This window comes from Burkholderia sp. MSh2 (assembly GCF_000731655.1).
In the GTDB taxonomy this organism is placed as follows: Bacteria; Pseudomonadota; Gammaproteobacteria; order Burkholderiales; family Burkholderiaceae; genus Burkholderia; species Burkholderia paludis.
Genome location: NZ_JPGM01000003.1, coordinates 170,661 through 227,243 on the forward strand (window position 1 = coordinate 170,661; position 56,583 = coordinate 227,243).

Annotated in this window: 50 protein-coding genes (2 of these 50 running past the window's edge); 27 read left to right on the top strand and 23 right to left on the bottom strand. The window is 68.1% G+C overall.

Features of this window, described 5'->3' with window-relative positions; translation table 11 throughout:
• Positions 1-824 carry the 3' portion of a LysR family transcriptional regulator gene (locus GQ57_RS02165; RefSeq protein WP_034196951.1) on the top strand. The gene continues 64 nt to the left of window position 1, outside the view, so 824 of the gene's 888 nt are visible here — the last part of the coding sequence; its start codon lies off the left edge, out of view; it ends in the stop codon at positions 822-824.
• Between the two features lie 13 nt (positions 825-837).
• On the opposite strand, the gene GQ57_RS02170 is transcribed toward GQ57_RS02165, so the two are convergent.
• Complete coding sequence (locus GQ57_RS02170; protein ID WP_052001005.1) at positions 838-1,977, bottom strand: hypothetical protein; 1,140 nt, start codon at positions 1,975-1,977, stop codon at positions 838-840.
• 129 nt (positions 1,978-2,106) lie between these two features.
• On the opposite strand from GQ57_RS02170, the gene GQ57_RS02175 reads away from it, so the two are divergent.
• The 4 genes from GQ57_RS02175 (at position 2,107) to GQ57_RS02190 (ending at position 5,417) form a co-directional block, all read left to right on the top strand.
• The gene (locus tag GQ57_RS02175; protein WP_034196952.1) at positions 2,107-2,406 is read left to right on the top strand and encodes an ArsR/SmtB family transcription factor; all 300 of its coding nucleotides are present in this window, start codon (positions 2,107-2,109) and stop codon (positions 2,404-2,406) included.
• Between the two features lie 19 nt (positions 2,407-2,425).
• Positions 2,426-3,778, top strand: a complete 1,353-nt coding sequence (locus GQ57_RS02180; RefSeq protein WP_034196953.1) for a pyridoxal phosphate-dependent decarboxylase family protein — start codon at positions 2,426-2,428, stop codon at positions 3,776-3,778.
• A 164-nt stretch (positions 3,779-3,942) separates the two neighbouring features.
• Complete coding sequence (locus GQ57_RS02185) at positions 3,943-4,410, top strand: cupin domain-containing protein (protein WP_031397327.1); 468 nt, start codon at positions 3,943-3,945, stop codon at positions 4,408-4,410.
• Between the two features lie 185 nt (positions 4,411-4,595).
• On the top strand, positions 4,596-5,417 hold the full coding sequence (locus GQ57_RS02190) for an SDR family NAD(P)-dependent oxidoreductase (RefSeq protein ID WP_034196954.1): 822 nt from the start codon (positions 4,596-4,598) through the stop codon (positions 5,415-5,417).
• Between the two features lie 90 nt (positions 5,418-5,507).
• On the opposite strand, the gene surE is transcribed toward GQ57_RS02190, so the two are convergent.
• From surE to GQ57_RS02205, 3 genes are all read right to left on the bottom strand, one after another.
• Positions 5,508-6,287 carry a 5'/3'-nucleotidase SurE gene (gene surE, locus GQ57_RS02195; RefSeq protein ID WP_034196955.1) on the bottom strand — a complete coding sequence of 260 codons (780 nt, stop codon included), beginning with the start codon at positions 6,285-6,287 and terminating at the stop codon, positions 5,508-5,510.
• A gap of 181 nt (positions 6,288-6,468) precedes the next feature.
• Positions 6,469-6,777: an AzlD family protein gene (locus GQ57_RS02200; RefSeq protein ID WP_031397330.1), complete on the bottom strand. Its 309-nt coding sequence runs from the start codon at positions 6,775-6,777 to the stop codon at positions 6,469-6,471.
• Complete coding sequence (locus GQ57_RS02205; RefSeq protein WP_034196956.1) at positions 6,770-7,504, bottom strand: AzlC family ABC transporter permease; 735 nt, start codon at positions 7,502-7,504, stop codon at positions 6,770-6,772. Before GQ57_RS02205 ends, GQ57_RS02200 begins: the two co-directional genes overlap by 8 nt.
• Positions 7,505-7,629: 125 nt before the next feature.
• On the opposite strand from GQ57_RS02205, the gene GQ57_RS02210 reads away from it, so the two are divergent.
• The 3 genes from GQ57_RS02210 (at position 7,630) to GQ57_RS02220 (ending at position 9,725) form a co-directional block, all read left to right on the top strand.
• Positions 7,630-8,088, top strand: a complete 459-nt coding sequence (locus GQ57_RS02210; RefSeq protein WP_031397332.1) for an Lrp/AsnC family transcriptional regulator — start codon at positions 7,630-7,632, stop codon at positions 8,086-8,088.
• A gap of 220 nt (positions 8,089-8,308) precedes the next feature.
• The gene (locus GQ57_RS02215) at positions 8,309-8,878 is read left to right on the top strand and encodes a hypothetical protein (protein ID WP_031397333.1); all 570 of its coding nucleotides are present in this window, start codon (positions 8,309-8,311) and stop codon (positions 8,876-8,878) included.
• Positions 8,879-9,023: 145 nt separating this feature from the next.
• Positions 9,024-9,725 (top strand): YebB family permuted papain-like enzyme, encoded by a 702-nt coding sequence (locus tag GQ57_RS02220; protein ID WP_034196957.1) that lies wholly within the window; start codon positions 9,024-9,026, stop codon positions 9,723-9,725.
• Positions 9,726-9,741: 16 nt separating this feature from the next.
• Here GQ57_RS02220 and GQ57_RS02225 read toward each other — a convergent pair whose 3' ends face one another.
• The 4 genes from GQ57_RS02225 to GQ57_RS02240 form a co-directional block, all read right to left on the bottom strand.
• Complete coding sequence (locus GQ57_RS02225; RefSeq protein WP_031397335.1) at positions 9,742-10,374, bottom strand: LysE family translocator; 633 nt, start codon at positions 10,372-10,374, stop codon at positions 9,742-9,744.
• 208 nt (positions 10,375-10,582) lie between these two features.
• A complete protein-coding gene (locus GQ57_RS02230; protein ID WP_052001006.1) occupies positions 10,583-11,452 on the bottom strand; it encodes a hypothetical protein in 870 nt (289 codons plus the stop codon).
• A 70-nt stretch (positions 11,453-11,522) separates the two neighbouring features.
• A complete protein-coding gene (locus GQ57_RS02235; protein ID WP_031397337.1) occupies positions 11,523-11,855 on the bottom strand; it encodes a DUF2322 family protein in 333 nt (110 codons plus the stop codon).
• A 222-nt stretch (positions 11,856-12,077) separates the two neighbouring features.
• Positions 12,078-12,779, bottom strand: coding sequence for a flavin reductase family protein (locus GQ57_RS02240; RefSeq protein ID WP_034196998.1), 702 nt, complete (start codon positions 12,777-12,779; stop codon positions 12,078-12,080).
• Between the two features lie 225 nt (positions 12,780-13,004).
• Between GQ57_RS02240 and GQ57_RS02245 the strand changes: the two genes are divergently transcribed.
• Complete coding sequence (locus GQ57_RS02245) at positions 13,005-13,331, top strand: thioredoxin family protein (protein ID WP_031397339.1); 327 nt, start codon at positions 13,005-13,007, stop codon at positions 13,329-13,331.
• 11 nt (positions 13,332-13,342) lie between these two features.
• Complete coding sequence (locus GQ57_RS02250; RefSeq protein WP_031397340.1) at positions 13,343-13,762, top strand: secondary thiamine-phosphate synthase enzyme YjbQ; 420 nt, start codon at positions 13,343-13,345, stop codon at positions 13,760-13,762.
• 50 nt (positions 13,763-13,812) lie between these two features.
• Here GQ57_RS02250 and atsR read toward each other — a convergent pair whose 3' ends face one another.
• Genes atsR through GQ57_RS02265 form a run of 3 tightly spaced genes read right to left on the bottom strand, consistent with a single transcriptional unit; the run spans position 13,813 to position 17,064 of the window.
• Positions 13,813-15,633, bottom strand: coding sequence for a hybrid sensor histidine kinase/response regulator AtsR (atsR, locus tag GQ57_RS02255; protein ID WP_034196958.1), 1,821 nt, complete (start codon positions 15,631-15,633; stop codon positions 13,813-13,815).
• Between the two features lie 13 nt (positions 15,634-15,646).
• On the bottom strand, positions 15,647-16,150 hold the full coding sequence (locus tag GQ57_RS02260) for a molybdopterin-dependent oxidoreductase (RefSeq protein WP_031397342.1): 504 nt from the start codon (positions 16,148-16,150) through the stop codon (positions 15,647-15,649).
• Positions 16,151-16,191: 41 nt separating this feature from the next.
• Complete coding sequence (locus GQ57_RS02265) at positions 16,192-17,064, bottom strand: response regulator (protein ID WP_031397343.1); 873 nt, start codon at positions 17,062-17,064, stop codon at positions 16,192-16,194.
• 361 nt (positions 17,065-17,425) lie between these two features.
• On the opposite strand from GQ57_RS02265, the gene GQ57_RS02270 reads away from it, so the two are divergent.
• From GQ57_RS02270 to GQ57_RS38455, 11 genes are all read left to right on the top strand, one after another.
• Positions 17,426-18,016, top strand: coding sequence for a tetratricopeptide repeat protein (locus tag GQ57_RS02270; protein ID WP_031397344.1), 591 nt, complete (start codon positions 17,426-17,428; stop codon positions 18,014-18,016).
• Between the two features lie 116 nt (positions 18,017-18,132).
• Positions 18,133-18,960: a hypothetical protein gene (locus tag GQ57_RS02275; RefSeq protein ID WP_031397345.1), complete on the top strand. Its 828-nt coding sequence runs from the start codon at positions 18,133-18,135 to the stop codon at positions 18,958-18,960.
• 113 nt (positions 18,961-19,073) lie between these two features.
• Positions 19,074-20,105: a hypothetical protein gene (locus tag GQ57_RS02280; protein ID WP_031397346.1), complete on the top strand. Its 1,032-nt coding sequence runs from the start codon at positions 19,074-19,076 to the stop codon at positions 20,103-20,105.
• Between the two features lie 363 nt (positions 20,106-20,468).
• Positions 20,469-23,540, top strand: a complete 3,072-nt coding sequence (locus tag GQ57_RS02285) for a hybrid sensor histidine kinase/response regulator (protein ID WP_034196959.1) — start codon at positions 20,469-20,471, stop codon at positions 23,538-23,540.
• A gap of 25 nt (positions 23,541-23,565) precedes the next feature.
• Positions 23,566-23,838, top strand: coding sequence for a hypothetical protein (locus GQ57_RS02290; RefSeq protein ID WP_321029191.1), 273 nt, complete (start codon positions 23,566-23,568; stop codon positions 23,836-23,838).
• 412 nt (positions 23,839-24,250) lie between these two features.
• On the top strand, positions 24,251-24,925 hold the full coding sequence (locus GQ57_RS02295) for a response regulator (RefSeq protein ID WP_031397349.1): 675 nt from the start codon (positions 24,251-24,253) through the stop codon (positions 24,923-24,925).
• Positions 24,926-25,102: 177 nt separating this feature from the next.
• On the top strand, positions 25,103-28,168 hold the full coding sequence (locus tag GQ57_RS02300; RefSeq protein ID WP_034196960.1) for an ATP-binding protein: 3,066 nt from the start codon (positions 25,103-25,105) through the stop codon (positions 28,166-28,168).
• Positions 28,169-28,899: 731 nt separating this feature from the next.
• The gene (locus GQ57_RS02305; RefSeq protein ID WP_052001007.1) at positions 28,900-29,475 is read left to right on the top strand and encodes a fimbrial protein; all 576 of its coding nucleotides are present in this window, start codon (positions 28,900-28,902) and stop codon (positions 29,473-29,475) included.
• A gap of 132 nt (positions 29,476-29,607) precedes the next feature.
• Positions 29,608-30,354, top strand: a complete 747-nt coding sequence (locus GQ57_RS02310; RefSeq protein ID WP_235215003.1) for a fimbrial biogenesis chaperone — start codon at positions 29,608-29,610, stop codon at positions 30,352-30,354.
• A gap of 220 nt (positions 30,355-30,574) precedes the next feature.
• Entirely contained in the window at positions 30,575-33,109 is a 2,535-nt protein-coding gene (locus tag GQ57_RS02315) for a fimbria/pilus outer membrane usher protein (protein WP_235215004.1), read from the top strand.
• A gap of 100 nt (positions 33,110-33,209) precedes the next feature.
• Positions 33,210-34,145 carry a fimbrial protein gene (locus GQ57_RS38455; protein WP_200877965.1) on the top strand — a complete coding sequence of 312 codons (936 nt, stop codon included), beginning with the start codon at positions 33,210-33,212 and terminating at the stop codon, positions 34,143-34,145.
• Between the two features lie 380 nt (positions 34,146-34,525).
• Here GQ57_RS38455 and GQ57_RS02325 read toward each other — a convergent pair whose 3' ends face one another.
• From GQ57_RS02325 to GQ57_RS02370, 10 genes are all read right to left on the bottom strand, one after another.
• Complete coding sequence (locus tag GQ57_RS02325; protein ID WP_052001010.1) at positions 34,526-35,563, bottom strand: acyltransferase family protein; 1,038 nt, start codon at positions 35,561-35,563, stop codon at positions 34,526-34,528.
• The gene (locus GQ57_RS02330; RefSeq protein ID WP_034196962.1) at positions 35,556-36,695 is read right to left on the bottom strand and encodes a hypothetical protein; all 1,140 of its coding nucleotides are present in this window, start codon (positions 36,693-36,695) and stop codon (positions 35,556-35,558) included. Before GQ57_RS02330 ends, GQ57_RS02325 begins: the two co-directional genes overlap by 8 nt.
• A complete protein-coding gene (locus GQ57_RS02335; protein WP_034196963.1) occupies positions 36,685-37,968 on the bottom strand; it encodes a lipopolysaccharide biosynthesis protein in 1,284 nt (427 codons plus the stop codon). The genes GQ57_RS02330 and GQ57_RS02335 overlap by 11 nt, the downstream gene beginning before the upstream one ends.
• A gap of 16 nt (positions 37,969-37,984) precedes the next feature.
• Positions 37,985-39,139 carry a polysaccharide pyruvyl transferase family protein gene (locus tag GQ57_RS02340; RefSeq protein WP_034196964.1) on the bottom strand — a complete coding sequence of 385 codons (1,155 nt, stop codon included), beginning with the start codon at positions 39,137-39,139 and terminating at the stop codon, positions 37,985-37,987.
• Entirely contained in the window at positions 39,136-40,383 is a 1,248-nt protein-coding gene (locus GQ57_RS02345; RefSeq protein ID WP_034196965.1) for a glycosyltransferase, read from the bottom strand. The genes GQ57_RS02340 and GQ57_RS02345 overlap by 4 nt, the downstream gene beginning before the upstream one ends.
• Positions 40,380-42,680 (bottom strand): polysaccharide biosynthesis tyrosine autokinase, encoded by a 2,301-nt coding sequence (locus GQ57_RS02350; protein WP_034196966.1) that lies wholly within the window; start codon positions 42,678-42,680, stop codon positions 40,380-40,382. Before GQ57_RS02350 ends, GQ57_RS02345 begins: the two co-directional genes overlap by 4 nt.
• 4 nt (positions 42,681-42,684) lie before the next feature.
• A complete protein-coding gene (locus tag GQ57_RS02355) occupies positions 42,685-43,176 on the bottom strand; it encodes a low molecular weight protein-tyrosine-phosphatase (protein WP_034196967.1) in 492 nt (163 codons plus the stop codon).
• Entirely contained in the window at positions 43,173-44,327 is a 1,155-nt protein-coding gene (locus tag GQ57_RS02360; protein ID WP_031397362.1) for a polysaccharide biosynthesis/export family protein, read from the bottom strand. The genes GQ57_RS02355 and GQ57_RS02360 overlap by 4 nt, the downstream gene beginning before the upstream one ends.
• Positions 44,328-44,377: 50 nt before the next feature.
• On the bottom strand, positions 44,378-45,799 hold the full coding sequence (locus tag GQ57_RS02365) for an undecaprenyl-phosphate glucose phosphotransferase (protein ID WP_052001012.1): 1,422 nt from the start codon (positions 45,797-45,799) through the stop codon (positions 44,378-44,380).
• Positions 45,800-46,384: 585 nt separating this feature from the next.
• A complete protein-coding gene (locus tag GQ57_RS02370) occupies positions 46,385-47,401 on the bottom strand; it encodes a 1-aminocyclopropane-1-carboxylate deaminase (RefSeq protein ID WP_034196968.1) in 1,017 nt (338 codons plus the stop codon).
• 197 nt (positions 47,402-47,598) lie between these two features.
• Here GQ57_RS02370 and GQ57_RS02375 point away from each other — a divergent pair, with 197 nt between their 5' ends.
• The 3 genes from GQ57_RS02375 (at position 47,599) to GQ57_RS02385 (ending at position 49,205) form a co-directional block, all read left to right on the top strand.
• Entirely contained in the window at positions 47,599-48,099 is a 501-nt protein-coding gene (locus GQ57_RS02375; RefSeq protein ID WP_031397365.1) for an Lrp/AsnC family transcriptional regulator, read from the top strand.
• Positions 48,100-48,231: 132 nt separating this feature from the next.
• Positions 48,232-48,735 carry an antitoxin Xre/MbcA/ParS toxin-binding domain-containing protein gene (locus GQ57_RS02380; protein WP_034196969.1) on the top strand — a complete coding sequence of 168 codons (504 nt, stop codon included), beginning with the start codon at positions 48,232-48,234 and terminating at the stop codon, positions 48,733-48,735.
• Complete coding sequence (locus GQ57_RS02385) at positions 48,732-49,205, top strand: RES family NAD+ phosphorylase (protein WP_031397367.1); 474 nt, start codon at positions 48,732-48,734, stop codon at positions 49,203-49,205. Before GQ57_RS02380 ends, GQ57_RS02385 begins: the two co-directional genes overlap by 4 nt.
• A 60-nt stretch (positions 49,206-49,265) precedes the next feature.
• On the opposite strand, the gene mdeB is transcribed toward GQ57_RS02385, so the two are convergent.
• Positions 49,266-51,989, bottom strand: a complete 2,724-nt coding sequence (gene mdeB, locus GQ57_RS02390; RefSeq protein ID WP_034196970.1) for an alpha-ketoglutarate dehydrogenase — start codon at positions 51,987-51,989, stop codon at positions 49,266-49,268.
• Between the two features lie 149 nt (positions 51,990-52,138).
• Between mdeB and GQ57_RS02395 the strand changes: the two genes are divergently transcribed.
• Both GQ57_RS02395 and poxB read left to right on the top strand, forming a co-directional pair.
• Positions 52,139-52,666 (top strand): Lrp/AsnC family transcriptional regulator, encoded by a 528-nt coding sequence (locus tag GQ57_RS02395; RefSeq protein WP_031397369.1) that lies wholly within the window; start codon positions 52,139-52,141, stop codon positions 52,664-52,666.
• A gap of 233 nt (positions 52,667-52,899) precedes the next feature.
• The gene (gene poxB, locus GQ57_RS02400) at positions 52,900-54,621 is read left to right on the top strand and encodes a ubiquinone-dependent pyruvate dehydrogenase (protein ID WP_034196971.1); all 1,722 of its coding nucleotides are present in this window, start codon (positions 52,900-52,902) and stop codon (positions 54,619-54,621) included.
• A gap of 174 nt (positions 54,622-54,795) precedes the next feature.
• Here the strand turns inward: poxB and GQ57_RS02405 are convergent, their stop codons facing one another.
• On the bottom strand, positions 54,796-55,713 hold the full coding sequence (locus tag GQ57_RS02405) for a LysR family transcriptional regulator (RefSeq protein ID WP_034196972.1): 918 nt from the start codon (positions 55,711-55,713) through the stop codon (positions 54,796-54,798).
• Between the two features lie 118 nt (positions 55,714-55,831).
• On the opposite strand from GQ57_RS02405, the gene GQ57_RS02410 reads away from it, so the two are divergent.
• On the top strand, positions 55,832-56,583 hold the 5' portion of the coding sequence (locus GQ57_RS02410) for an aldo/keto reductase (protein WP_031397372.1). It continues 232 nt past the right edge of the window; the window shows 752 of its 984 coding nt (coding positions 1-752); it begins with the start codon at positions 55,832-55,834; its stop codon lies off the right edge, out of view.

Here is a 56,583-nt window from a genome sequence, read left to right on the forward strand (position 1 = left end):
GTCGCGAGGTCGGGCTGTCGCCGGCCACGGTGTCCGAGCGGCTGACGGCGCTCGAGCGCCACTACGGCGCGGCGCTGCTCACGCGCACGACGCGCGCGATCAGCCTGACCGACGAGGGCCGCACGCTCGTCGACGGCGCACGGCGCCTGCTGGCCGAAGCCGACGAACTCGAAAGCCGTGTGCGGCTGGGCGTGCAGACGCTGTCGGGGCCCGTGCGGCTGAGCGCACCGGCCGATCTCGGGCGCGAGCGCGTCGTGCCGGTCGTCGATGCGTTCCTGGCCGAGCACCCGGGTGTGACGGTCGACCTGCATCTCGGCGACGGTTATGTCGATCTCGTCGGGCAGGGGCTCGATTTCGCGATCCGCCGCGGCACGCTCGCGGACAGTTCGCTGCGCAGCCGCTCGCTCGGCCGCGGGCGACGCGCGGTGTGCGCGTCGCCCGCGTATCTCGCCGCGCACGGCACGCCAACGCATCCGGACGATCTCGCGTCTCACGACTGCATCGTGATGCGTTTCGGGGCGGACCTGTATGCCGAATGGCCGTTCAGCATCGATGGCGAGCCGAAGCGCGTGATCGTGCGCGGCCGCCGCGTGGCCAACGACGGCGCGCTCGTACGCGCGTGGTGCATCGCGGGGCATGGCATCGCGCTGAAGTCGCTGGTCGACGTCGAGCAGGATCTGGCGTCCGGCGCGCTCGTCGAGATCCTGCGCGCCTTCTCGCCGGGCGACGTCGATTTGCAGATCGTCTATCCGGGCAGTGCCGCGCGGCCGAGGCGCGTGCGTGCGCTGATCGACAGGCTGGCGCAGGCGCTGGCGGTGGAGTGAGGGTGGGCTGGCGTCAATCCCACCAGGCGGTGTAGTCGGGGCCGCAGTCGATCTCGGTTGCACGCGGTTCCAGCAAGACGCGCGGCACGAACGGCCTGACGGGTGGCTGTGCAGCGGCCCACTCGGGATAGATACTGCGCCACTTGTCGATCAGCTCGCCTCGCCGGGTTTCGCTGACACTCGCATAGTAGAGGTCGCCATCCGCGTACGGCATCTTCGTCGGTGCGACGTAGTCGGGCAGTGCGGGCGCCTGATCGACCCGGCTGCCGACGAGCGGAATCGCCGTCAGGTTCGGAAGCGTGCTCGATGCCTTCCGCATGCGCCGGTAGGTGCAGACTGACGCGTTGGTGCCGGGCGCATCGCCCGTCACGGGTTCGTAGGGCGGTAGCTGTGCGGCGGCCGGAAGCGTGACCGCGAACAAGTAGACGGGCATGCGTTTCATCGGCCCGATCTTGTCGTAGTTGCGCAGCATCTCGATACCTTCGGGCCATGTGTAGTACCGCCCGATCGACATATCGTGCTGGACGGGTTCACCCGTCGACAAGAGGGTCATGTCGCCCTGCTCGTTCACGTGTACGAGCGGCTTCGAGTCGCCGCCCGTCGCGATGTACAGGATTCCGCGCTCGACGACCATCGCCGGCACCGGGATCGGTGGTGTGCCGCCGTGCTTGCCGCTGTTGGTGTAGATGTGGTGAACGAGCGCCGGCATGTCGATCGTCCGGCGCAGGAAATGCTGTCCGCCGTCCGTCGAGAGCCAGATGAACAGGCGCGGGCACGCCTTGTCCGTGGCGAGGCCGGTTTTGCATCGGCTCGACGAATCCTGTCCCGCGTAAATGACGATCGTATCGGGATCGTCGCTGTGGAACGTCATGTATTCGATTCGTGCACCGTCCGGAAAGTCGGTCGATATATGTCGTGCGCTGTCGGCGAAGCGCCAGCGGGTCGAGCGGTAGTTACCGTCCGCGACCGGTTCGGTCAGCAATGCGCGATGCGCATCGAACTGCATGAACGGATAGAGCGGACCGACAACGGTGCGCGGCTTCGGATCCGAAGCGGTCGCGCATGCGCTCAGCAAAGCGGAGGCGGCCAGCGTAGCCGCGGCGCAACGGGCGGCGCGCATGACGCCGGCGGGCTGCAACTTTCGATCGATCATGAACGATCCCGATGGAATGAATGATTTTGTTGTTCGATGAATGGCAGGCACTCTAACGCATCGTTCGAATCGCTTGCCAACATTTCGTCATTTAGCTAATATTCAAAACGTTAAACGAAACCGCACCTCATGGACGACGTCACCCGTATCAGCGCCCTGGCCAACGAAAGCCGTCTGGCCGTGATGCGCTGGCTCAAGGAGCCGCGCCGGCATTTCCCGCCGCAGCCGCATGGCGACTTCGACGCGCTCGGCGTGTGCTGCACCTACATCACCGAGAAGCTCGGCATCGCGCCGGCCACGACCACGCGCCACATGCGCATCCTCGCGGACGCGGGGCTCGTGCAGGCGACCCGCGTCGGCAAGTTCACGTACTACAAGCGGATCGACAGCGCGCTGCAGCAGCTCGGCCGCGATCTCTCGCAACTCTGATTCTCCCGAGGCAACCGACATGGATGAACTGGCATTGCTGGCCGACGCCGACCGGCGCGCGCATGCGTATCTCGCCGCGACTCACGAGCGGCGCGCGTTTCCCGACGAGGCGGCGCTGGCCGGCCTCGCCGCGTTCGACGAACCGCTGCCCGACGCGGGCCGCCCGGCCGACGAGATGCTGCGCCTGCTCGACGAGCGCGGCACGCCCGCAACCGTTGCGTCGAACGGCCCGAACTACTTCGGCTTCGTGATCGGGGCCGCGTTGCCGGCCGCGGCGGCGGCGGAGCGGCTGATGCTCGCATGGGACCAGTGCGCGTCGTCGTACGCGAATTCGCCGGTTGCCGCGACGATCGAGCGTCAGGCCGCGCGCTGGGTCGTCGATGTGCTTGGCTTGCCCGAAGGCAGCGCGGTCGGCTTCGGCACGAGCGCGACGGCCTGCACGCTCGTCGCGCTGGTGGCCGCGCGCCGCGCGCTGCTCGCCCGCAAGGGCTGGGATGTCGACGAGGACGGCCTGAGCGGCGCGCCCGAAGTAAAAGTCGTGATCTCGGAACTGGTGCACATCACGGTGAAGAAGGCGCTGCGCGTGCTCGGCTTCGGGACGAAGCGCCTCGTCGTCGCGCCGGTCGACGCGCACGGCCGCATCGACCCGGCCCGGTTGCCGGCGCTCGACGACATGACGATCCTCTGCGTGCAGGCCGGCGAGGTCAACACCGGGGAGTTCGATCCGTTCGCGGTCCTGATTCCCCGCGCGAAGGCGGCTGGCGCGTGGGTGCACGTCGACGGCGCGTTCGGCCTGTGGGCGCGCGCATCGTCGAAGCGCGCGCTGACGGACGGCATCGACGGCGCGGACAGCTGGACGACCGACGGCCACAAGTGGCTGAACACGCCCTACGACGGCGCCATGGTGATCTGCCGCGACGCGGACGCGCTCGCGACCGCGATGAACAGCGACGCCGTCTACCTGAGCGGCGCGCGGGACGCCCAGAAGAACCTGAACCTCGAGTTCTCGCGGCGCGCGCGCGGCATTCCGGTGTGGGCGGCGCTGCGCTCGCTCGGCCGCGCCGGCGTGGCCACGATGGTCGAGCGGCATTGCGCGCAGGCGACGCGGGTCGCGGACGGCCTGCGTGCGGCCGGCTACGACGTCGTGAACCGTGTCGTGCTGAACCAGGTGCTCGTGCGCGCCGGCAGCGACGACGCCACCGTCGCGATCCGCGAGGCCGCGCAGGCGTCGGGCGACGTGTGGTTCGGCGCGACGGTGTGGCAGGGCCGCCCGGCGTTCCGGATCAGCGTGTCGTCGTGGCGCACGGAAGAGGCGCACATCGACCGGCTCGTCGCGTTGCTGACGGAACTGCACGGCGTGCACGCGCGCTGAGCGGCGGTGGGCGGGACGGCGTCGCCGCGCGGCGCCGTCTCTCGTCGCGAGCGGAATTGGCGGACAATGTTCGTGCGCAGCCCCGCGCTGCGTCGCGTGACGTCGGCAACCCGCTTGCGGGGCCGGGTTGCGTGTTCAATCGATACCAACCCGACGAGAGCCCCATGTCGCCTACTCCCCCCCGGGAACTGCTGAAAGCCGCCGATATCGCGAAGATGGAACCGACGCGCGCGGTGCATTCGCTGAATCCCAATGCCGTGCGCCTCAAAAGGCCGCTCGGCGATCTGACCGGCCTGACGCAATTCGGCGTCCATCTGCTCACGCTGATGCCCGGTCACGAATCGGCCGAGTATCACCGGCACCTGTACGAAGAAGAATGCGTGTACGTCCTGTCCGGCACCGGTGCGGTCACGATCGGCGAATGCACGTACGACGTCGGGCCCGGCGACTTCCTCGGCTTTCCGCGCGGCGGCGAAGCGCATACGTTGCAGAATACCGGCGACGCGCCGCTCGAACTGATCGTCATGGGTCAGCGTCTCGAACACGACGTGTGCGAATACCCGAGACTCGGCAAGCGGCTTTATGTCGCCGGCGAACTCGAGGATTACGTCGACATGCCGAAGCAGCCGTGACGTCTCGCGTCGTCGAGACGCGAGATGCCGGCACCGCGCCCGGCCGTCGCGGCGATCGTCGCACGCCGGGTTTTTCACTGCCGTCGCGCAGCGTGCGGCCGGCCGCCTCGATCGGGGCGATGCGATCCCGGCCGTGGCCGGCGTCGCGTTTATGATGCGGGAACACTACCGACAGGGTTTCCGACATGGACGCGCCGTTCCCGCCGAAGCATGCCCCGATTTCCGAAACCGGACCTGAAGCCGAAGCCGTCGCCGAGCCGCGCGCGGCGCGCCTGCACCGGCCTGTTGCGCTCGTCACCGGCTCGACGTCGGGGATCGGCGCGGCCGTCGCGCGACGCCTCGCGGCCGACGGCTATGCGGTGATCCTGCATTCCCGCAGCTCGGCGGAAGCCGGCCGCGCGATGGCGCGCGAACTCGGCGGGGCCTACGTGCAGGCCGATCTCGCCGACGATGCCGAACGCGTGCGGCTGATCCGCGACGCGCTCGCCCTGTACGGGCGGCTCGACGTGCTCGTCAACAATGCGGGGATCAGCCGCGTGATCCCGCACGATGATCTTGCCGCTGCGACGCCCGAGGTGTGGCGCGAGATGCACGAGGTCAACGTGATCGCGCCGTTCCGGCTCGTCGTCGAAGCGCAGCCCGCGCTGCTCGAGGCGGCGTCGCGCGGGCGGGCCGGGTGTGTCGTGAACGTCAGCTCGCACGCAGGCGTGCGGCCGAAGGGCGCGTCGATTCCGTACGCGGCGGCCAAGGCCGCGCTCAATCACACGACGCGGCTGCTGGCGCGCACGCTTGCGCCGGCGATTCGCGTCAATGCGGTCGCGCCGGGCCTGGTCGATACGCCGCTCACCGCCGACTGGACGGATGCGCAACGGCTCTGGCGCGAGCGCGCGCCGATGCGCCGCGCGGCGACGCCGGACGACATCGCGCAGACGGTCGCGATGCTCGTCGCGTCCGATTACGTGACGGGCGAGATCGTGATGCTCGACGGGGGATTGAACCTGACGTGATGCGGCGGTACGGCGCCGCGCCCGGGCGGCCGCGCGCCGGCGCTCCGCGCGCGACGACGGCCGTGCCCGTTCGCAGGCCGGGTGTCGCGCTCAGCCGAGGTTCGACCGCAGCCGCGCGAGCGCATGGTCGTGCGTGCGCTCGAACTTCAGCGGCGTGACCGTGACATACCCTTCGCCGAGCGCGACCGTTTCCGAATCGGGATCGTCCTCGCGCGGCGCGCGGGCGAGTTTCAGCCAGTGATAGTCGATCTCGCGCGGGTCGCGGCCCGACACGATTTCGATGCCCTGCAACGTGCCGGCGCCCTGGTTCGTCACTTTCAGCCCGCGCACGTCCTGCGCGGGGCGGGCGGGGAAGTTCACGTTGAGGCACGCGTCGTTGTCCCAGCCGGCGGCGGCGAGCCGGCGAACGACGTCCGGCGCGTGCGCGAGGGCCGTGCCCCACGGCACCGCGTGGCGATCGGTGAAGGCCTGGCTCAGCGCGATGGCCGGCACGCCGACCAGCATGCTCGTCATCGCGGCGCCGACCGTGCCGGAAAACACCGTCTCGGTGCCGAGGTTCGCGCCGCGATTCACGCCGGACAGCACGACGTCGGGCCGCGCGTCCTTCATCAGATGGCTGACCGCGATCGCGACGCAATCGCCGGGCGTGCCGCGCACCGCGAAGCGGCGCTCGCCCTTGCGGTGTACGCGCATCGGTGCGTGCAGGCTCAGCGAATGCGACGTGCCGCTCTGGTCTTCCGCCGGTGCGACGATCCACACTTCGCGCGCCAGTTGCGCGGCGACCTGTTCGAGCACATCGAGGCCGGGGGCGTCGAATCCGTCGTCGTTGGTGAGCAGGACACAGTCGAACAGCGGGCGGGTTTCTGGCATCGGGACGATCCTCGCGGAGATGGATGGGCAATGCGCGGGGCGTGCAGCCACGCGCAAGCCACAAGGCTAGCACTCCCGCGCATGAGTCGTCGTGTCGCGCGGGCGGCGCGGACGTGAAAACGGGCGCATCGCGCGCCCGTTCGCCGGTGGCCGCGCCGCGCATGCGGCGGGTCGGAGCCGTTCAGCCGAGCAGGTGCCGCAGCAGGCCGGCCGACGCGACGCCGACGATGACGGTCGGCAGGATCGACAGGCGCGTCGCCGCGATCAGCGTGACGGCCAGCGCGAGCAGGTCGGCCGGGCGCGTCGACACGAAGGCCGGCGCGATCACCGAGATCAGCACGCAGCCGGGCACGTTTTCCATCACCGAGGCCATCCGCGGGCTCAGCGTGCGGTTGCGCAGCAGCACGTAGCCGAGGATGCGCGACAGGTAGGTCGTCGACGCCATCAGCACGATCGTCGCGACGGTGCTGAAATCCGGAAGCTCAGGCATCGCGCGGTTCCCACAGCAGCGCGGCGATCAGCCCCGCGCAGGCCCCGGCCGCGACGTACCACGCGCCGGGCACGGCGAGGTGCGTGGCGGCCGCGACGACGAGGCTCACGAACCACGGGCGGCTCGCGCGCATCCCTTTCCACATCCCGCGCAGCAGTACCAGAAACACGGCCGTGAACGCCATGTCGAAGCCGTATTGCTCGACGTCGCCGATCGTCGGGCCGACCGCCGCGCCGAGCGTGGTCATCGAGATCCACGTCAGGTAGAGCCCCACGCAGATGCCCGCGTAGTAGGGCACGCTGATGTGCGTGGCCGAGCGCGCGCGCGCATCGGCGAGCGACATCGCCCAGCTCTCGTCGCACATGAAGAACAGCGCGAACAACGCGCGGCGGCGCGGCAGGCGCCGGATATACGGCTCGAAGGCGGCGCCCATCAGGATGTGGCGCGAATTGACGAGGAACGACATCGCGACGATCAGCGCGATATGCGGCGGCGACGTCCACAGATGGATCGCCGCGAATTCGGAACCGCCGCCGAAGTTCATGCCGGTCATCATCGGCACCTCGAACAGGCTCAGCCCCTTTTGCGCGGCCTGCGCGCCCAGCACGAGCGCGAACGGCACGAAACCCAGCATGACGGGCAGCGCCGCGCGCAATCCGCGACCCATCTCGGCGACATAGGCGGGCTTGTCGCGAAGCCCGGACGACGTTGAAACGCTACTGCTCATTACTCCTCCTTCGGGGGAGGAATTGTCTGCTTTTTTGACTCGAATCGGGTTGCGTTGTGTCCAGATTTTTCACAGAATTTGGCATTGAACGTGCAATACATGAATTTTTTGGAATTGGATGCCAAATGAAACTTGATGCCATCGATCGCCGGATCCTGAACGCGCTGCAGCGCGACGGCCGCATGCAGAACGTGGAGCTCGCGCAGGAGGTCGGGCTGTCGCCGTCGCCGTGCCTGCGGCGCGTGCGGCTTCTCGAGGAGGCCGGCGTGATCGAGAAATACGTGGCGGTGCTGAATCCCGCGAAGGTCGGCAAGGGGCTGACCATCTTCACGCGCGTGTGGCTGAAGGGGCAGGACGCGGAATCGGTGAACCGTTTCGCGGAGGCCGTCCAGCAGATGCCGGAAGTCGTCGAGTGCCACCTGATGGCCGGCGACTGCGATTTCCTGCTGCGCGTCGTCGCGGCCGACATCGACGACTACCGGCGCTTCCAGATGGAAACCCTCACGCGCATTCCCGGCGTGCTCAGCGTGAAGACCGACATCCCGATGCAGAAGGTCAAGCTCACGTCGGCGCTGCCGACTTGACGCGACGCGGGCGGGCGACGGTGCGTCGACGGACGGTCACGGCGCGGTGACAATCGCCGGATACACTGACGCATCACGCCACATCGAACGGGCGGCCCGCGTGGCCGTGCGACGTTCGATGCGCAAGCAACTAACGGTCAATGCCGGCACGGTCGGGCAGGCGGCGCGGGGCGCCGGGCCGTGCATGGTTGCGAACGCGTTCCTTCTTGTCGGGCCCTTCATGCAGCCAATCAACAACCCGTGGAATTCGCTGGAAATCGTCAAGCTCGTGCTGGGCGTACTGACGCCGTTGTCGGTCGCGTGTCTCGGCTGGCTCGTTGCACGCCGGCTGAAGCGGCTCGAACTCGTGCAATGGACCAACCAGCGGCTGATCGAGAAGCGGCTGGCGCTGTACGACGCGGTCGCGCCGCAGCTCAACGCGCTGCTGTGCTTCTACACGTGGATCGGCTACTGGAAGGACATTTCGCCCGACGACGCGATCCGGGCGAAGCGCGAGCTCGACCGCACGTTCCACATCTATCGTTACCTGTTCGACGACGACGTGTACGACGCGTATCACACGTACATCCACGCACTGTTCGACGTGCATACGGGCCCGGGCCGCGACGCGCGGATCCGCTCGCTGATCCAGGCGCCCGACGGCGATCGCAGCGTGCATGGTACGTATGAATGGAAGCCTGCGTGGTCCGATCGTTTCGCGACCGCGAATGTCGTGCCCAGGGACGATGTGCTGCGGTATTACACGCAACTGATGGAGCGGCTGCGCGTGGCGCTGGGCGCGACGCGCTGAGGGCCGCTGCATCGCACCGCGCGCGTTGCGCCGGTATCGCATTTCGCCACCCGCCGGCACGGATATCCGCCCTCGCGCAAGAAGCGGATGCGGCGCGCGGCGGCTGCTGACATCCTCGCGCCATATCCACTTGCGCGAGGTCCGTATGGTTGTCGATTCCGGTTGCCGGCCGCTCATGATCCGCTCGCCCGGCGCGGGCCGGCGGCGTCGCTTCTCCGTCGCCTCATCCGAACCGCACGACATGCCGTTGCCGGTCGAGCCGCAGATCGGCGACATCGTGTTCATCCGCGTGACCGTGCGGCCGTTTCTCGAAGTGGCGAGCGCGACGCGCTCGTGGACGAATCACGTCGGGATCGTCGTCGGCGAGCGCGGCGGCGAGGTGCTCGTCGCGGAGAGCACGTTTCCGCTGTCGCGCGTCACGACGATGTCGCGCTTTCTCGCGCGCTCCGATCGCGGCGCGTGCGTGATCGCGCGCCTGAAGCAGCCGCTCGACGCCGCGCAGCGGCGCGAACTCGTCGACGCGGCGATGCGCCGGATCGGCGTGGTCTACGACACGGGGTTCAATCTCGCGTCGAGCCGGCAGTTCTGCTCGCGGTTCGTGCGCGAAGTCGTGCGCGACGCCACGCGGATCGCGCTCGGCGACGTCGAGACCTTCGACACGCTGCTGCGCCGCAATCCCGGCCATCCGCTCGGCTTCTGGAAGATCTGGTATTTCGGCCGGATTCCGTGGCGCCGCCGCACGGTTACGCCGGCGAGCCTGCTCGACAGCGACGCGTTGCATGTGGTGGCGGATACGCGCCAGTGCGTTGCGAGCCTATCCGCAGGCGTCGATCGGGGCCCGGCCTGACCCGGGCAAGCCGGGACTACTGCCGCCCCGCCACCGCGAGCCGTGCCGCCAGCCCGACGAACACCGACCCGAGCAGATACTGCGGCAGCTTCGACGGGCGGCGGCGCGCGCCGATCCGCTGGCTCAGCCGGCTCGCGGACAGAATCACGGCGCCGTTCACGACCAGCCCGATCAGGTTGAGCACCGTCGCGAGCACGAGGATCTGCACGGCGATCGAACCGTGCTCGGGCCGCACGAACTGCGGGAACAGCGCGAGCACGAACAGCGCCATCTTCGGGTTCAGCAGGTTGGTCGTGAGCCCCTGACGGAAGATCGTCGCGGTCGAGTGACGGCGCGGCGACGCGACCGGCGACAGCGCGGTCGCGTTCGAACGGAAGGTCTTCCACGCGAGATACAGCAGATAGGCGGCGCCCGCGAAGCGCACGGCGTCGTACGCGAGCGGCACCGCGACGAACAGCTGCGACAGCCCGAGCGCGGCGGCAAGCGCGTGGCAGTAGGTGCCGGCCTGGATGCCCGCGAGCGTCGCGAAGCCGGCGCGCCGGCCCTGGCTCACGCTGCGGGATGCGATCAGCAGCATGTCGGGGCCCGGCGTGGCGGTCAGCGCGAGACACGCGCCGGAGAACAGCGCGAGCGTAGAGAGATCGATCATGGCAGCCCTTTCGTCGCGGGGACGTAAAGGGTGGTCAGTTTAGGCGGGCGGGTGAGGCCGGTCAATCGGACGCAGGGACGAGGGCCGCGCATGCCGGCGAAGCGGATCGCCCGCCGCCGCGTGCCGCTTTCGGCGACATGGCGCGTCCCGAAACGAAAGCGGCGTCACGTGCCGGAGGACGCGCACGGTTGCGCATGCGATAGCCGGCTCATGGCTTGCGACACGCGACCTGATAGTCGATCACGGTGTTCGCCGACGGCTTGTCCGGCTCGCCGCCCGCCGTCGTCACGCCGAGCACGCCGGCCGCGCTCCGGTAGCGCAGTGCGCAATAGCCCATGCCGGTGCCCGAGCACGCTTCGGCTTCGACGATGCCGTGCTTCGCGAGCGTCGCCGCGCCGTCGGTCGCGTTCGGCGGCTCGCGCGGGCGCAGCGGCTGCCAGCCGTGCGCGATCAGGATCCGGCGCGCCGCATCGAGCGGCTTGCCGTACACGTTGGGCACGACCGCACGGCCCTGGCAGTCGGTGCGAGTGTCGGCGACGCGGGTCAGGCGCAGGCCGTCACGCGTGGCGTGCAACTCGCCGGCGGGCGGCGCCGGCCCGTCGCCGCCCCAGATCAGCAGCGCACCGTTTTCCAGCCGGTCGGCCGAGCCGAGTTGCCAGCCCGCATGGCGCGCCGTATAGCCGAGCGCGACGAGCGTCGTGCCGTCGAACACGCCGAGGTTGCCGTTGCGCGCGAAACAGATCGCGCTCGTGCCGGCGCTGAAGCCGCTCGCAAACGTGACGACCGTGTAGCGGCCGAGCGGCGCCTCGGACGTCACGAGCCAGCCGCGTTTCTCGACTTCGCGGCTGGCGGCCGTGGTGGTCTTCGCGCGATATTGCGTGCAAAACGGGTCGAGCGCGCCGTGCTCCGGCGAGTGCGGCAGCACGCCGAGCGGCACCAGCGACGCACCGGCGATATCGGACGCGGTGTGCAGCGTCGCGGCGGATGCCGTCCCGCCGGACGCGGCGCCGACAACGGCCGCGATCGCGGCGACGGACGCGAGACGGCAGGCCGGCGAAAGCGCAATGTGGCGGGACACGCGGGCAGTCTCCGGGGCAACGCCTCCGGACGGGAGGATTGCGGGGTGCCGTGTGCGTGCCGGCAACGGCTCAGCCCTTCGGGACGACGTCGATTCGCAGCGCGTCGCCGCCGGCGACGATCGCCAGCAGGCGATCGACGTTCGGATGGGCGCCCGGGCGGTTGCGCGCGTCGGCCGTGTGTTCGGCGAACACCGCGAGGCCGTGTTCGGCGGCTTGCGCGTCGAGCGTGCCGAATGCCTGCTTCAGGTAGTGGTACACCGCGAGCGAGCCCTGTTTGCCCGGCTGGTTTTCGATGGTCGCGACCACGTCGCCGTTCGCGCCGACGAGATCGATGCGTGCGATGCCATCGATGGCCGGCAATTGCGCGAGGTTGTCCTTGAATACTGCGGTCGGTTGAATCACTGAAAACACTCCGTCGGTTCGGTCATGAGCCACCGTGCGTGGCCGACCGTATCTTATCCGATCGGCTTCGGCGCACCCGTACGCGCGCGGCGGCCGGCGGTGCGCCGTGCGAGCGCTGCGCCCACGCGCATGCGACGATGAGGTGGTTCCGGTGGTTCCGGTGGTTCCGGCGAATTCGGCACGGCACGGCCGGGGCCCCGCCGCGCCGGCCGCCGCATTCGACTAGTGTGCGGCGCCGACCGGCGCGCCGGCCTCGCGCGAACGCTCGATGTCGGGGCTGCGATATGCGCGCTCGGGAATCTCGGCGAGCCGCGACGCGTGCACCTGCCGCGGTTCGAGGCCGTAGAACTTCTGGAAGCTCATGATCAGCGGCGACCACTTGTCCGGATCGATACGATCCGGATCGCCGTCCATCAGCAGATCGGGGTGGACGTGTACGCGCTGGATGCGCAACTCGAACACGCGGACGTGGCCGCGCAGGTCGGCCGCTTCCTCGCCGATCCCGTGCGTGGCCGCGACCATCGCCTCCATGTGCACCGGGCATTCGAGCGCGCGCGGCGGCGCGACGGTGTGCGACGCGGCCGCGGTCAACCCGGCCGTGCCGAATTTGTCGGGTTCGAACACGTATCCTCGCGCGCGCTTGCCGTCGGGCACCGGCCAGGTGCCGGTGGTGCGCGCGATGCGGTCGACCGCGTGCGCCTGTGCCGACGACGGCAGGTTCAGCACGCATTCGCCGGTGCGCAGCAGGTTGCGGGTGGTCTGCGAACTGGCCGCGATGCCGATCACGCCGCGCCAGCCGAGCCAGAACGCGGACGAGATCGGCGCGAGGTTGGCGGTGCCGTTCTCGTTCAGCGTGCTGACCAGCACGACAGGCGTGCCGAAATAGAGGATGTTCGGTTCGGCGACGCAATGCGGTGCATTCACATTCATGATCGGGGCCCTCGTTGACGGATCAGGTCGCATGCTGACCGTGTCCCGGCGGCGCGGCGCTCCGAATCTTGTCATGTCATTCCGGACGGCGCGCGCAGGCAGGCGCCGGACCGGCCGGCGTCGCGCACGCTTTTCCGCTACAGTAGGAAACCGCAGGCCGCGCCCGCCGCACCATGCACACGGGGCGTGCCACGTTCCGCCACCGCACACGAGGGCCCGATGGACACCGAGCAACGCTACACCGCCAATGCGCCGACGCGCGCGGAAGTCGACGCACTGGGCGGTACAACCGTGATCGAATTCGGCACGAACTGGTGCGGGATCTGCGCGGCCGCGCAGCCCGCGATCGTCGCGTCGTTCGCCGCGCATCCCGCCGTGCGGCACCTGAAGATCGAGGACGGCCCGGGCCGCCCGCTCGGCCGCTCGTTTCGCGTGAAGCTATGGCCGACGCTGGTGTTCCTGCGCGACGGCGTCGAGGTCGCCCGCGTCGTGCGCCCCGCCGACGCGAAGCAGATCGAAGCCGACGGCTTCGCCGCGCTGGCCTGACGCCGCCGGTCATGCAACAGGCCATCACGCACATCGCGGTCGACACGCGCGGCAGCGGCCTCGTCGAATTCACGCCGCAAGTGCGCGCGTTCGTCGATCAGCAGGCGATCCGCACGGGCCTGCTCACGGTGTTCTGCCGGCATACGTCGGCATCGCTGCTGATCCAGGAAAACGCCGATCCGTCGGTGCGGCGCGATCTCGAACGCTACTTCGCGGCGCTCGCGCCCGAGGACGACACACGCTACGAGCACGACACCGAAGGCGCCGACGACATGCCCGCGCACCTGCGCACGGCGCTCACGCAGGTGCAGTTGTCGATCCCGGTCGAACGCGGGCGCATGGTGCTTGGCACCTGGCAGGGCATCTACCTGTTCGAGCATCGGCGCGCGGCGCACCGGCGCGACATCGTGCTGCACCTGATCGGCGAATAGGCGAGCAGGCAGGCGCGCCCAACCGCTCGCGCGGCATGCGGCGCACCGGTTCAGCCGAGCAGCTTCTCGACGAGCGCGCCGAGTTCTCGCAGGTGGACGGGTTTGGGCAGGAATGCGTCGAACACGTGCTTGTCCTCGCGCAGCGCGGCCGATTCATACGCGCTGACGCCGAGGATCGCCGGATGGCGGCCGTCGTCGTCGGGTTGCGCGACGGCGCGAATGCGCCGTGCGACTTCGAAGCCGCTCAGGTCCGGCAGTTCCAGGTCGAGCACCACGATGTCGTAGCGGCCCGTGCCGAAGCGCGCGACGCCGTCCTGGCCGGTGCCGCACAGGTCGGCTTCGATGCCGAGCGCCGCCAGCATCGCGCCGATCGTTTCGCGCGCGTTGTCGTTGTCGTCCACCACCAGCGCGCGCCGGCCGCGGAGCGCGGGCGCGTGCGGCAGCGCGGGCGCTTCGCCGGCCGCGTGGCCGGCCGTGTCGTTGCCGGGGACTTCGACGGGCAGCGTCACGATGAATTCGCTGCCCTCGCCGACCACGCTGCGCACGTCCACATGCCCGCGCAGCGTCGTCACGATCTCGCGCACGACCGCGAGCCCCATGCCGATTCCGTCCACGTGCAGCCCGACCGCGTCGTTCGCGCGGTAGAACGGCTCGAAGATCTTCGACAGGTGCTGTTTCGCGATGCCGGCGCCCGTGTCGCGCACGGCGATCCTGACCTGCTGGCCGGCCGGCGCGTCGGCGAGCATGATCGACGCGTGGATCGATCCGCCGAGCGTGTACTTGACCGAGTTCTCGATCAGGTTCGACAGCACCTGCCGCAACAGCTTGCGATCGGTGCGGATCGCGAGATCGGGCGGCTCGACGAACTGCGCGATCGCGATCCGCTTGGCCGCCATCTTCTCGCGCAGCGGCTCGATTGCTTCGGCGAGCAGCGGCGCCATGCCGACCGCTTCGAGTTCGGCGAGGCGTTTCGTCGAGCGCAGCTTGATGTAGTCGGTCAGGTCCTTGACGAGCGCCTCGAGCGACAGCGCGGAATTCTGCAGCCGCCGGATCGTCTTCAGGTTCGCGTCGGACTGCGGGCGCGCGAGCAGGATCTCGATCGATCCGCAGATCGCCTGCAGCGGCGTGCGCAGCTCGTGGCTGACCATCCCGAGGAAGGCGTTCTTCGCCTCGATCATCTCGAACGCCCGGTCGGACGCCTTGCGCTCCGCGTCGAGCGCCGCATCCTGACGTTCGAGCAGGTCGTCGCGGGTGCGCATCGTATAGAACAGCATCAGGAACAGCGAGCACAGCATGACGCCGAGCACGCCGCCGAGAATCAGGATCGCCCGCTGCTTGTTCCTCAACTGATGGAACGTGAAGTCGCGCTGCGCCATCTCGATCGCGCGGAAGTCGTTCGCGAGGCCGTTGACCTTCGGCCAGTACGCGCTGACGTCGTCGATCACGTTCTGCGCATTCTTCGGCGTCTCGCGCAGCAGCGGCACTTCCTGCTTCAGGCGCGCCATGAATTCGCCGAGCGCCTCGATCTCGTTGCGCGCGCGCGGGATGCGCAGCCAGTATTCCGACACTTCGGACGGCCGCTGCAGGAATCCGAACGATACCGACAGGCTGTCGAGCTGCATCTGCACGTGGTCGAAGTCGTCGTCCTCGCCCGTGGCGTAGAGGATCAGTTGCCGGTCGAACCGCGTATAGACGTTCCGGTACTGCGCGGCCGTCCAGAACACGCCTTCGCGCGGCCCTTCGAGCACGCCCTCGTTGACCGAAGTCGCAAGCAGGTCCCACAGCAGGACCGCCCACGCGGCGCATCCGGCGATCCACAGCGTCCCGAGGATCAGGAGGATCTTGCGGTTCTTCCAGCGCCGGCGTTTCATCTTGCGTGCAGGCTCACTTCACGGTCAGGCCGATGATCTGCCACGCGAACTTCGCTTCGCCGAGCGGCGTCTTCAGGTCGTCGGGATACTGGTCGCGCGGATACATGATCCACAGCGGGCCGTAGTTGTCGTTGCCGAGCACCTTGCCGTTCATCGTTCGCGCGAGGATCACGCCGTACCGGTCGGCGTCCGCCACGGGAATCGTGAACGTGTACTCGTCGATGCAGCGGAACTCGATCTGCGTGCCGTGCGCGCCGACGGTCTTCAGCACGTCGGACAGCCGCGGGCCGGTGAAGGTCGCCTTCGGCGTCCAGCTCGTCGACGTGACGATCGTGTACTGCGGCAGCGCCATCAGCGCCTGCTCGGAGAACACGTAGACCTTCCTGCCCGGCTGGTTGGTCCTGTCGATCCTGCCGTCGACGGTGAACGTAAAGGACGAGGCGGCCCATGACGCGGCCGCCATGCCGAGCAGGCAGGCCGTCAGCAGGCGCTTGATCCAGATGGTCGAAACTCGCATGTCATTCCCTCGGTCGTGTCTTGATTGGTTTTGTGGGGGGCTCAGTTTGCGGCGGCCGTGGCCGGCAGCGCGATCTTCAGTTCGCGCGCCACTTCGGCGAACAGGATCGGCAGGCGGACCGGCTTTTCTTCGCAGCGCGCGTTGTAGTGCGACACGATGTGCGCGATCTCGTCCTCGCTCGCTTCCCCGGTCGAAATCTTGCCGGTCAGCAGGAAGATCGGCGCACCGCTGTTCTCGCTCGAACGGATGCCGCGCACGAGTTCGGCGGCCGTCTGGTCGCCGAGCATCCAGTCGAGGATGTAGCCGTCGAAATCCTCGACCTCCAGCGCCTTGCGGAACGTCGCGCCGTCGAAATACGGAATCGCGTTCACGCCTTTCTCGATGAAATACTCACACACCGTTTCGGCGACGTCCTGCGAATCGTCGACCACGGCGATCCGGGCCGCGTACACGTTGGGCTGGCTCGAGCGCAACTCGATGACGTCGACCGCATACGTGCGCCCCTCGCGTGCGTGCTGACGCTCCGTCACGATCCATTCGCCCTGCCACTGCAGCGCGACGAAATCCGTGTCGATCTGGCTGCTGGCCTTGGTCGAGATCGCAGCCCGGCAGCGGAAGCGGCGCGATTCGATCACGAGCGTCGCGTCGATCATCTCGGCCGCGACCGGCTGCGCGCCCTTGTCGTCGAGCAGGATCGCGGGCGGCACGCCGAAGTGCGTCGCGATGTCCTGCAACTGCGACAGGTTCCACGGGATCAGGCCTTTCATCTTGCGCGTGACGACCGAGAAACTGAGGCCCAGCACGTTCGCGATGGTCGTGTTGTGACTGCGTGGCGGAATGCCGTTCCGGGTCAGAAGGTCGCGCACCTTGGTGGCGGTGATGAGATCGACGTTGGCCTGCTCGCTGTTGGACATCTCGATGGGGTCTCCAGGGGTTTTTGGCGAGGAACAGCATATCAAAAGTGACGCGCCATGCAAGCTTTGAAAAAGCGAATGACCTTGACATGCCATTTTTCTGCATTATTATTGCTCACCACGTCACTATTGTTTGTCGCGTCATGTTTGGAGACCGTTGCCGACGGCAGTCGGCGCTGCGATAGGCGGTATTAGGTAGTGACAGATCGATTCGAAGAGAGAACCTGAGAGAGCCTTGGGGTGCGTGACGGTGCTGGCGGATTATATTCGCCGCGCCGCGCGCAACCGGGTATAGGGCGTGCTCCCGGGGGTGGGATGGCTCGAAGAATTGCGGCGCCAATAAAACCTGAGGAAAGTACCAATGTATCGCCGTTTACTCGCACCGGGGCTGCTGATGCTGCTGCTGGCCGCGTGCGCGCAGGATCCTTCCGTGACCAATAACACGGTGCGGATCTGCGACGACACAGGTTGCTCCGATCGTCCAAAAGATCAGGTGTCCTACCAAAAGAAGGACGATGCGGATGACCGCGAAGATCCGCGGATCGTCGCGCTGAAGCAGGCCGCGAAGGCCCAGCCGAAGGCTGCCTACGACCTCGGCCTGCGCTATTTCCGCGGCGACGGCGTGCGTCAGGACAGCTATCAGGCACTCAAGTGGATGCGCGACGCGGCCGAGCGCGGCGACCTGCAGGCGCAGAAGGCGCTCGGCAGTTTCTACCTGTTCGGCCTCGAGGAAATGGGCTCCGATCCGCGCGAAGCGGACAAGTGGCTGTCGATCGCAGCGGGGCGCGGCGACAAGGAATCGAAGAAACTGCTCGACCTTGCCCGCAAGGCCAAGAAGGAAGACGAAGAAGACTGGAAATGGCGCACGCAGTGGCGTGACGTCTATTACGGCTACTGGTACTCGGGCTATCAGTACTACGGCGTCTGGCATCAGACGTACTGGTACTACTGACCGGACCTGAAGCAACGGGCGGCAGCGGGGAGACCACCATCGCGCCATGCCCGGGGGGCTTACGAAGTTCGCACGAACACATAAGCCGAACAACGACACTATCGATCGACAACGACATGAAGACCATCTTTTCCCAACGTCTTACTCAAGGTGCGCTTGCCGCGGCGCTGTGCGCGTCCGTGGCGGGTTGCGGCGGCATGGTGACGCCCGGCGGCCAGAACGTCGGCGTGACGGGCGCGGCCGCGGGCGGCGCGAGCGCCGGCGCCGATTCGGGGCTGCAGCGCTGCGCGTCGCCGCTCGGCACGATCGCCGTCGACGACGGCCGTAACGCCGACTGGTGGGGCCCGTTCGGCAGCGCGACCAAGATGACGTCGATCGACCCGCTGCTGCGCCTGGCCGTCCAGCAGTCGAACTGCTTCGTGATCACCTCGATCGGCAACCAGAAGAGCGACGCGCGCCTGTCGCGCATCACGGAACTGCAGCGCAACTCGGGCGAGTATCGCGCGGGCTCGAAGCAGCAGAAGGGCCAGCGTGTCGCGGCCGACTACTACATGGAACCGCAGATCATCATCAACGATTCGCCGATCGGCGGCATCGGCAGCATGATCGGCGGGCTGATCGGCAACAGCGCGGTGGCGGCGGTGGCCGGGCACCTGCAGTCGAAGGCGTCGGTCGTCACGCTGACGCTGTTCGACGTGCGCTCGGCCGTGCAGATCGCGGCGTCGGAAGGCAGCTCGACGGCGACCAACTACGGCGCGGCGCTGGGCGGCTTCGGCGGCGGCGTGGGCGGCGCGCTCGCGGGCTTCTCGACGACGCCGGAAGGCAAGGCGACCGTCGTCGCGTTCATCGACGCGTACAACAAGATGGTCATCGCACTGCGCAGCTACAAGGCGCAGGACGTCAAGGGCGGCCTCGGCCGCGGCGGCCAGCTCCAGGTCAACTGACGTTTCCCGGCCGGCGGTGCGCCGCAGGCCGGTTTCCGCTTCGCAAGCGTCCGTGCGTGCGGCATGATCCGCGCGCCGGCTTCGTTCGTCCTGTTCGTTTCGAGGGGACCCCGATGAAAACCGTCGCCGTGATCGCATTGACCTGTCTCGCGCTGACTGCTTGCGGCGGCGACGACAGCGCTTCGCCCGCGTCGTCCGGCGGCGGCTCGGGCACGAGCAACAATGGCGGCGCCGGCGGCACGGGCTCAGGCGGTACCGGAAGCGGCGGTTCGGGCGGTTCGGGTGGCGCGGGCGGTTCCGGCGGCGCCACGCTGACGCTGCGCTACGACGCGCAGCCGACCGCGGCGGACCAGGCGAGCTTCCTGACGCTGCTCAACAGCGAAGGCGCGAAGGGTTACCGCTATCTGGGCGATGACTACTACGACCCGACCAGCGGCGGGTCGCGCTCGATCTTCGTGAACGACGGCACCGTGCCGACGTACACCTATCAGTTGCAGGCGGCGCCGTCCGACATGACGAGCTTCGTCAACCAGGCCAACACGCAAGGCGCGAGCGGCTATCGCTTCGAAGGGCCGTACGCGTACGGCTATCTCTATCGCAAGGACGGCGGCTCGCCGGCCACCTACACGTACACGACGGCCGCCCTGCCGGCCGATTCGAACGCGTTCCTCACGCAGGCCAACGGCCAGGGCCAGTCGGGCTTCTGGTTCCTGGGGCCGATGCAGGTGGGGACGGTGCCGTCGTCGCAGGCGAACGTGTACATGAAGAACAACGCGTCGAACTCGACCTATGCGTACGATGCACTGGTGCCGACGACGACCGTCGGCGACTTCATCGCGCAGGCGAACAGCGAAGGCGCGAAGGGCTATCGCGCGAAGGGCGGGATGGAATTCGGCAGCACGATCTCGTGGGTCTACGTGAAGGACCGGACGCAATCGTCGACCTTCACGTACCAGTCGGCCGCGATCCAGTCGAGCGGCGCCGGCTTCGTCCAGCAGGCCGATACATTCGGCGCGCAGAGCACCGCGTATCTGGGCGATCTCGCGCTCGGCGTGTCGACGCCGGTGATGGCATCGTTCTATTTCAAGCCCGCGAACTGCACGGGGTTCCTGTGCACGACGCTCAACCCGCTCACCCAGAACTGACCGGCCGTCGCCCGACGGCCGACGATGTGCCTCGCCGCCTGAGCGGCGCCTCCGCGGGGGTTGCCGCTCGACGGCTCGCCCCCGCCTTTTTCCCGTTTCCGCATCCTCCCGGTTGCACGTCGGGTGTGCCGTGCACGCAGCCTGAACGCGCCCTGGCGCGCCCTTTTTCCACGTCGAGTCTAGGTCAAGTTCTAAATATTCAATCAATAGAACTTGACGTGTACGAAACGGTTCATTCGGGGTGGACGCTCTCCCACACGTTTGGCATCGTCGGCATTCATTCCATCTTTTCCAGGGTGAGTTCCGGCAAGACGTCGCGTTTCGAATCGGCATCGTTCGAGGGCGCGACCCTCGTCGCGTGTCATGTCGCAGAGCCCGCTTCAAGCCCTCCGCCGCTACCTGAGCATTTCGGTGTTCGGTGGCGGCATCGTCGTTACTGTCCTGGTCCTGATCGCTTGCGGTCTCGGGATGACGGCGATCGTCTCGGGCCATGTCGAGGGAGAGCGGCGCAACTACCTGAACGGCCTGGAGCAGACGCTCAACGAGATCCAGGTGAGCGAGACCTCGTTCCGCAACGGCGTCGCGAATGCGCAGCTGATCTGGCGCGAGGCCGATAGCGCGCCCGAACCGCTCGTCGATGCGTTCTTCAGCGACGACCAGCGCGTCGCGATCCGGCCGCATCCGTCGCTCGTGCTCGGCGTGCCGGGGCAAACCGGCGACCGCGTCGAGGTCGCCCGCTACCTGTCGCTGTCGGTGCTGCTGTCGCGCATCTGCGCGGCGAGTTCGCTCAATCGCGGGCGCACGCTGGAGGGCTATCACTACAGCACGCGCACGGGCATGTTCGGCCTGGTGCCGAACCGGAACCGCGACGATCCCGCGCTGGTGTCGCCCGACGATCGCGCCCGTGTGCTCGATGCGCTGCGTATCGATTTCGATCGCGCATATCCGGGCATCGTCGACGCCCGCCCGCACGTGCGCTGGCTCGCACCGTTCACCGATCCCGTATCGGGGCAGCCGCGCATCCGGATCGCGGCCGAGGCACACGACAACGGTAAAACGTTTGCGGTGCTCGTGACCGAATATCCGCCCGACTACCTGCTGTCGTGGCTGGCCGACTATCGGCCCGACGGCGCGTTCTACATCACGACGGCCGACGGGCGGCTCGTTGCCATGGATCCCGCCGCGCGCGACGCCGATCGCGCCGCGCGCCTGCTGCAACTGGCCCCGTGGCGCAGCGGCGCGACCCCGGGTTCGCCGGCGTTCCGCGACGGCTTCCTGCTGTTTCACGGCAAGCTCGAATCGACGGGCTGGACCTTCGCCTACGCGCTGTCGTGGGCCGATATCGCGTCTGGCGTCGGGCATTCGGCCGGCACGCTGATGGCGGCTACGCTGCTGACGCTCGCGGTCATGTGGGTGTTGCTGCTGCGCTTTCACCGGCGCGAATTCGCACCGCTCTACGCGCGCTCGCAGCGCGTGGTCGACAGCGAGGCGCTGTGCCGCAGCGTGATCGAGATGGCGCCGATCGGGCTGGGGCTGATCGCGCGCGACGACGGGCGCTGCATGCTCGCGAGCCCCGCGCTCAGGGAAATGGTCGCGCGGATCGGCGGCGATCATCGCGAGCTGTCGAACCAGATGGCCGCCGCGTGGCAGGCGCACGTCGCGAACGGCGGCGCGGGCCGCGTGCTGCACGACGATCTCGTGGTCGGCAGCGGCGCGGCCGCGCACCTGCATCTTGAATTCACGGCGTGCGGCGCACGCTATCAGGGCGAGGACGTGCTGATCGCCGCGGTTGCCGACACGACCGCGAAGCACCGGCTGATGCAGAAGCTCGAAGAGGCCGTGCGCGCGGCCGATTCGGCCAATGCCGCGAAATCGTCGTTCCTCGCGGCAACGAGCCACGAGATCCGCACGCCGCTGAACGTGATCCTCGGCAACCTCGAGCTGCTCGAGCGCTCGGCGCTCGACGCGGTCCAGCACGGCCGCGTCGACACGTTGCGCACGTCGGCGACGAGCCTGCTCGCGCTCGTCAACGACATTCTCGATCTGTCGAAGATCGAGGCCGGCGCGATGCAGGTCGAGTCGATCGGGTTCGACGTGATCGCGGCGGTCGCGCGCGAGCTGAGTGCGTTTGCGCCGATCGCGAAGGCGAAGGGCCTGCAACTGTTCTGCGAAATCGGCGCGTCCGATGCACAGCGGATGCGCGGCGATCCGACGCGGTTCGCGCAGGTGCTCGGCAACCTGCTGAACAACGCGATCAAGTTCACGAGCGCGGGCCGCGTGACCGTACGCGTGGCCGTCGTTGCCGAGGGGCACGGCGCGCCGGCGCTGTCGGTCGCGATCGAGGATACCGGCATCGGCATTGCCGCCGAGCATCGCCGCGCGCTGTTCAAGGCGTTCTCGCAGGTCGATACGTCGATCACGCGCCGCTATGGCGGCACGGGGCTCGGGCTCGCGCTGTGCGATGGCCTCATCGCGGCGATGGGCGGCCGCATCGACGTGGCGAGCGAGCCGGGAGTCGGCAGCTGCTTCACGATGCACCTGCCGCTCGGCGCAGGCGTCGCGGTGCTCGGCCGACCGCACGGCGCAGGCGCCCAGGCAGGCGCGCTGACGCTCGTTGCCGCGCATCGCGCGTGGCGCGAGTTCGCATTGCCGCACCTGCACGCATGGGGGTTCGATGTCGATGTGTACGACAGCCTGTCGAGCCTGCCGGGCGATCTGGCCGGCCCGGTCGTGCTGTTCGGCGATCCGGACACCTGGTCGCATGCGGAGCTGGGCGGCCTGCACGGCTGCGCGCCGTTGATCCTCGCCACGCGCGACGGTCCGCTCGAACCGCATCGCGCGGGTGGCACGGTGCGCGTCTCGAGCTATTCGCTCGGCGGCCTGCGCGCCGCGCTGGCGTGCGGCGGCGCAAGTGCGGGCGCCGTGTCGTCCGCCGGCGAACCGTCGCACGTCGCGACGCGTGGCCGGCAGCGCGCCGGGCACGCATGGCCGTCGCAGCCCGCGTCCGGTGCATTGCGTGTGCTGGTCGCGCACGACGAAGCCGTCGACGGGCCGATTTTCCGCGAGCAGTTGCACGCGCTCGGCTGCAGGGCGGCGGAGGTCGGGTCCGGGCGCGCGGCGCTCGAATCGCTGGCCGGCGGCGGCTGGGACGTGCTGCTGATCGCCGCCGATCTTCACGACCTCCCCGCGCACGTGCTGGCCGAAGCCGCGCGCGACCAGGGGGCCGTGAGCGACGTGGTGGTCATCACGTCGCACGTGACGCCCGAAGGCATGCGCCGCTGCATGGCGGCGGGCGTGCGGCGCGTGCTGACGAAACCCGTGACGCTTGCGCACCTGCACGGCGTGCTCGCGCCTGCATGGCAGCGGTGCGACGCCGCATCGCGCCGCGCGCCGCGCGGGCAGGCCGATCGCGAGTCGGCACTGACGGGCAAGTAACCGACAACAGGTAACGCAGTAACGCATGTTCGAAATAACAGAGGCAGAGTGCCGGCGCCAGTCGCAGAGCACATTTCAATTCACACTGGAGGGGAAGGCCATGCGTCACCTGGGGAAAATATTCACACTGCTGATCGAATTCGCGACGCTGTCCGAGCGTTCGCGCAAGGAGTTTCTGACGATGATGAACGAGTACCTGCTGATGTCGCCGGCGCAGAGACGTCGCGCGATCAGCGAATGGAAAATGCGCCAGGAAAACGGCCGATTCGACGAACCCGGCGAGTCGGTGCACCGGTAGCGCGCGGCATCGGGCCGGCGCGCGTCGGGATCGTGACGCGCCGGCCCGTCGCGCCGCACGGCGTACGATAGCGTCGGTCGGGACGACCGACTCGGGCCAGCCGGCCGCAAGGGCCGCCGCTGGCGCGTGTGGGTGCGCGGCGCAACGGCTTTCCCGGGGGCGCGGTTTTCGATGCCGTGGCCCGTGGGCCGCGCGATGTGGCCGCCGCAGCGCACCAGCCTGTCGGCGAGCGGGATGGGCGGTGCATCGACGGTCCGCCCGCCCGCGATGAATGCAGCCGGATTTATCTTAAAATTGGGTCAATATTGTCCGGCGAGCCGAATGCGGCTGACGATCGGCTGACGACGCGAGCATGCGGGCGTCGCGCCGCGAGCCGGATGCGTGACGGAAAGCCTCGGGGAGAAACAGGAACATGGACGAATTCTCAGTGCGCGTGATGGTGGCGGACGACCACCCGGCATCGGCGCTCGGAATGTCGCAGGCGCTGCAAGGCAACAGCACGATCAAGCTGGTGAATACCGTTTCGGATTCGACGGACCTGGTCGCGGCGCTCGATGCGCAGCCGAGCGACGTGCTCGTGCTCGACTATGTGATGCCCGGCGGCAAGTACGGCGACGGTCTCGTGCTGCTGTCGTTCCTGCAGCGCCGCTACCCCGCGCTGCGTATCGTGACGATCACGATGATCGACAACCCGAGCGTGCTGCGTGCGATCCAGAAGCAGGGCGTGAACTGCATCCTCAGCAAGTCGGATGCGCTGTCGCACCTGATCGGCGCCGTGCATGCGGCCCATGTCGGCGCGAACTACATGTCGCCGTTCGTGAAGCAGCTGCTGCAGGACGGCGATGCCGTGTCCGTCGCGCGTGCGCTGACCACGCGCGAAATCGAGGTGGTCCGGCTGTTCGGTGCGGGCTATACAGTGGGCGAGATCGCCACGCAGCTGCATCGCAGCAAGCAGACCATCAGCTCCCAGAAGTCGAGCGCGATGAAGAAGCTCGGGATCGTCCGCGACGCCGACCTGATCCGCTATGCGGACGAAGGCAACGTGCAGGCTCCGTCCGGTCGGGGCGGGCCCGCCGCGCGGGACTGACGTGCGCGCACGACCCGGCGCGGGTAGCGGGCGGGCGAGCCGCGCGGCAGGCGCGGTGCGCATGCCGCTCCGGCGTGCCGGTTCGACGCGTCGTCACGGTCGCCTCCCCGGCAAGCTGCCGGGGGCGCGGGCGAATGCCGGCCCGGGGCCGGCGATAGTGCAACCCCGGCGGATCGTATGCCCGAAAAATTGAAAAGGCTGGCCGCGCAGGCCGCCGCCGTCGGCCGGAAGCCGTTCGAGCCGGGCAGGGTCCGGCGTCAGCAGCAGGGGCTGCTGTACGGCGGAGGCGTGGCGATTACCGCGTTCATCATGCTGTGTGCGCTGCTCGTCGTGCGACTCGCCGTCGGCGACTACGTCGCGCAGATGCGTTCGTCGTTCCTGAGGGACGCGGCGGAACTGCACGGCGAATTGCAGGTGACGAAGGTGTTGTTGGGGCGCTTTGCCGACAACATGACCGCGGCCAACCGCAGCCCCGATGCGGTGCCGCCGTCCGACCTGCAAGCCATGATCGCCCGTGGCGGCCGGCTGGATTGGCTGGACCCGCATGGCGAGTCGACGGTCGTCGGGTTCGCCGATCTCGCGTCCGGGAAATCGCCGGCCGCGTATGCGCGCTATATCGGCGCGCTCTACCGGATGGGCCACGCGGTGTCGACGCCGTCGCCGGTTTCGATCGCCAGGCAGTTCTCGGCTTATCTCGTCGGCGTGGACGGCGACTTCGTGGTGTTGTTCGGCGCCGAACTGGCCAGGCGGGCCCCCGCGCGAATCGATTCGTCCGGGCTGAAGGCGCTTGCGCGCCGGCTCGAACCGGCCGATGCCCACGCCGGCCTCGTCATCGAGACGCGCGACGATCCGGTGCTCGGCAGGCCCGTGATCCGCTTCGCGCAGTTGCTGAACGACGTGGACGGCAAGCCGTTTGCGTGGCTCGTCTTCAACGGCCGTCCCGAGCTCGACCGGATCATGGCGTCCCGGACGCCCGACGTGGAGAACCTGCTCGTCGCCCCGAACGGACAGGTCGTGTACGGAAGGCTGCGCGACGGCGCGCTCGTCGCGCGAACGCTCGCGCGCGTCCTGAATCGAAGTGCCGTTCCGGTCATCCCGCACCGCATCGGCGACTGGTTCGTGCTCGGCGACCGTGTGGGCGAATCCGATCTCGTGCTGATCCGGCGCTATTCGTGGCGAAGCGCGGTGCTGGCGAATGCCATGCGGATCGGCATCACGTCCGGCCTGGCGCTGTTCGGCATCGCGGTGCTGTGGGCCGCGATCGTGCTGTTCGACCGGCGCGCGCTGCGCCCCGCCAATCGGCGTGCGATACGCCTGATCGAAAGCGAGGCGCTCAACCGGACGCTGATCCGCACGGCGCCGGCCGGGCTGGCGCTGCTGTCGATCATCGACGGCGACACGATCGTGCGCAATGATGCGATGGTCGCGTACGAGAGGGCCGTGTCGGGCCTGCCGCTCGGCAAGCGGCTGTGGCAGCTTTATCGGGACGCGGTGCGCGACGGCGGCGCACGCAGGCTCGTCACGCACGAGTTCACGATCGAGCATGCGGAACACGGCGCCGTCTATCTCGATGCGCACATGGTGCGCGCCAAGTATCGCGGCATCGACGTGCTGCTGTGCACGCTGATCGACATCACCGCGCGCAAGGCGGTGGAGGAGACGCTGCGCGAAGCGCGCGAGGCGGCCGAGCATGCGAACAAGGCCAAGTCGACGTTTCTCGCGACGATGAGCCACGAAATCCGCACGCCGCTCAACGCGATCATCGGCAATCTCGAGTTGATGGCGCGCGCCACCCTGCCGCCGGCGGAACGGCGGCGCCTGAGGACGGTCGCGTCGTCGTCCGACACCTTGCTGCGCGTGATCAACGACGTGCTCGACCTGTCGAAGGCCGAATCGAACCAGATGGTGCTCGAAAGCATTCCGTTCGATCTGCGCCGCGTCGCGACCGACGTGATCGCGATGTTCCGGCCGCTCGCGGATGCGAAAGGCCTCGAACTGGCTTGCCGTATCGCGCCGGACCTCGCCGACGGCTACGTGGGCGACCCGACGCGGCTTCGTCAACTGATGTCGAATCTGGTCGGTAACGCGATCAAGTTTACGGAGCGCGGCGGCGCGACGGTCGACGTGCGGCTCGCGCCGGGCGGCACGGGCGCGCAGCGCGTCGAGATCGTGGTTCGCGATACCGGTATCGGCATTCCGGCGGACAGCCTGCCCACCCTGTTCGACGTGTATATCCAGGCCGACGCGTCGATCTACCGCCGCTTCGGCGGGACCGGCCTGGGGCTGCCGCTGTGCCGGCGCATCGTCGGGTTGATGGGCGGCGACCTGAGCGTCGACAGCCGCGTCGGCGAAGGCTCGACGTTCGTGGCGGCGTTGCCGCTGCGCGAGGCGCCCGGCGGGTGGCGGGCAGCCGCGCCGGAACTGCCGGCGTTCGCCGACACGGCGGGCGGTTACGGCGACGTGCCGGAGCCGGATGAGGGCGGCGATGCGACGGACGGCGTCGAACCGCACGCGCCGGCCGCGGACGACGACGAACCACTGCGCGTGCTGGTTGCCGAGGATCATCCGGCGAGCCGTGCGTTGCTGCGCGATCAGCTCGATGCGTTGCGATACGACGCGACGATCGTGTCCAACGGCGTGGAGGCGATGCGCGCGTACTTCACGCATCCGTTCGACGTCGTGCTGACGGATCTCGGCATGCCGGAACTGGACGGATTCGCGCTGGCGAATTTTCTGCGGGAGCAGGGTGCGACGGTGCCGGTGATCGCGATGACCGCGCATGCGACCGATGAGGACCGCCGGCGCTGCGAGCGGGCCGGCGTGGTGGAGGTCGTGCTGAAGCCGCTGTCGATCGGTGCGCTCGAAGCCGTGTTGCGGCGGCATGCCTGTCGCGATGCGCAGACGGATGCCGGGCGTCCGGATCATCGCGCGAATCCGGAGATGACGGACGAGATCAGGCGGACGTTGCATGCGGCGACGCTGCATTCCTTGACCGCGATCGAAAGCGCGTTGGCGAACGATCGTTGCGATCTGGTCAGGATCGAACTTCATTCGATGCGCGGCGGTTTCGCGCTTTCTCATGCAACGGAAGCGAGAGACGCGTGCGCGTCCGCAGAGAGAACGTTGAATGAAGGCGAACTGGCTGCATTCCGGGAGATCTGGCCGTCGTTCCGAGGCGCAATGGAGCGTGCCTTGATGGCGCTGTCCGAGGCGCGCGCGGACGGGCCTCACGATTCCGCGTAGCTGCGATCGGTGTCGGTGTCGGGCGCAAGTCCGACCGTGCCGCATGACGGGATCGTCGCCTTGTCCCCGGCCATGACGCGCCGGGCGCGATGCATCCGGATTGCCGTCGGCGAACCGGCTCGGCCGATTTTCGCGTTTGCGTGGCCTGCGATTCAGCGTGCAATCGCTTCCGGAAAACGAGGCCGCGCGCGATGCGTTGCGAAGTTGTCGAGATGTCGCCGAGGCACCGGCTTCATATCGCCCGCCACCGGGGCGGCCGCCGGTAGTCGATCAGGTCCCGGCGATGGATTTCATGTTTGGTCGAACAGCGTCAGGCCGCGTGACCGGGAACCGACGGCGGCCGACGATGCCGCGCACCAGACGGTAGTCGTCGCGCGGGGGCGAGCGACCGGCGGGCATGCATGGCGTGCATCCTGGATCGCTTCGCCTTGCGTCGCGGCCTGCCGCAAGCGAGTCTGGATCCAGCAGGAGTGCGAAGCTGTTTCCGATCGATCTCACTTCTCTTTCGATCACTTGGCGTTTCTCCGGGGTTATCTCATTTTTTTAGTACTTGTACTAATGGCGTGAGGTTTTATTTAGTAATCGTCTCATATTCGATTCAATCAATAAACGTCAGAATTGATTCTGAAGCATGTGAGCCATGTCTTGACGGTTAATCAAGGATATGCGCTGCGGGAGTAACGCTTCATTTAAGTGGCTTCATTTAAATAAACTGAATCTAGGGTGACTGTATGCAGAAAAAACTCAATGTAGCTCGTTTCATTCAGGGTGCGGCAGCGGTTGCGATCATCGCATCGATGTCGCCGGCGATGGCTGCCGATGGTGAAATCGCATTCAACGGCAAGGTGCTGTCGACCACCTGCACGATCAGCGCGGGCGGCGGTGCGTCCGGCGACAAGAACATGACGGTCAAGCTGCCGAGCGTGTCGGTGAACGCGCTGGCAAACTCGGGCGACGTGGCAGGCCGCACGCCGTTCTCGATCCAGCTGAGCGGTTGCACGGGCGAGTCGACGAAGGTGTCGACGGTGTTCGAAGCGGGCAGCACGGTCGATACCGCCAGCGGCCGCCTGAACCTCGTGTCGACCGGCGCGGAAGATACCGTCGCGTCGAACGTCCAGATCAGCCTGCTGAACGATGCGCAGGAACAGATCAAGGCAGGCCTCGCGAGCTCGCAGCAGAACTCGCAGGTCGTCGCGCTGAAGGACGGCGCCGCCACGCTGAACTACTACGCTGAATACCACGCAACCGGCAAGGCAACCGCCGGCTCCGCGAATTCGCGCATCCAGTACTCGCTCGACTACCAGTAAGTCTCGCACGGGGAAGCCGCCCGGCATCGTGCAGGGTGGTTTCCCATTTCTCCCTGACCCATCTTCAAGCTCGCTCCGCCCGGAGCCGCGGCTTGTACGATCTACCAAACGAGTTGACCTATGAACTGGAGGATGCCGAAATCCCTGGCAGCACTCGCGCTATGCGCGACCGTGTGGGCCCAATGCGCACAGGCGAGCGTCGTGGTTACCGGAACGCGTGTCGTTTTTCCGGGCGAGAGCCGTGAAGTCACGGTGCGCCTGATGAACGACGGCAATTCGCCGGCACTCGTTCAGGCGTGGATCGATACCGGCAACGCGAAGGAGTCGCCGGAACAGATCGTCGTGCCGTTCGCGCTGACGCCGTCGATGTTCCGCCTCGATCCCGGCAAGGGACAGTCGCTGCGGGTGCTGTATGCCGGCGAGCCGCTGCCTGCCGACCGCGAATCGCTGTTCTGGCTGAACGTGCTGGAAGTGCCGCCGAAAGTGGAAGGCAACGACGACGCGAACCGGATTCAACTTGCATTCCGCTCGCGGATCAAAATGATGTATCGGCCGGCAGGATTACCGGGTAGCGCGGCCAACGCGGCCGACCAGGTGAGCTGGACGATCGTTTCGAAGCAGGATGGGCGCGGCGTCGCGCTCAAGGCGACCAATGCCGGGCCATACGTCGTGAACCTCGGTGCGATCGAACTCGAGGCGGAAGGGCGCAAGTACGTGTTGCAACCGGGCTTCATTCGCCCGCAGGATTCCGCCACCTTCGACGTTCAGGAGCTCGGCGCCGTGCCGGCGCGGGCGACGGTCGACTACAGCATCATCGACGACTGGGGTGCGATCCGGCCGCCCAAGAGAAGCGATATCGGTGGCAAGCGAAACGACTGATAACAGGCACGTGTGGCCCGGTTCGATCGTGCCGGTCACACAGGAAGTACCTGCAGGCTGATTTCGAACTCGTGCGATCCAGCAAACGACATAAATTTCGGACGATCGAATAAAGAATTTCGTTATCCGAAGTAAATTCGGAGAAAAAATGAATCGACTTATTGGATGCGGTGCTGGTACGCGCTCTGCGCCGCGCGTCAGTCTGATTACTTCAATGGTGATGTCGGCGATTGCCGGCTGGCATGCATCCGCCGGCGCCGAACAGGTGCCGCTGGCCGGCGCCGGGAACGCGCAAGCCGTGGCGACCCAGGTGGCGAGCGTGCAGTTCGACAGCGGCTTCCTGACTGACGGCGGGCGCAACGCGGCCGATCTGTCGCGCTTCGAGAAAGGCAACGCGGTGATGCCGGGCATGTATGCCGTGGACGTCTACGTGAACGACAACCTTGTCACGAGCACCCAGGTCACGTTCCGCGCGTCCGCGAAGTCGATCGACGCGCAACCGTGTTTCGACGAGCGGCTGCTGCAGGATATCGGCGTCGACGTCGAACGGCTGCATGCCGATGCGCTCGCGCAATTGCGCGACGGACACGCCTGCATGGCGCTGCCGGACGCGATTCCCGACGCGCTGGCCGTTTTCACGTTCGACGAGCAGCGGCTCAACCTGAGCATTCCGCAAAGCGTGCTGCGCCGTAGCCCGCGCGGCTACGTCGGCCCGAATCGTTGGGATTCCGGCGTGACGATGGGCATGCTGAACTACAACGCGAACCTCTACACGCATCGCAATTCCGGCGGGCCGACGCTCACGCAAGGCTACGTTGGTCTCACGGCCGGCATGAACCTCGGGCCATGGCATTTCCGGCACGAGGGCTCGTACAACTGGGCGACGGCGGGCGGCGGCAAGTATCAGGATATCGCAACCTATGTGCGCCGAGACCTCGCCGCGTTAAAAGCGCAGTTGACCGTCGGCGAATCGTATACGACAGGCGAACTGTTCGATTCGACGCAGTTCCGTGGCGTGCAGATCGCGTCGGACGACCGGATGCTGCCGGAGTCGATGCGCGGCTATGCGCCGGTCGTTCGCGGCGTGGCGAACAGCAACGCGAAGGTGACGATCCGCCAGAACGGCGTGACGATTTACGAGACGACCGTCGCGCCGGGCGCGTTCGAGATCGACGACCTGTACGCGACGGGCTACGGCGGCGACCTGAAGGTGACGGTGACGGAGGCCAACGGTTCGGTTCACCAGTTCAGCGTGCCGTATGCGGCGGTGCCGATGGCGCTGCGGCCCGGCATTCACCGCTACAGCTTCGTCGCGGGGACGGTGCGCGATACGCAAAGCGACCGCAATCCGCTGTTCATGCAGGGCACGTGGCAGCAGGGCATCACGAATCTGTTGACCGGGTACGGCGGTGTTACCGCCGCGCAGGGCTATCTCTCGGTGATGCTCGGCAGCGCGTTCAACACGCCGTTCGGCGCGTTGGGGATGGACGTCACGCAGGCGTCGACCTCGGTGCCGGGCGTCAAGCGCTTCAACGGGACGAGTGCGCGCGTCAGCTACTCGAAGTCGATCACGCAGACGCAAACCGACGTGACGATCGCCGCCTATCGCTATTCGACCAGCGGCTATTTCGGGCTGAACGACGCGATGCTCGTGCGCGAACGCGTTGACAACCGGGGGTCGGTCGACTCGGTGGCGCGGCAGCGCAGCCGTGCGTCGTTGACGGTCAACCAGGCGTTCGGCGACCGCGGCGGCCGGCTGGCGCTCTCCGTGTCGGCGATGAATTACTGGAATCGCGGCGGTTCGGACGTCAGCTACTCGGCGTCCTATTCGAACACGTTCCGCAACGTCAGCTACGGCGTTTCGGTGCTTCGCCAGCAGAACAGCATGGGCCGGAACGAAACGCAGTACTACGTGAGCGCGACGATCCCGCTCGGCAAGACGTCGTCGACGATGGCGACGACGAGCTTCTCGCACAACACGAACGGCCAGACGCAGGCGCTCGCGACGGTGTCGGGCTCGTCGCTTCACGACGATCGGCTGTCGTACAGCGTGACGGCGAACCGCTCGTCCGGCGGTGGCGGCAGCGCGAGCAACGACGGCAGCGGCTCGGTCGTCTATCGCGGCGCCTATGGCGAAGTATCGGCCACGGCGGGCGCCGGCACCGGCTATCAACAGGGCTCGCTCGGCATCCGCGGCGGGGTGGTCGCGCACCGTGGCGGCATCACGTTCGCGCAGCCGCTGTCGGAAACCTTCGCGATCGTCAATGCGCCGGATGCGGCGGGTGCGCGCGTGCTCAATTCACCGGGCGCGCGTGTCGACTGGCGCGGGTATGCGGTCGTGCCCTATCTGACGCCGTATTCGATGAATGCGATCGAACTCGATCCGGAAGGTTTGTCGACCGACGTCGAAATCAAGGCGACGACGCAGCAGATTGCGCCGCGCGCCGGTGCGGTGCCGATGCTGTCGTTCCAGACGATATCGGGAAAATCGGCGGTGATCGACGCGCGTCGTGCGGACGGCGGCACGCTGCCGTTCGGCGCGGCGGTGGTCGATTCGTCGGGCAAGGAAATTGGCGTCGTCGGGCAGGGTGGCCGGATCTTCGCGCGCGGGCTCGACGACAACGGGACGCTGACCGTGCGCTGGAGCGAAGACGCGAACGCGCTGTGTTCAATCCGATACGCGTTGCCTGTCGCAAAAAGCAGCGCGCGAAACAATGCCGTGCGGCGGTTCGATGCGGTGTGCGATGCGCAGTGACATGTGTCCGGGTTTGCCGACACGGCGACCGGGCGGCGCTTCACGTAGCGCCGCCGCCGTGCGATCCGATAGTGAATACCAGGAAAGAGGAAGTGACGAGATGACGACAAACGACTTGACGCGACCGCGCCGGATGCGCGCGCTATGCACGATGGTGCCGCTCGTGTTGCTGGCGGCTGGAGCATTGCAATCGGCGCGGGCGACCGACATCACTGCATTCGGGATGGAGATTGCGTTCCCGAGGATCACTGCCAGTTATGTCGTGCTGGGGCGGCATTACATTTCGCCGATGGAGGCGTGCGGGTTATCGAAGTGCTCCATAATTTCAAACTTACTCTTCCCCTATGGTGGTTCCGCGTGGGGAAATGGCCCGGCGATTGCGACGAACGTGACGGGTGTGTTGGCGCGTCTGTTGGTCGAAGGAAAACCCATTGATAACCAGGAGGCTACGCCTGAAAAACGGATCGAATTCTCTCAACCGCTCGAAGTGCAACTGCTTAGCGGCGGCACTCCCATTCAAAGGGGATCGCTAGGGACGACCAGGTCGGGCTATTTCTCGCTCTATATGGCCAACGGCCGCGAATTGAATATCTACCTTCAGGGATCAGTCACGCCGATCGACGGCACCTGCTCGACGCCGGCGCAGAATGTGACGTTGCCGGGTGCACTGTTGAATAAATTCGGCGACGTCGGTTCGACTGTGGGTGCTCACAGTTTCCAGATCCGGGTCGAGAATTGTCCGAAGGGATACAACCGGGTCGGCTATGTACTCCAGCCGCGTGGCGGCGCGATCGCGAATGCCCCGGGGGTGTTGCCGCTCGGCACCGGGTCGACCGCCAGCGGCGTGAAGCTCCGGATTACCGACGACAAGGGCGTGCCGGCGACTTTCGGCACCTCGATCAAGCTGAATGCCTACGAAAAGGCCACGGGCGGTTCGTATGCGGTTCCGATGCTAGCATCGTATATCAAGACCGATGCGAAGGTTACGCTGGGCACGGTAAGCGGTGCGATGACCGTGTTGCTGGATTATCAGTGAGAATAGGGCGGCGTTCGCGTTTGGCACGTGTTGTCGAGATCGAATCGACGGAGCGTGGTACAGCGATATCGATGCCGGCGTGACGGATTCGCATCACGACGATGGCCGAGCCGATTGATCGGCGCATGGCCACGCCGGTCGGCGAGAAGCAAGGCGAGGGGCAATTTCCGATATCACGGCGGTTGCCTGGTTTGACGAATGCGAGGGTGAACCCGTTTCCGGGCTTCATTCCTCGCATTTTTATATGCTGGAAGCATAGGCCGACGAACCGACGGCAGTTCAGTCCTTTCGATCACCGGCTTCGCCGAGATGAGCGTATTGAGTCGCCTGCCGCGTGCATTTCTCATGCGCTCTGTCGGGCGTGGACGAAATCTGCGCGATCAGGGGGGTGTCGTCGGTTTGCGCGACGCCGAGGTATGTCGGTTCAGCGCCGCTACCATCGGTCGTTCGATCCGGACGTGGCAGACATGCCCGGCCACGCAGACGATGACCAGGATGGCGCACGCACCAACGATGCCGGCCCCCGTCTGGAGGCCCGCGCGCATCCCGAGAATCTTGTCGGCGATGCCGATGACGTACGGATGGATCAGATAGATCGAATAACTGGCGGACCCGAGCGCCGCCACCATCCGGTTCGTGATCGTCCGGTTGCGCATGTCGAGCGCGACCAGCGCAACGATCAGCACGCACGACGGCACGCCCCATAGCGCGATCCGTGTGAATGCCTGCGGCGTACCGTATACGGCGTGGGACAGCGGAATCGTCATGACCGCGCCGACCGCCACGACCGCCCATACCGGTGCGGCGATGCGGCTCGCGATGCCGGTTTGCAGCACCCGGTACGCGACGACACCCAGGCCGAACTCCAGCACGACCGGACGCCCGAGATGATCGACGACGGTGCCGGGCGTGCCGTCGATCTCGATCCACAGGCACAATGACGCGAGCATCAGCGCGGCCCACGCCGTCGCACGGCGGGCGCGAACCAGCACGAGACTCGCCGCAACGGCGAGGTAGAACAGCATTTCGTATTCGAGGGTCCAGCCGTTCAGGTTCAGCGGGCCCCATTGGCCGTTTTCCTTGACGTACGGCACGAACAGCAGCGATTTGACCAGGTATTCGGGCGCGGCCGTCGTCGTGTTCAGCCATTGCGGACGCAGCACGGCGATCGCGTAGATGCCGATCGTCGTCAGCCAGTAGAGCGGCACGATCCGGATCAGGCGCTTGCGAAAGAACGCACGGCCTTCGTCCGGTGCGACCCACGACATGATGAATCCGCTGATCACGAAGAAGACGTCGACGCCGGCCTGCCCGAACGGCAGCACGTGCATGTGATAGGCGACCACCGAGAGCGCGGCGAGTGCGCGCGCGCCCTGGATGTTCGGGAAGAACGCGCGTTCGCGCATGGCGTCACGCATGCCGCCCTCGCGACGGGCGGTCGTGACGTCGGGCGGGGGGCGTGCCGGGGACGGCGGCCGGGGCGTTGACGACGGCGATGCCGGGCGCATCGGGTCGCCGGCCCGGCCTGCGCGCCGGGCGCGACACCGTCGCGAACTGTACGGCGCACAGCAGCGCCGCGCTCGACAGATGGCGCGTGTAGCTGCCCAGGTCGGGCTCGAACAGCATCGACACCGCGATGTGCCCGACGACGAGCGCGGCGAGCACGTCGCGGGCAGGCTTCGTGTCATGGCGCGCACGGCGCCACACGGCGGCCAGCGCGATCCAGACGAACACCTGCATCGCGATTTCCTTCGGCCCCGGCGAGAACAGCACGGGCAGATTCAGCCGCGACAGCGCGTACAGGTAGTTCATGCAGAACGCGCCGAACGAATCCGGCGCGACGAGGTTGTGGAAGCTGGTGCGTGCGCCGAACGGGGAGCCGTGTGCGAGATAGTCGGCCGCCATGTCGCGCGGATGCTGCAGCAGGTAATAGATGTCGTTCGGCAGCAGGAACAGCGCGAGCAGTGCGGCGAGCATCAGCCAGGTCCTGCGGCCCCACGATCCGCGCCGAAACAGCAGCGCGGCGAGTGCGATCGCGAGAATCAGCGCGAAATAGCCGCGCACGACGGCCGCGTAGCCGCCGTACAGCACGACGGCGGCCGTGACGGTGACGAACACGGAGCGGCGCTGCGCGACGCGGGCGAGCACGATGGCCATCAGCACGACGAGCGTGTCCTTGCTCGCGACGAACAGGTTGAAGAATACGCACGGCGCGAGCAGCACGAGGCTCGCGACGAGCGACCCGACGCGGCGCGCGTGCGCGATCGTCATCCAGATGCACAGCGCACCGATCGCGGCGGTCAGCACGTGCGTGCCGGAAGCGCCCAGCATCGCGTAGAACTTCGCGACCGCATCGAACGACGTGCCGTCGTAGTCGCCGGACCCGCCGATCTGGCTCTGGATCTTGTCGGCGTCCCGGAACACGTATTCGGGGAGAAACGCGCCGGCCTTTGCATAGACGATCCAGTACAGCAATACGGCCAGCGTCGCGATCGCGGATCTCAATCCCCGGCTGAGCGCGGGCCCGGCTTCGGTCAGCTTATGCAGCATCGGGCAGGGTCTCCAGGGTTGCGCGCGGCGTGCCGGCGCGTGCGCCGCGCGCGACGAGCCGTGCGAGCACGGCGACGATCGCGACGCTGGCCGTCAGGTGCGCGAGTGCGGCGCCCGGCATGCCGAAATGCACGGTCAGGAACCAGGCGGCCGGCACGCAGACGACTGCGACGACGCCCATCGACAGCATCGTCGCGAGCCCGGCGCGCAGCGCGATCGCCGCGGTCCACAGCACGTCCGCGACCGCGCGCAGCACGAACGACGCGAGCAGCACCGCGAGCAGGGCGACTTCCCGCGTGTCGCCCGATTCATGCGCGAGGCGGAACAGGTCGTCTTGAACGGCAAGGATGGCGACGCCGGACAGGGCGGCAACGCCCGCGCTTGCTACCGTCGCGCGTCGAATGCGTGTGCGCAGCCGGCCGGGTTCGTCCGCGAGCGTACGCACGAAGCCGGGCCCGGCCGCGACGACGACGGTCGAGAACGCGACCGCCTGCACGGCGTTGGCGATCGACCACACGAAGATGTAGCGGCCGAGCGCGGCGGCGTCCGCGTGACTGCCGGCCACGAAGCGTTCGAGATATTGCAGCAGTGACAGCACGATGCCCGCCGCGTAGAACGGCAGGCCGTTCAGCCAGACGCCGAGCATGCGGCATGCGGGCGGCGACGCGTCGAACCGGGCGGGGCGGTGCGCGTGGCGCGCGTGCGCACGGACGACGCGCCACGACGCGGTGACGACGCATGCGTTGCAGGCGAACCAGAGCGCGAAGACGGTATCGATCGAACGCACCGCGCCGGCGAGCAGCCCGGCGCACGCGATGCCGGCCCATGCGCCGGTGCGGGCGAACAGCAGCAGCGAACCGGCGCGCGGGCGATGCAGCGAATAGACCCAGGCGTTCGTTTCGGAGGCCGCGTGCTCGGAGAGCGCGACGAGCGCGATCCAGGTCGCCACGGGAGGCGGCATGCCGAACGCGTCGATGCGGAGGCCGGCAAGCGGCGCGATGGCGAGCGCCGCGCAGACGACGAGATAGAGCGTGCAGAACACGACGCCCAACGCGCGGGCATCGTGGATCGCGGGAAGCGGGTCGCGCAGGCTGAGGCGGCGGTTGAGTTCCGAGCTGAAACCGAGGCCGAGCAGTTTCGACGCGATGACCGACGCGGCGACCGCGAGGCCGTAGGCGGCGACCGCGTCGAAGCCGAGCGTGCGTGCGACGACGAGCGTCAGGCCGAACTTCAGGCCGAGCGCGGCGAACCGGAGAAAAAGTCGAATGAGCATCGGGGATCCGCCGTCGTCATGCCTGCCGTGCGGCGCGCAGCGCGTCGATCACGCGTTCGCGCGCGGCGCCGATCCGGTCGAGCCCGGTCCGGGCCGCCTGCCAGAACGCGGCGGCCGCTCCGGGCGCGAGGATCGTGCGGGCGGCCTCGTCCGGATCGAACCCGGCGCCGTTGACGACCCAGTCGTCGAGGTGAAGATCGCCGTACGCGCCGAAGCCCTTGCGTTCGTAGCTGAGGTGGAACGCGGGCACGCCCTGCAGCACCGCTTCGAGCGCACCGTGCAGGCGCACCGACACGACGCGGTCGGGCGGATCGTGCGCGAGCAGCGTCCTGAGCGGTACGAGCGCGTCCCGAATGCCGATGTCGCGGTAGTACGCGGCGTCGTCGTTGCCGCGGCCGGTGCTTTGCACCGCGAACGTCACGCGACAGTGCGCGCCGACGCGCTCGATCAGCCGCGCGATCGACGCCGCGTACCGGGCGCGCTGCGCGCGGTTCCACGCCGGCGCGCGGCGCAGCACGAATGCGACGTGGCGAACATCGGCGCCGGCGCGCGCGGCGCGCTGCAGGATCGCATCGCGGCGCCGTTCGAACTCGAGCACCGCGAGATCGGGCGCGCGCCGTGTGTTCGGGTTCGCCGACAGAAACGCGAGCGAACGGTCGTCGCGCACGAAGACGCTGTCGAACGATGCGAGCAGCCCGCGCAGTTGCGCGCGCATCGGCCATGCGTAATGCGCGGGGCCGATGCTTTGCGGCAGATACACGACGGGCTTGCCCGATGCCTTCGCCGCACGCATCTGCAGCAGATGCCCGGCTTCGAGCTTGAGCGCCTCGACCGCATGGCGCGCGCGCAGGTAGCCGCCGCCGACGCCGGCGATCAGGTCGGCGCCGGCCAGCAGGCGGCGCAGGTCGCGCAGGCGGCCGTTCGCGCCGACGGGCAGCGGGAAGCCGGCCGCGCCGCGCAGGCGGGCCGCGCCGCGATCCGCGAGCACGGGGGCCGCGCGCACGTCGCCGTATTGCGGAAACGACGACGGATCGGCCGCGACGATCGACACGCGCGTCGTGTTTCCGAGTGCTTCCTTCAGCAGCTTGACGGACAGGTCGACCAGAAGGCCGTCCCCGGAATTGCACGCGCTGTACGCATGCAGCAGCGCGACGTGGGTGGTCGACGTCATGTCGGCTCCTTGTGAACGAGACCGCGGTAGAGAATGAGCGTGCGGCGAACCATCGCCGCGGCGGAATAGCGTTCGACGGCCGCCGCGCAATTCGCGCGCATCGCGCGGCGCAGCGGCGCATCGCCCGCCAGCGTGACGACGGCGTGCCGGAAATCGGTCGTGTCGTCGTCGTTCGGCACGACGAGGCCGATCCCGGCCGAGCGGATCAGCTCGGCGGCGCCGGCCACGCGCGATGCGACCGTCGGCACCTGCGCGGCCATCGCCTCGAGGCACACGTAGGGAAAGCCTTCGTAGCGGCTCGGCAGCGCGAACAGGTCGAACGCGGAGAAGTAGCGGGCGGCGTCGCGAAGCGGGCCGACGACGCGCAGGTTGCGCGGCACGTCGTCGGCTTCCGGGCCCGCCGCCGCGCTGAAATCGCCGGGGCCGATCGCCGCGAACTGCACGGTGCCGCCGCATTGCCGGAAGACGCCGCGCGCGATTCGCACGAGGCGGTCGATGCCTTTCTGGTGGTCGAAGCGCCCGACGAAGCCGACGACGATCGCGTCGTCCGGCAGGCCGAGCGCGCGCCGCGCGTCGGCGCGCGGCATCGGCGCGGCAGGCGGCACGCCGTTGACGATCGTGTCGATGCGGTGCGCGGGAATGCCGAGCGCGTCGTGCAGGTGCGCGGCTTCGTCTTGCGACACCGCGATGATCCGGCTCGTGCACGCGCGGCCGAGCAGGCGCTCGATCGCGCCGTAGAAGCGGCGCTGCCGGGCGCTCAACAGCGGGTTGAGCGTGTAGACCGCATGCGGCGTGTAGACGTGCCGCCACGGCCCCGCGCACAGCCGCGCGATGGCGCCCGCTTTCGAGCTGTGGCTGTGCACGATGTCGGGGCGGATGCGCAGCAGCAGCCGGTACACGTGCAGGACGGCGAGGGCGTCGCGCCAGCCGACCGCGCGCCGCATCGGCGCCCGGTGAACCGACTTGCAGCGCGCGAGCACGCGCGCGTCGAGGATCGACGCGTCGAAGCGCGGCCCGTCGGGCACGATCAGGTGGAGCTCGACGCCTTCGATGGCGTGCAGCCCGTCGATCAGGCTGGCGAGATGGACCGCCACGCCGCCGGCCGCCGCTTCCGCGACGAGCACGACGCGCAGCGGACGCGCGGCGGTACCTGCCGCCGCCGGGCGTGCGGCGGCATGCAAGGCCGGCCCGGAGGCTTCGAGGCGGGCGCGGCCGGGGCCGTCGATACGGGGCGTCTGGCTCATCGCGCACCTCCGCGTCGAATCCGGCCGGCGAACGCGCGCAGCGCGCGCATCGCGGGCGAGCCGGGGCTGCGATCGCGCCGCGGCGCGTAGTCGTATTGCGTGTAGCGATAGGTGCCGTAGCGGGAGCCGTAGCGGCCCGCGTGCGCGTCGACGCCGTTGAGCAGCACGCCGCTCGCGGCGACGCCGTTGTGCGCGAGGCGCCGGGCAGCCTCGCCGAGCTCGGCGAGGCGCGTGGCGCCCGCGCGTGCGACGAGCAGGAGCGTGCCAGCATGGCGGCTGAGCGCGACCGCGTCGGTGACGGCGAGAATCGGCGCGGAGTCGATCACGACCGCGTCGTAGCGGGCGGACAGCGTATCGATCAGCGTCGCGACGCGGTCGTGCGCGAGCAGGTCGGCGGGGTTCGGCGGCAGCGTGCCGGTCGCCATGAAATCGAGATTCGGGACCACGTTCGCGTGAATCGCGTCGTGCGGCGCGAGGGCGCCCGTCACCAGCCCGGAGAAGCCGCGCTCGCGCGCGACGCCGAAATGGTCGTGCAGGTGGCCTTTGCGCAGGTCGCCGTCGATCAGCAGCACGCGCTGGCCGTTCGCGGCCAGCAGCGCGGCGAAATTCGCCGACACGAACGACTTGCCCGCACCCGGCACCGGCCCCGTCAGCAGCATCACGTTGTTGCGCGCGTCCTGCATCGCGAAATGGATGGCGGTCCGCAGGCTGCGCAGGCTTTCGATCGCGGGCTCGTGCGGATGCGCGACGCTCAGCAGATGGGTGCCGGGCATCCGCGCGTCGAGTTGCCGTGCGATCCGGCGCTGCGCCGGGGAGTCGGGGATCGTCGCGTAGACGCTCAGGCCGAGGTGCCGCTCGATTTCATCGGCATGGCCGATGCCGCCGAACAGGAAGCTGCGGGCGAACGCGAGCGACGTGCCGAGCAGCAGGCCGAGCAGCGCGGCGGCGCCGATCACGACCGGCCGGTTCGGACGCACGGTTTCCTCGGGCACGACCGGCGCATCGACGAGCCGTACGCTGCCGGTGCGCCCGGCCTTCACCAGCTCGAGCTGCTGCGCGTTGGCGAGCAGCGCCGTGTAGAGATCGGTATCGACCTTCACGTCGAGCATCAGCCGCACCGCATCCTGCTGGAGATCGGGCAGGCGTTTCACCTGGCGCTCGACCTGGTGCTGCTGGCCGCGCAGTGTGCCGATCTGCGCGTCGAGCGCGGCCATGTCAGGATGGCCGGGCGCGAAGCGGGTGGCCATCTCGTCGCGCTTTTGCTGCAGTTCCAGCAGGCGGGTTTTCGTGTCGGCCGCCTGCTGCAGGAGCAGCTTCGATTCCTCGGTGAGGTCGATGGTGCCGTTCGCGTTGCGCATGTTCGTATAGCGCTGCTCGGCGTGCTCCAGTTGCTGCTTCAACGCCGGCAACTGCTTGTTGAGGAACGCGAGCGATTGCGCCGCGTCGGCGGATTTGCGCTCGAGGTGCTGGCGGAGGTAGTGATCGGCGATCGCCTGAAGCTGGGCCTGCAGGCGCTGCGGGTCCGGGCCGCGCAGCGTCGCGACGATCACGCCGGACTGCTTGACCTTCTCCTGCACGTCGAGTGCGCGACGCAGCGTATCGATCGTCTCGGCGCGGGACTGCCGCACGAGCGCGAAGCGGGTGCCGGGATTCGCATCGAAGCGCGTGACCTCGACGACGAGCGGGCCGTCGGCGGTCGGGAACCGCTCCGCGCGACCGACGGCGCCGGTGACCGCCGCGGGCAGCGTGGCGCCGGACAGCCGGTAGCGTCCGCCGTCGAGCATCGTCAGCGCGAAGCGTTCGCCTTCGAGCGGCTTCGGCACGTCGAAGCGCGCGAGATCCACGCGCTCGTCGCCCCATGCGTAGCCGCCGATGCCGAACACGCCGGGGCGCGTGACGCCCGCGTTGAAGCGCGAGATGAAATCGCCGACGACGGGAAAGCGCTTCGGCTGAACGACGATGTAGCTGCGCAGGTCGTCGACGGCGCGCGCGACGACGAGCCGGGACGCGAGGATCTGCGCTTCGGCGGCGGCGGTCGATTTCACGTCGAACAGCGACGACACGTCGCCGAGCAGGCTTTTCGCCGCGGATGCGTCGCCGCCGTCCTCGATCTGCACGAGGATGTCGGCCTGGTATTGCGGGTGGCTCAGGAACGCGTACAGCGTGCCGGCGCCGACGCACGCGGCGGTCACGAGCGCGATCAGCCAGCGCCGGGTGACGAGGGCGTCGACCACGGCCGCGAGGTCGATCTCGTCGGCGCGGTCGGGCGGATGCTGGGTCGAATGGGGAAGGGGCATCGGGTCAGTCCGGAAGGCGGGAGGAAGGGGCGGGCGGCGGCGCGATGCGCGCGCACCATGCGTCGACGCCGCGCTCGATGAGCCACAGGCTGTGCGCGAACGACGCGCGCGGGCCGAGGTACGGGTCCGGCACGTCGAAGCCGCGCCGCATGGCGTCGAGCGAGCGGCCGCCGTCGCCGAGGCGGTACACGCGGCCGCACAGCGACGGATGCCGGCGTTCGAGCCAGTGCTTCTGGTCGAGGTCGGCCGTCAGGATCAGGCCGGCGCGCAGGGCGAGCCACGACGGCAACTGGCGCGCGCGATGCGCTCCGATGTCGAGGCCGCGTTCGCGCATCAGCGCGACCGCGTGCGGATCGGCGGGCCGGCCGTCGAGCGCGCCGATGCCGGCCGACTGCACGTCGACGCCCGGCAGCCGCGCGCGCAGCAGCGCCTCGGCCATCGGGCTGCGGCAGACGTTGCCGACGCATACGACGAGGAGCGTGGCGCCGGCGATCATTTGACGGCGAGCGCCGCGGCGGTGGCGCTGGATGTGACGCTCGGCAGCAGCAGGCTCAGCACGCGGCTGAAGCGCACGAGGCCGTTGCCGTCCACGTAGACGATGTCCTTCGGCTGCAGCTCGAACTCGTTGGCGAGCACCATCGAGACGGGCGAGCGGGCGTCGAGATGGAACACCTGCGGACGATCCGTGCCGGAGCCGCGGACCACGAACATCTGCGCGGCGTCGGCGGTATTGGCGTTCACGCTGCCGGCCTGCGCCAGCGCATCCGACAACGTCAGCCGGCCGTCGCGCAGCGGCCGCGCGAGCGACGGCTTGTTGACCTCGCCCATCACGTAGACGCCGTAGTCGCCGCGCGCCGGCACGTGCAGCAGGTCGCCGGCCGCGAGCACGACGTCCGCCGGATTGCGGCCGTCGCGCAGCATCCGGGTCAGGTCGAGCGGATGGGTGACGCCGTCGCGCACCAGCGCGATACGGCTCTGGTCGGCCTCCGGGCCCATGCCGCCGGCCCGGCCGAGCGCCTCGTACAGCGTCATCGGCACGTCGTTGACGGGCTGGCCGCCGGGCGTGCGGACCTCGCCGTCGATGTACACCTGCTTCGAGCGGAACGACGCGATGCGCAGCGTGACCTGCGGCGCGCGGTAGACGCGCGACAGCGCGGCGGCGAGGCGGGCCTGCGCCGCGTCGGCGGTCAGCCCGGCCACCGGCACCGTGCCCGCGAACGGGAACGACACGCCGCCCTTCTGGTCGACGACGAAGCCCGCGGCGGGATCGGCCGCGCGCGGCGCGGCCTGCGGCGCGGCGCCCTGTGCGGCCGCGAGCTCGGGGTGATCCCAGACCGTGATCTGCAGCACGTCGCCCGGGCCGATCCGGTAGGCGGCCGGCGGCGCGGCCAGCAGGCCGGCTTGCGCGGCCAGTTGCCGGTCGGCCTGCGCCTTCTGCGCGCGGACGAGGCCGGTGTCGATCGTCGTGATCTCGAACGGCGGCAGGCCGTCTGCCGATTGCGTGCCGGCCGGCGGCGGCGCGTCGCTCATCCGCATGCCGGGCGCGAAGGCGCACGCGGAAAGCGCGAGGCTGGCCGCGACCATCAGGCCGATACAGGCGCCGCGCGGGCGCGCTGTGTCATTCCGCTCGATCGGAGTGGTTTCCATAAGCAGTCCTCTTGAGTAAGGCGACGCGGTGCCGGGCGGCGTCGCGCGTGTCAGTACGCGTTGCGGTGTATCCAGCCGTGCGTGGCGGTGGCGAAGACGATGCGCATGTCGAGCCCGAACGACCAGTTGCGCAGGTAGTAGAGATCGGCCTCGATCCGGCGCTGCATCTTCTCGATGCGGTCGGTTTCGCCGCGCAGGCCGTTGATCTGCGCCCAGCCGGTGATGCCGGGCTTGACGCGGTAGCGATGGATGTAGCCGTCGACGACCGTCTGGTACAGGTTGTCGTGCTCGATCGCGTGCGGTCGCGGCCCGACGACGGACATGTCGCCGCGCAGCACGTTGATGAACTGCGGCAGCTCGTCGAGGCTCGTGCGGCGCAGGAACGCGCCGACTCGCGTCACGCGGGGATCGTCCCGCGTCGCCTGCTGCACGCTGCCGGCGGTTGCGGCGTGGACCCGCATCGTGCGGAACTTGTAGATCGTGAAGGTCTTGCCGTCCGCGCCCTTGCGCCGCTGACGGAACAGCACCGGGCCCGGCGACGACAGCCGGACCGCCGCCGCGATCGCGAGCAGCAACGGCGCCGTGCCGAGCAGCGCCGCCGCGGCGAACAGGCGGTCGAACAGGGCCTTTTGCGTCAGCGCGTGCGGCGGCAACGGCGAGGCGACGAGGTTGAACGCCGGCGCGCCGACGAGATCGACCATTTCGGCGTCGAACATCGCGAGCCGGCTGACGTCGGGCATGAAGCGGATGTTGACGAGGTCGTGCCGGAACGCATCGAGCACGCTTTCGACGCCGCGTACGTCGGCGATCGGCAGCGCGATCCAGACTTCCGGAATCGCGTGCGAGCGCACGTGTTCGGCGAAGGCATCGAGCGCGTGGAAACGTCGCATGCCGTCGCCAGCAGCGTGTGCGTCCCGCGCCGCGCCCGATGCGCCCGCCACGTCCAGCATGGCGGCCGCGCGATATCCGGAAGGCGATTGCGTGATCCGGCCGAGGACGGCGGCGCCGTGCGGGCCGGTGCCCACGACGGCGACCAGCCGCTCGCCCGCATGCCTGCGCGTGAGCGTCCGGTGCACGAAGAGCCGCGACGCGACGAGTGCGACGCCGCTCGTCGCGGTCCAGAGTGCGAAGCAGGACACGGGGACGAGCAGCGCGCCGTGCAGCGAGACCATCAGGATGACGGAGCAGGCCTGTGCGAGCAGCCACGCGCCCGACGCAACGATCGCGATGCGGCGCGTCGTGCGGCCGTACGGTGCGCGATAGAGGCCGAACGCCGGAAACAGGATCATCGCGAATGCCGCCGCGCTTGCCACGGCGGCCATTTCGACGGACCGGTGCGTGCCGTTGCCGGGGAACATCCAGGCGGCCAGTGCGGCGCCGAATGCGATGAACGCAACGTCTGCGAGACGTGCGAGCAGCCCGCGGGCTGCAGACGGCGCTTCGATTCGCCGTTCCGCGAGTGTCGTATGCATGGATCCCTTTGGTTCCGTGTTGTTGGACGTTGTGTCCGATGCGGCGCGCACGGAGCGGCGCGTGCGCCGGAAGAAGGCTGGCGCATCGCCGCTGTGTCCGTTTCGCTGGCGTGCGGGCGTGGCGCTGAGACGCTGCCTGCCTGATCGGTCGGACGTGGATGTCGCTGCGACGGGGTCCGTTAGCAACTGTCAAATGCGGACGTGGCAATCAGCGACGTCGAGATCCACTCGACCGGGATCAATTTTCGGGAACCGGGGGGAAGAGATAAATGGGACGCGTATTAAATCGGCCGGGCAGGGATTAATACACGTACGAATGGTTGGTTTCGACGTGTCCCGATCGCGATCGGCAGTTGGCGCGCGCCGGCGCGCATTCGCATCCGGGCGGCAGGTGTGGCGTGTAGCGGGGATGAGCCCGGTGGCGGGCGGCAACGCTGACAGCGGGGCACGTCCCGGCACCGTCGAGCGAGCTTGAGGGGACGCGGCAGGTGGCGCGCGGCGAATGTGTCGATCGATGTCGGCGAATGCGCGTACGCGGGCCGCGCATCGTGTGCGGGCACACGACGCGCGGTGCGTCGACGTGCGTCAGCCTTCCTGGAAGATGGCGCTGTATGCGCTCAACGCGGGCACCCCGCCCAGATGCGCATACAGCACCTTCGAGCCGGGTTCGAATTCGCCGCGCCGTACCTTGTCGATCATGCCGTGCATCGATTTCCCTTCATAGACGGGATCGGTCAGCACGCCTTCGAGCCGCGCGCACAGTCGGATCGCTTCGAGCGTGCCGTCGTTCGGCAGTCCGTATTCCGGGCCCGCATAGCGCGTGTCGAGCACGACGTCCCGTTCGTCGATGCGGCGCCCGAGTTCGACGATTTCAGCCGTGTGCCGAGCGATGCGCGTGATCTGCGCGTGCGTCTTTTCCGGCGTCGCCGACGCGTCGATGCCGATCACGCGATCCGCGCGCCCGTCGGCCGCGAAGCCGACGACCATCCCCGCCTGCGTGCTGCCCGTCACCGAGCACACGACGATGTAGTCGAACGTGAAACCGAGCTGCGCTTCCTGCGCGCGCACTTCTTCGGCGAAGCCGACGAAGCCGAGCCCGCCGAGCGGATGCTCGGAGCAGCCGGCCGGCACCGGATACGGCTTGCCGCCCGCCTGCCGCACGCTTTCCATCGCGTCTTCCCAACTGCGGCGTATGCCGATGTCGAAGCCGTCCGCCACGAGCCGCACGTCCGCGCCCATCATCCGCGACAGCTGGATGTTGCCGACGCGGTCGTACACGGGATCGTCGTAGTTGACCCAGTGTTCCTGCACGAGCACGCACTTCATCCCGAGATGCGCGGCGACGGCCGCGACCTGGCGCGTCTGGTTCGACTGGACGCCGCCGATCGACACGAGCGTGTCCGCGCCCTGCGCGAGCGCGTCGGGGATCAGGTATTCGAGCTTGCGGGTCTTGTTGCCGCCGAACGCGAGGCCGCTGTTGCAGTCCTCGCGTTTCGCATACAGCTCGACCTTGCCGCCGAGATGCGCGCTCAGGCGCTTGAGCGGCTGGATCGGGGTCGGGCCGAAGGTCAGCGGATACCGGGGGAAACGTTGCAGGTTCATCGGGTCTGGTCTCCGGAAGGGCGGGGTGGCACGGGAAGCGGCCTGTTCGGGACATGCCGGCAAGCGGCGTCCCGATGCAAAAATGATAGACAAGCACGCACGAAATGAGCTTGCGAAATGAATATCGTCGGCCTACGTTGAAGACGAATCGGAAACCATGCAGGCAATTCCGGTTCGCCAGACTGGAGGATGACGCAATGAAATTAAGTGGAAATCCGGCCGCGCCGGCCGATGCGGCGCCCGTGCTCGACCGCATCGATCGCGCGATCCTCAGGCAGCTTCAGCAGGACGCGTCGATCTCGAACGTGCGCCTCGCCGCGAAGGTGAAGCTGAGCGCGCCGGCGTGCCTGCGGCGCGTCGAGCGGCTCAAGGAGACGGGGATGATTCGCGGGATCGTCGCGCTGCTCGACCCGAAGCCGCTCGGGGCCGGCATGCTCGTCGTGATCGGCTTCGTGCTCGACCGCTCGACGCCGGAAGCGTTCGCCGCGTTCGAGAAGGCCGCGCAGAAGGTGTCGGGATGCGTCGAATGCCATGTCGTGACCGGCGAGTTCGACTACTTCATGCTGGTGCGCACGCGCGACAACGAGAGCTTCAACCGGCTGCATGCGGAGCAACTGCTGTACCTGCCGGGCGTGCGGCAGGTGCGCTCGTTCATGGTGCTCAAGGAGATTCTTTCGACGCACGCGCTGCCGGTGTAGTGTGGCGCGCCGTTGGTCCCGTTGGTCCCGTTGGTCGCGACTATGCCGTCTGGCCTATGCCGTTTGGCAGATTGAAAATTCCCGTTTGAATGTATAAAATGGGAATTTCAATTAACCCATTCGGGAGTCGCAATGGCAGCAACCACACCTGCGTCCCGTCAGCCTGCGAAGCGGGCTGCCGCATCCCGCGTCGCGGAGCCGGCGGGCAGCTCGAACGGCTTGGGCGCCGGCAGGGACGATTTCGACACCTTTCGCCGGATGGCGCCAATGTTGCAGCGGCGTGCGATCGCCGAGGGTTTCGATGCAGTCATCATCGAGCGCGTCGCGCGCGAGTTGCTCGGCGTGCCGGTTCAGTCCCTCTTGAGCGCGCTGAGCCTTCCCAGCTCGACCATTCTGCGAAAAATCGCCAAACACGACCGGCTGTCGCAAGGCGAGTCCGATCGCGTTGCACGCGTGCTCTTTGTGCTGAATCTCGCCACCGATCTGTTCGAGGACAGCGAGCGCGCAGCGATGTGGATGAGCCGCGCGAACGCGGAGCTCGACGGTTTGAAGCCAGTCGACGTGCTCGACGTACAGCCCGGCTACGACCGGGTGCGCGACATCCTGAACCGTGCTCAGTTCGGGGTCGTCGCGTGAGGCTGTATCGTCTCGCGAAAGAAAGAAAGGGGCATTACCTGGCCGACGACCTGAGTGGCAACGGAGCGGCGATCGCAGGTGGCCGCTGGAATCCTCGCGGCATGCGTGTGCTGTACACCTGCTGCCACGCGTCGACTTCGTTGCTCGAGGCACTGGTCCATATGTCCGGCTTGCTGCCCGCCAGCGGATTTTTTTTAGTGACGCTGGAAGTGCCCGACACCGTCCATGACAACGCGTACCAGCCGGACCTGCCGGACGATTGGGCGGTACTGTCGCAGGATCCGGAGTCGACCGCCCGGATCGGGCAGGCCTGGCTCGAGGCAGGCGAGTCGTTGGCGATGCGCGTGCCGTCAGTCGTCTGCCCGACCGACTTCAACTTGCTGCTGAACCCGATGCATGCGGATTTTGCTTCGAGCGTGAAAGTGATCGGCAAAGAAGCGTTCGCGCTGGATCCGCGCCTCTTTGGCTGACCGGTTGCATGACCTCGAACGGCGAACGGTCGGTTGCTGCTGCGCGGTCGCGCCGCCCGTTCAGCGCTGCCATGGTGCGACGCATCGCTGTGCGGACTTGCCGAGACGCGCTCGCGCGTCGTGCACGATAGCCGCATCGAGTTCTCCGTCATCCGCCAGCGCCTTCAGCGCCGCGAGCACGATGCTCGCGCGGTCGACTTCGAAGAACGCGCGCAGCGCGTCGCGCGTGTCGCTGCGGCCGAATCCGTCGGTGCCCAGCGTCACGTAGCGGCGCGGCACGTACGCGCGGATCAGTTCGGGCACCGCGCGTACATAGTCGGTCGCGGCGATCACGGGCCCGCGCGTCGCGGCGAGCGTGGCGGTGACATACGGCATCGCGTGCGGGTTGTCGTCGTCGAGCCGCGCGCGACGCTCGGCCTCCATCCCGTCACGCTGCAGTTCGGTGAAGCTCGTGACGCTCCACACGGCCGCATCGATACCCCAGTCTTCCTTCAGCATGCGTTGCGCGGCGACGACTTCGCCGAGGATCGCGCCCGCGCCCAGCAACTGCACCTGCGCCGTCGCGTGCGATTCCGCCGCCAGCGGATACATCCCCTTCAGGATTCCTTCGCGCCATGCTTGCGCATCGCCGCCGGGCATCGAAGGCTGTGCGTAGTTCTCGTTCGTCACCGTCACGTAATAGAACACGTCGCGCTGCTGCTCGACCATCTCGCGCATCCCCGCGTCGACGATCGTCGCGACTTCGTACGCGAACGCGGGATCGTACGCGCGGCAGTTCGGAATCGTCGAGGCGGCGAGGTGGCTGCTGCCGTCTTGATGCTGCAACCCTTCGCCGCCGAGCGTCGTGCGCCCCGACGTCGCGCCGACGAGGAAGCCGCGCGAGCGCTGGTCGGCGGCGGCCCAGATCAGGTCGCCGATGCGCTGGAAGCCGAACATCGAGTAGTAGATGTAGAACGGCAACATCGGCAGGTCGTGCACGCTGTACGACGTCGCGGCGGCGATCCACGACGAGATCGCGCCCGCCTCCGAAATGCCTTCCTCGAGGATCTGGCCGCGCGTGTCCTCGCGGTAGTAGAGCATCGAGCCGAGGTCTTCCGGCTCGTAGCGCTGGCCGAGCGGCGAGTAGATGCCGACCTGCCGGAACAGGCTCGCCATGCCGAACGTGCGCGCTTCGTCGGCGACGATCGGCACGACGCGCGGGCCGAGGTCGCGATCCTTGATCAGCGCGGCGAGCATGCGCACGAGCGCCATCGTCGTCGACATCTCGCGGCCGGCCGCGTCGAGCGCGAACGCACCCCAGGCCGGCATCGAAGGGACGGTGAGCCCCTTCGATGCCGCCATCCGCCTTCTGGGCAGATAGCCTCCCAGGGCAGCCCGGCGGGCATGCAGGTAACGCATTTCCGGGCTGTCTTCCGCTGGCTTGTAAAACGTGAGCTGCTCGACGTCGCTGTCCGACAGCGGCAACCGGAAGCGGTCGCGGAACGCCTTCAGGTCGTCGATGTCGAGCTTCTTCTGCTGATGGGTCGTCATCCGGCCCTGGCCGGCCGCGCCCATCCCGTATCCCTTCATCGTCTTCGCGAGGATCACGGTCGGCTGGCCGCGATGCGCGAGCGCGTGTGCATACGCGGCGTGCAGCTTGCGCGCGTCGTGGCCGCCGCGGCGCAGGCGGTCGATTTCCGCGTCGGTGAGCTGCGCGGCGAGCGCCTCGAGCGCCGGGTCCTGGCTGAAGAAGCGCGCGCGGTTGTACGCGCCGTCGTTCGCGGAGAAGGTCTGGAACTGTCCGTCGACGGTATCGGCGAACGCGCGCGCAAGCGCGCCCGCATGATCGCGCGCGAACAGCGGATCCCAGTCGGACCCCCACAGCACCTTGATCACGTTCCAGCCGGCGCCCGCGAACTGCGCTTCGAGTTCGTCGATCACGCGGCCGTTGCCGCGCACCGGGCCGTCGAGCCGCTGCAGGTTGCAGTTGATCACGAACACGAGGTTGTCGAGCCCCTCGCGGGCGGCGAGCGACAGTGCGCCGAGCGATTCGGGCTCGTCCATCTCGCCGTCGCCGAAGAAGCCCCACACGGTGCGGCCCGCGGTGTTCGCGAGGCCGCGATGCTGCAGGTAGCGCATGAAGCGCGCCTGGTAGATCGCGTTGATCGGGCCGATGCCCATCGAGCCGGTCGGGAACTGCCAGAAGTCGGGCATCAGCCACGGATGCGGATACGAGCACAGGCCCGGGCCGGCGATCTCGCGGCGGTAGTGCTTCAGGTGATCCTCGGTGAGGAAGCCTTCGAGATACGCGCGCGCATAGACGCCCGGCGACGAGTGCGGCTGGAAATACACGAGATCGCCGCCGGCGCCGCCGTTTGCGGGCGATGCCGCGCGGAAGAAGTGGTTGAAGCCGGTTTCGAACAGGTCGGACGCCGACGCGTAGCTCGCGATGTGGCCGCCGAGTTCGCCGTACGCGCGGTTGGCGCGCACGACCATCGCGAGCGCGTTCCAGCGCAGCGCGGCCGACAGCCGTTCCTCCAGGTCGAGGTCGCCCGGGTAGGGCGGCTGCTCGGCGGGCGGAATCGTGTTCAGGTAGCGCGTGACGGGCGTGCGCGGCGACGCGAGGCCGCTGGCGCGCGCGTGCTCGGCAAGCCGGTCGAACAGGTACTGCGCGCGGTCGCGGCCGACATGCGCGACCACCGCGTCGAGCGCGTCGAGCCATTCGGCGGTTTCTTCCGGGTCCGCGTCGACGCGCGCGAGGGCCGCGCGCTGCGCGTGTTCGATACCGTTCGACAGATCCGTCATCCCAGTCTCCCGCGCACCGGCGGCGGCACGCATCAATGGGACTCATGCTACGCGCCAGTCGCCAGAATATGCGTCTGATTTCATTGGGAATTTGCCGGCGGATAGTGTAAATATTCCGGAATCGACACGAGACAGGGAATATTCGAACCATGAACGCCCCCGCGAAGCGGCTCGACCGCATCGACATCGGCATCCTGAACCAGCTTCAGCAGAACGCACGGATCACGAACGCGGAACTGGCGCGCGCGGTGAACCTGTCGACGACGCCGTGCTTCAACCGCGTGCGCGCGCTCGAGAAGCTCGGGCTGATCCGGCAGCAGGTCACGCTGCTCGATCCCGAGCCGCTCGGGCTGCGGATCAACGTGTTCATCCAGGTGAGCCTCGAAAAGCAGGCCGAGGACGCGCTGCAGCGCTTCGAGGAGGCGATCTCGCAGCGGCCCGAGGTGATGGAGTGCTATTTGATGTCGGGCGACGCCGACTACCTGCTGCGGGTCGTGATGCCCGACATGCGCACGCTCGAGCGCTTCATCATCGAGCGCCTGACGACGATTCCCGGCGTGTCGAACATCCGTTCGAGCTTCGCGCTGAAACAGGTGCGCTACAAGACCGCGCTGCCGCTGCCGGCGGCGGGGCTCACGCTCGTCGATCCGGACGAAGCCGCGTCCGACTGGAGCTGAGCGCGCACCGTCCGCCTGTCCGTTCGCCGACACGACGTTGACGGAACCATGACGCCCGCCGCGCCCGTCGCGCCGGATCGAACCAATCGCGCGCCGGCGCCTCATACGGCAGTCGGTCGGCCTGCGCCGTCGCGCCGCCGCGCGGGTCGATGGCGTATGCTCGGCCGGTCGGTGCCGGTTGCGCACGCACGACCGGTTCCTGTGTGTCTCGATCCATCCACAGCGAGGGCATCATGGCAAGACAGTCGATGGCGGAATACCTGGCGAAGACACTCGCGGCAGCGGGCGTCGAGCGCATCTGGGGCGTGACGGGCGACAGCCTGAACGGCCTGTCGTTCAGCCTGAGCCAGATCGGCTCGATTCGCTGGATGCACACGCGGCACGAGGAAAGCGCCGCGTTCGCGGCCGGCGCCGATGCCGCGTCGACCGGGCGGCTCGCGGTGTGCGCGGGCAGTTGCGGCCCCGGCAACCTGCACCTGATCAACGGGCTGTACGACTGTCACCGCAATCACCAGCCGGTGCTCGCGATCGCCGCGCACATCCCGTCGACCGAGATCGGCCTCGGCTACTTCCAGGAAACCCATCCGCAGGAAGTGTTCCGCGAGTGCAGCCATTTCGCGGAACTCGTGACCAACGCGTCGCAGTTCCCGCGCGTGCTCGCGCGCGCGATGCGCACCGCGATCGACGAACGCGGCGTCGCGGTGATCGTGCTGCCGGGCGACATCGCGCTCGGCGACGGCCCCGACGAAGCCCCGGCATGGAGCGCGGCGTCGCCGCCGTCGATCGTGCCGGCGGAGGCCGATCTCGACCGGCTCGCGGCGCTGCTGAACGGCTCGGACGCGATCACGCTGCTGTGCGGCAGCGGCACGCAGGGCGCGCACGACGAGGTGGTCGCGCTGGCGGACACGCTCGGCGCGCCGGTCGTGCATGCGCTGCGCGGCAAGCAGTTCGTCGAATGGGACAACCCGTTCGACGTCGGGATGACCGGGCTGATCGGCTTCAGCTCGGGCTATCACGCGATGGACTCGTGCGACACGCTGCTGATGCTCGGCACCGATTTCCCGTACCGGCCGTTCTATCCGGCGAACGCGAAGATCGCGCAGATCGACTGGAAGGGCTCGCAGCTCGGGCATCGCGCGCCGCTCGCGCTCGGCCTCGTCGGCACCGTGAAGGAAACGCTCGCGGCGCTGCTGCCGCGTCTCACGCGCAAGACGCAGCGGCGTTTCCTCGAGAATGCGCTGAAGCATTACGCGGCCGCGCGCAAGGGCCTCGACGATCTCGCGGTGGCCGAGCCGCCGGGCCGCGCGATTCATCCGCAATACCTGACGAAGATCGTCGACACAGTCGCGGCCGAGGACGCGATCTTCACGGCCGACGTCGGCACGCCGACGCTGTGGGCCGCGCGCTATCTGACGATGAACGGCAAGCGGCAACTGCACGGCTCGTTCAACCACGGCTCGATGGCGAACGCGATGCCGCAGGCGCTCGGCGCGCAGGGCGCGCACCCGGGGCGGCAGGTGGTGTCGCTGTCGGGCGACGGCGGGCTGTCGATGCTGCTCGGCGATCTGCTGAGCGCGCGCCAGCTCAAGCTGCCGATCAAGATCGTCGTGTACAACAACAGCCTGCTCGGCTTCGTGTCGATGGAACTGAAGGCGGCCGGCTATCTCGACACCAACGTCGACCTGAGCCCGACCGACTTCGCGGCGATCGCGAAGGGCGCGGGCATCTTCAGCGTGCGCGTCGAGCATTCGGAGAACGTCGAGGAAGCGTTGTGCACCGCGTTCGCGCATGACGGGCCGGCGGTGGTCGACGTCGTCACGTCGAAGTACGAGCTTGCGATGCCGCCGAAGATCGAGCTCGCGCATGCGAAGGGGTTCAGCCTGTTCATGCTGCGCGCGATCCTCAGCGGGCGCGGCGACGAGATCGTCGAACTGGCGCGAACCAACCTGCGGTGAGACGCGCCGCGCGGCGCTGCTGCGGGCAGCGCCCGCGGCGTACCGCATCGACGCCCGCGCCGGGGTGCGTTCGGCGTCGCATGACGAATCGAACACCCCAAGGACATGACGCAGGCGTGCGCCGCACGGCACGGCGTCGGCCGCGATGAGGTTTCGGTGCGCTTGCGCGTGCGTTCAAGCCGGCGTCGCGTCGCACTCGGTGGCCGCCCACTCGCGCACGGCCTCGACGAACAGCCGCAGCGCCGCCGGCGGATGCCGGTTCGCCGGATAGTAGAGGCACAGGCTGTCGAACGTCTGGCTCCACCCGGGCAGCACCTGCACCAGCCGCCCCGACGCCAGATGCTCGGCCACGCGCGATTCCGTGACCCACGCGATCCCGATGCCGGCCAGCGCCGCGTCGATCATCAGCGTCTGGTTGCCGAGCGTCAGCGGCCCGTCGACGTCGACGCTCACGCGCCTGCCGTCGCGCATCAGATCCCAGCGATAGAGCGCGCCGCTCTCGAAGCGGTAGCGGATGCATGCGTGACGCGCGAGGTCCTGCGGGCTGTCCGGCGGCGCGTGCCGCGACAGATAGCCGGGCGATGCGATCGCGACGAAGCGCATCGGGCCGCCGAAGCGCACGGCGATCATGTCGCGCGGCACGTCCTCGTGCACGCGGATGCCGGCGTCGAAGCCGTGTTCGACGATGTCGATCAGCCGCGAATCGACGACGAATTCGATGTGGATGTCCGGGTAGCGGGCGACGAAGGCCGGCAACACGTGCCGGATCAGCGGACGCGACGCGGCTTCCGATGCGTTGATCCGGATCTGGCCGGACGGGCGGTTGCGGGCGCTCGCGGCGTCGTTCAGCGCGTCCTCGAGATCGGCCACCGCGGGCCGCACGCGCACCAGCAACTGTTCGCCGGCCGCCGTCAGGGCGACCGAGCGCGTCGTGCGGTTGAACAGGCGCACGCCGAGCCGTGCCTCGAGATGGCGGATCGCATGGCTCAGCGCCGACGGCGAGACGCCCAGGATGCGCGCCGCGCCGCTGAAGCTGCGCTGCTCCGCGATCGTGATGAAGCTCGTCAGTTCGCCGATGTCGGTGCGCTGCATTCGTGAAAATTCCTCAATAACGCATGAAATGGTACGCCGATTGTTGAGCGGTATCCATCAACCTACACTGGGTCATCGGCGTTCCGTCGATCGTTTTCACCTTCAGCAGGAGAGATTCATGCAAACACGCAAGCTTGGAAACAGCGGCCTCGAAGTCTCGGCGATCGGGCTCGGCTGCATGGGATTGAGTTACGGCTACGGCCCTGCGACCGACAAGGCGAGCGGCATCGCGCTGATCCGCGCCGCGTTCGAGCGCGGCGTGACGTTCTTCGATACGGCGGAAGCGTATGGCCCGTTCGTCAACGAGGAACTGGTCGGCGAGGCGCTGGCGCCGTTTCGCGACCAGGTCGTGATCGCGACCAAGTTCGGCTTCAAGAATGCCGAGCCGATGACGGGCGTCGACAGCCGGCCGTCGCATATCCGCGATGTGGCCGAGGCGGCGCTGAAGCGGCTGAAGATCGATCGCATCGACCTGTTCTACCAGCATCGCGTCGATCCGGACGTGCCGATCGAGGACGTGGCGGGCACCGTCAAGGACCTGATCCGCGAGGGCAAGGTCGCGCACTTCGGGCTGTCGGAAGCCGGCGAGCAGACGATTCGCCGCGCGCACGCGGTGCAGCCGGTGGCCGCGCTGCAGAGTGAGTACTCGCTGTGGTGGCGCGAGCCGGAGGAACGAATCCTGCCGACGCTCGAGGAGCTCGGCATCGGCTTCGTGCCGTTCAGCCCGCTCGGAAAGGGCTTCCTGACCGGCGCGATCGACGCGAGCACGACGTTCGCCGCGAACGACTTCCGCAACGTCGTGCCGCGTTTCTCGGAGGAAAACCGCAAGGCCAACGCGGGCCTCGTCGATCTGCTGGGCCGCATCGCCGC

What these genes read in the sequence shown, in the direction of transcription:
- GQ57_RS02205 (WP_034196956.1), bottom strand. Translation starts at nt 7,504, where the DNA reads ATGAGCAGTAGCGTTTCAACGTCGTCCGGGCTTCGCGACAAGCCCGCC.
- GQ57_RS02380 (WP_034196969.1), top strand. Translation starts at nt 48,232, where the DNA reads ATGGCAGCAACCACACCTGCGTCCCGTCAGCCTGCGAAGCGGGCTGCC.
- GQ57_RS02340 (WP_034196964.1), bottom strand. Translation starts at nt 39,139, where the DNA reads ATGACGTCGACCACCCACGTCGCGCTGCTGCATGCGTACAGCGCGTGC.
- GQ57_RS02270 (WP_031397344.1), top strand. Translation starts at nt 17,426, where the DNA reads ATGTATCGCCGTTTACTCGCACCGGGGCTGCTGATGCTGCTGCTGGCC.
- GQ57_RS02350 (WP_034196966.1), bottom strand. Translation starts at nt 42,680, where the DNA reads ATGCCCCTTCCCCATTCGACCCAGCATCCGCCCGACCGCGCCGACGAG.
- GQ57_RS02180 (WP_034196953.1), top strand. Translation starts at nt 2,426, where the DNA reads ATGGATGAACTGGCATTGCTGGCCGACGCCGACCGGCGCGCGCATGCG.
- GQ57_RS02330 (WP_034196962.1), bottom strand. Translation starts at nt 36,695, where the DNA reads ATGCTGCATAAGCTGACCGAAGCCGGGCCCGCGCTCAGCCGGGGATTG.
- GQ57_RS02215 (WP_031397333.1), top strand. Translation starts at nt 8,309, where the DNA reads ATGCAGCCAATCAACAACCCGTGGAATTCGCTGGAAATCGTCAAGCTC.
- GQ57_RS02395 (WP_031397369.1), top strand. Translation starts at nt 52,139, where the DNA reads ATGAACGCCCCCGCGAAGCGGCTCGACCGCATCGACATCGGCATCCTG.
- GQ57_RS02310 (WP_235215003.1), top strand. Translation starts at nt 29,608, where the DNA reads ATGCCGAAATCCCTGGCAGCACTCGCGCTATGCGCGACCGTGTGGGCC.
- GQ57_RS02360 (WP_031397362.1), bottom strand. Translation starts at nt 44,327, where the DNA reads ATGGAAACCACTCCGATCGAGCGGAATGACACAGCGCGCCCGCGCGGC.
- GQ57_RS02290 (WP_321029191.1), top strand. Translation starts at nt 23,566, where the DNA reads ATGTTCGAAATAACAGAGGCAGAGTGCCGGCGCCAGTCGCAGAGCACA.
- GQ57_RS02355 (WP_034196967.1), bottom strand. Translation starts at nt 43,176, where the DNA reads ATGATCGCCGGCGCCACGCTCCTCGTCGTATGCGTCGGCAACGTCTGC.
- GQ57_RS02190 (WP_034196954.1), top strand. Translation starts at nt 4,596, where the DNA reads ATGGACGCGCCGTTCCCGCCGAAGCATGCCCCGATTTCCGAAACCGGA.
- GQ57_RS02220 (WP_034196957.1), top strand. Translation starts at nt 9,024, where the DNA reads ATGGTTGTCGATTCCGGTTGCCGGCCGCTCATGATCCGCTCGCCCGGC.
- GQ57_RS02300 (WP_034196960.1), top strand. Translation starts at nt 25,103, where the DNA reads ATGCCCGAAAAATTGAAAAGGCTGGCCGCGCAGGCCGCCGCCGTCGGC.
- GQ57_RS02210 (WP_031397332.1), top strand. Translation starts at nt 7,630, where the DNA reads ATGAAACTTGATGCCATCGATCGCCGGATCCTGAACGCGCTGCAGCGC.
- GQ57_RS02170 (WP_052001005.1), bottom strand. Translation starts at nt 1,977, where the DNA reads ATGATCGATCGAAAGTTGCAGCCCGCCGGCGTCATGCGCGCCGCCCGT.
- GQ57_RS02295 (WP_031397349.1), top strand. Translation starts at nt 24,251, where the DNA reads ATGGACGAATTCTCAGTGCGCGTGATGGTGGCGGACGACCACCCGGCA.
- GQ57_RS02405 (WP_034196972.1), bottom strand. Translation starts at nt 55,713, where the DNA reads ATGCAGCGCACCGACATCGGCGAACTGACGAGCTTCATCACGATCGCG.
- GQ57_RS02225 (WP_031397335.1), bottom strand. Translation starts at nt 10,374, where the DNA reads ATGATCGATCTCTCTACGCTCGCGCTGTTCTCCGGCGCGTGTCTCGCG.
- GQ57_RS38455 (WP_200877965.1), top strand. Translation starts at nt 33,210, where the DNA reads ATGACGACAAACGACTTGACGCGACCGCGCCGGATGCGCGCGCTATGC.
- GQ57_RS02275 (WP_031397345.1), top strand. Translation starts at nt 18,133, where the DNA reads ATGAAGACCATCTTTTCCCAACGTCTTACTCAAGGTGCGCTTGCCGCG.
- mdeB (WP_034196970.1), bottom strand. Translation starts at nt 51,989, where the DNA reads ATGACGGATCTGTCGAACGGTATCGAACACGCGCAGCGCGCGGCCCTC.
- GQ57_RS02200 (WP_031397330.1), bottom strand. Translation starts at nt 6,777, where the DNA reads ATGCCTGAGCTTCCGGATTTCAGCACCGTCGCGACGATCGTGCTGATG.
- GQ57_RS02370 (WP_034196968.1), bottom strand. Translation starts at nt 47,401, where the DNA reads ATGAACCTGCAACGTTTCCCCCGGTATCCGCTGACCTTCGGCCCGACC.
- GQ57_RS02375 (WP_031397365.1), top strand. Translation starts at nt 47,599, where the DNA reads ATGAAATTAAGTGGAAATCCGGCCGCGCCGGCCGATGCGGCGCCCGTG.
- GQ57_RS02335 (WP_034196963.1), bottom strand. Translation starts at nt 37,968, where the DNA reads ATGCTCATTCGACTTTTTCTCCGGTTCGCCGCGCTCGGCCTGAAGTTC.
- GQ57_RS02245 (WP_031397339.1), top strand. Translation starts at nt 13,005, where the DNA reads ATGGACACCGAGCAACGCTACACCGCCAATGCGCCGACGCGCGCGGAA.
- GQ57_RS02185 (WP_031397327.1), top strand. Translation starts at nt 3,943, where the DNA reads ATGTCGCCTACTCCCCCCCGGGAACTGCTGAAAGCCGCCGATATCGCG.
- GQ57_RS02285 (WP_034196959.1), top strand. Translation starts at nt 20,469, where the DNA reads ATGTCGCAGAGCCCGCTTCAAGCCCTCCGCCGCTACCTGAGCATTTCG.
- GQ57_RS02250 (WP_031397340.1), top strand. Translation starts at nt 13,343, where the DNA reads ATGCAACAGGCCATCACGCACATCGCGGTCGACACGCGCGGCAGCGGC.
- GQ57_RS02265 (WP_031397343.1), bottom strand. Translation starts at nt 17,064, where the DNA reads ATGTCCAACAGCGAGCAGGCCAACGTCGATCTCATCACCGCCACCAAG.
- GQ57_RS02325 (WP_052001010.1), bottom strand. Translation starts at nt 35,563, where the DNA reads ATGCGTGACGCCATGCGCGAACGCGCGTTCTTCCCGAACATCCAGGGC.
- GQ57_RS02175 (WP_034196952.1), top strand. Translation starts at nt 2,107, where the DNA reads ATGGACGACGTCACCCGTATCAGCGCCCTGGCCAACGAAAGCCGTCTG.
- GQ57_RS02365 (WP_052001012.1), bottom strand. Translation starts at nt 45,799, where the DNA reads ATGCATACGACACTCGCGGAACGGCGAATCGAAGCGCCGTCTGCAGCC.
- surE (WP_034196955.1), bottom strand. Translation starts at nt 6,287, where the DNA reads ATGCCAGAAACCCGCCCGCTGTTCGACTGTGTCCTGCTCACCAACGAC.
- GQ57_RS02280 (WP_031397346.1), top strand. Translation starts at nt 19,074, where the DNA reads ATGAAAACCGTCGCCGTGATCGCATTGACCTGTCTCGCGCTGACTGCT.
- GQ57_RS02315 (WP_235215004.1), top strand. Translation starts at nt 30,575, where the DNA reads ATGTCGGCGATTGCCGGCTGGCATGCATCCGCCGGCGCCGAACAGGTG.
- GQ57_RS02305 (WP_052001007.1), top strand. Translation starts at nt 28,900, where the DNA reads ATGCAGAAAAAACTCAATGTAGCTCGTTTCATTCAGGGTGCGGCAGCG.
- atsR (WP_034196958.1), bottom strand. Translation starts at nt 15,633, where the DNA reads ATGAAACGCCGGCGCTGGAAGAACCGCAAGATCCTCCTGATCCTCGGG.
- GQ57_RS02260 (WP_031397342.1), bottom strand. Translation starts at nt 16,150, where the DNA reads ATGCGAGTTTCGACCATCTGGATCAAGCGCCTGCTGACGGCCTGCCTG.
- GQ57_RS02345 (WP_034196965.1), bottom strand. Translation starts at nt 40,383, where the DNA reads ATGAGCCAGACGCCCCGTATCGACGGCCCCGGCCGCGCCCGCCTCGAA.
- poxB (WP_034196971.1), top strand. Translation starts at nt 52,900, where the DNA reads ATGGCAAGACAGTCGATGGCGGAATACCTGGCGAAGACACTCGCGGCA.